A 53,959-nucleotide genomic window follows, 5' to 3' on the forward strand; every position below is an offset into this window, starting at 1 on the left:
TCGGAGGTGGCCGACATCTGCTCGGACGCGCTGGCGTTCTGCTGGGTGACCTTGTCCAGCTGCTGGATGGCCTCGTTGATCTGGCTGGCGCCGATGTCCTGCTCGCGGCAGGCGGCGCTGATCTCGGCGACCAGTTCGGCGGTCTTGCGGATGTTGGGCACCAGGGTGGTCAGCATCTCGCCGGCCGACTGGGCGGCCTTGACCGTATCCGAAGACACCGCGCCGATCTCGGTGGCGGCGGTCTGCGAACGCTCGGCCAGCTTGCGCACTTCCGAGGCCACCACCGCGAAGCCGCGGCCGTGCTCGCCGGCCCGAGCGGCTTCCACCGCCGCGTTCAGCGCCAGAAGGTCGGTCTGGCGGGCGATCTCCTGCACGATGGCGATCTTCTCGGCGATGGTGCGCATCGCCTCGACGGCGCGGTTGACGGCCTCGCCCGACACCTCGGCGTCCTGGGCCGACTGGCGGGCGATCTTTTCGGTCTGGGCGGCGTTGTCGGCGTTCTGCTTGATGTTGGCGGCCATCTCCTCCATCGAGGCCGAAGCTTCCTCGGCCGACGAGGCCTGCTCGGTCGCGCCCTGAGACACCTGCTCGGAGGCCGCCGACAGCTCCTGGCTGCCCGCCGAGACGTTCTCCGAGGCCGACACCGCGTCGGCGACCACGCCGCGCAGGCGCTCGACCATCCGCTGCAGGGCGATGCCCAGGGTGTCCTTGTCCGACAGCGGCTTGGTCTCGACCGTCAGGTCTCCGTCGGCCACCTTGTCGGCGACGGCGGCGGTGGCCCGCAGGTTCTCGGTCATCCGGTTGACCGTCTCGACCAGGTCCTTGATCTCGTCGTTGGTGGTCACGTCGACCTTCTGGTCCAGGTCGCCCAGCGCCACGGCGTCGGCCAGGGCGGCGATCTTGCCCAGTCCCCGGCCGATCGACAGGGCGATCCAGGCCGCCGAGGCGACGGCGATCAGCAGCGAGACGATCACCAGGCCGATCAACAGGTTGCGGGCGGCGACATAGGCCTTGTCGGCCGCTTCCTCGGTCGTCTTCAGAAGACCCTGGTTCGCCACCACCAGGTCATCGACCTGGTCGGTGATGCGGTTGGTGATCGCCCGTTGCGAGGTCTGCATCTGGCGGATCGCATTGGCGCGCTGGTGGGCCAGCATCTCCCGGCGCATCGTCGTGTCCGACGCGGCGTAAGTCTCCCAATCGGTCTGAAGGGCGGTCCACTTGGCCTTGGTCTCGGGATTGGTCGCGGCGGCCACCCCGCCGGCCACCAGCTCCTGGAAGACCTGCCGCTGCTTGTCGGCCTTGGCGTTCTGGCCTTCCAGCTCCTCGTCGTCGTCGGCCAGCGCCATGTTCTTCTGGGCGCGGCTGATCTGCAGGAGGCTGATGCTCAGCGACTGGGCGCGCTGCAGCTGGGACATCGGCCCGGCGATCATGGCGCTCTGGGCGGTGTTCAGCTTGTTCAGCTCACTGATCCCGAGCAGGGCCGCGCCGGTCATCAGGACAATCAGCAGTCCGAACGCCGCGATCAGTTTGGCTTTGATGGTGAAACGCACTGGAGGACCCCGTTCGTTCAGGACTGAATTGGGTGGAGACTGATCACCGACGCGCCGGATCGGCCGCGGGCGGCGAAGATCTGCTCGAGGTCGGGGATGACGATCACGTCGCCGTCCCGTCGCGCCAGCAGGCGGATGAAGTCCGACCGCCAGCGCAGGCCGACGCGCGGAACCTCCTCCGTGACGGCCCGGTCGATCGTGGTGACCTCGTGGACCTTGTCGGCCCGCAGGCCGATCAGGGCGGGCTCGCCGTCGAGCTGGTGCTCGATGACCACGATGCGGCTGTCGATCGTGGGCTCGGCGGCGTCCATGTCGAAGGCCACGCGCAGGTCGACCAGCGGGATCACCCTGCCGCGGAAATTGATCACGGCGCTGACGAAGGGCGGCGCGCCCGGCACGCCGGTCTCCGGCAGCAGGTCCAACACCTCGCGGACCAGGCCGGCCTCGAGGGCGAAGGTCTCGCCGCGCAGGTCGAAGGTCAGGGCTTCGATCGCGTCGGTCGGAAGTTCGGCGGTCATGTCCGGGCCCTTCATCAGCTGGCGGGGCGCAGCTGCGCGTCCTGGCGTTGGCCAGCGGCCACGAGATGGGCCATGTCGAGGATCAGGGCGACGCCGCCGTCGCCCAGGATGGTCGCGCCAGAGAAGGCGCCGACCTCGGCGTGGAAGGCCGACAGCGCCTTGATGACGGTCTGGTGGTCGCCGAGGATCTGGTCGACGACCAGCCCCACCCGCTCCTGGCCGGTGGAGACCACGACGATCTTCTGGTGGGGATCCGGCTCCAGGCCGGTGGCGAACATCTGGCGCAGGCGGATGAAAGGCACCAGCTGATCGCGCAGGGTGATCAGGCTGCGGCCAGTGGACCGGACGTCCTGCTCGACCGACAGCTCCACGCACTCCTCGACCGAGGCCAGCGGGATGACGTAGCGGCTGGTCCCGACCCGCACCAGCAGGCCGTCGATGATCGCCAGGGTCAGAGGGATGCGCAGCGAGACGACCGAGCCCTGTCCCGGCGTGCTGGTCAGCTCGATCGAACCGCGCAGGCCTTCGATGGTGCGCTTGACCACGTCCATGCCGACGCCGCGACCCGACAGGTTGGTGATCGCCGCCGCGGTCGAAAAGCCCGGGGCGAAGATCAATTGCAGCAGCTCGTTGTCGCTCAGCACCTGGCCGGGCGTGATCAGACCGTTCTCCTCGGCCTTGGCGCGGACCCGGGCGCGGTCGACTCCGCGGCCGTCGTCGGTGATGGTGATCACCACCTCGGCGCCGGACTGGCGGGCGGCCAGCACCACCTGCCCCGTTTCGGGCTTGCCGGCGGCCAGGCGTTGCTCGGGGGTCTCCAGGCCATGGTCGGCGGCGTTGCGGATCAGGTGGATCAGCGGATCGGCCAGGCGTTCGATGACCGTCTTGTCCAGCTCGGTCGCCTCGCCCTCGGTCGACAGTTCGATGGCCTTGCCGGTGTCGCGGGCCAGGTCGTGGATCAGGCGGCGGAAGCGGCCGAACAGCTGGGCGATCGGCACCATGCGCACGACCATCATGGTGTCGCGCATCTCCGAGGCCAGGCGTTCGATCTCCTCGGCGACCGCGCGCAGGGCGATGTCGCTGCTGGAGGCGGCCAGCTGCTTGAGGCGGGACTGGGCGATGACCAGTTCGCCCACCCGGTCCATCATCTCGTCCAGCCGCTCGGCCGGCACGCGAACGGTGTCGCCGCCGGCCTTGGCGCCGCGGCCTTCGCCGACGGCGGCTTCGACCGGGGCCGCGACGGCCTGAGGCGCGTCGGCGGTCTCGACTGCTTCGGCGACGGCCTCGGCCTCGACGGCGGCGTTCATGTCCTGGATGTCCAGGGTCATGTCGTCGATCACGAAGATGAAGACGTCCTCGATCGCGTCGCGGTCGTGCTTGGTGACCAGGGTCACGTCCCAGGCCAGGTGGCATTCGGCGGGAACCAGGACGTCGAAGTCGGGCACCGCGTCGGTGACCGCGGCCACCGTGCACTCGCCCAGCTCGCGCAGCTCGTCCAGCAGGGGCAGCGGCCGGGTCCCGTTGACCAGGGCGTCGGCCGGCAGGCTGAAACGGACCCGCCAGCGGTTCAGGCCAGGTTCCGCGGGCGGCGCGGCGGCGGTCGAGCGGCCGGCGGCCTCGACCACGCGGCGCAAATCGGCCAGCAGGGCCTCGCCGGCTTCGTCCGAAGCGGGACGGCCCTCGGCCAGGGCCCGCATGTGGTCCTGGGCGGCCAGCACCGCCCCCACCAGCTCGGGCGTGGCGGCGACCTCGCCCTTGCGGACCCGGTCGAAGGCGGTTTCGCAATGGTGGGTGAAGGCGGCCAGGGCGTCGAAGCCGAACATCGCCCCGGAGCCCTTCAGGGTGTGGAGGCCGCGGAACACCGCGTCGACCAGATCTCGATCCCCGGGACGATGGGCCAGGTCGAGCAGGCCCTGCTCGATCTCCTCCAGCAGGTCCTGGGCTTCCTGGCGGAACGTCTCGATGGGATCGAGGCCGGTCACTTGGCCAGGACCTTCTTGACCACCCGGACCAGCTGCTCTGGGTCGAAGGGCTTGGTCAGCCAGCCGGTCGCCCCGGCCGCCTTGGCCTGGGCCTTGATCTCGGCGTCGGATTCGGTGGTCAGGAACAGGATCGGCACGCCGGCCCCGGCCGGGCGCTGGCGCAGCGCGCGGATCATCGCCAGGCCGTCCATGACCGGCATGTTCAGGTCGGTGACGATCAGGTCGAAGCCGCCGGCGCTGCCCTTGTCCAGCCCGTCCTGGCCGTTCACCGCCTCGGTGACGGCATAGCCTTCGCCGCTCAGGGCGATCTTGATCGCCTGCCGGATGCTGGCGGAATCGTCCACCGTGAGGATCGAGGTCATTGGGCGGTCCCTTGAAGCCAGAACTTGGCGCGCTCGGAAGTTTCGTCGTCGAGGAAGCCGCCGCGCCGCAGCACTTCCAGAACCGCGCCGCCCGCCGGATGGCGCAACCGGAAGTCACGCCCCGTCTCGGCGGCCTTGCGGCGCGCGGATTCGATCAGTTGGACGAAGGTCAGGTCGGTCTCTTCCACCGACTCAATATCGACGACGACCGGTCCATCCAGGTGCAGAGCCGCACCAAGTTCGTCCCGCGCCTCACCTATGCTCGAGATCGTCACCTCGCCGGCGAACGAAATCGCGTTTTGACCTGGACTTGGCAATAACGTCGGCCCCCGCCGCGTGCAGATACCAGCGTTATCTGGCATCACAACTTACCATAACTTCCGATGCCGCCCTTAAATTAGGGTAAACCGGACAACCTCAGGGGGAGCGTCAAACTGTCGCGAAACGTGCGCACCAAATTCAGATCGCGTGACGATGGACGCGGGGGCGACGAAGATTATCCGGCAGGCGGGGCAAGAGGCCCCGCCGCCTTCAAGAGGGCCTCGACGCCGCGCTCCAGGGCGGCGTCGGCCGCACCTAGGCCTCGTCGTCGGTGTTGGCCATGGCCTTGGCCAAGGCGACCAGCCGCCGGCGCAGATTGGGCGTCATCGCCTTGAAGGCGACGACCAGATCCTGCGAACCGCTTTCCCCGAGAAAGTCGATCAGGCCGCCCGCGGGCGTCTCGCCGGTGATCTCGGGATGGTCCAGCCCTTCGAAGAAGTTCGCCAGCGGCGTGTTCAGCTTCTGAGCGATCTCGTAGAGCTTGGAAGAGCTGACGCGGTTGGCGCCGCGCTCGTACTTCTGGATCTGCTGGAAGGTGATGCCCAGGGCCTCGGCCAGTTCGCTCTGCGACATGCCCAGGGCCTTGCGCTTGGCTCGGATCAGGGCGCCGACGTGCTTGTCCACATGATGCGGCTCGGAAACGGACGTGACTGGCATGGTCTTCACCTTCCCTAAAACTCCTGGCGCCAAGGCCTCCGTACAAGCGCCACCGTCGTTAGTATAAAGCCACGGTTGCGGCTTGGTTGCAGGCGGATCGTCGCAGGCGAGCGTCGTCTAGAGGTCGACCGCCAGGGCTTCGAAGGGCAGCGACCGCAGGAGGTCGCCGGCGTCGAAAACCTGCCCCGGCGCCAGGGCGCCGGCGACCCGGACGTCGCCAGCCAACAGGCGTTGGACGGCCTCGCAGACCAGCGGCGCGGTGAAGCCGTAGATGTCTCGACCCGTCGCGACCGCCCGCCGAGTCCGGCCCGCGCGGCGCACGATCGTCTCGACGACGAACCGTTGGGCCGACAGCCCGCTGTCGTCGGCGGCCTCCGGCGGCGGGGTCGCGGCGTCGCGGACGTCCTTCAGGGCCGTCTCGCTGAGGAAGGTGTCCAGGCTGGCGGTCTTCAGGTGCCGGGCGATGACCACGACCTCGGAGAACGGAACCTCGACCATCTCCTGCGCCCCGAACGGGGCCGGGAAGGTCCAGGCCAGGCGCGGCGCGGGATGGGCCAGGGGCGCCAGCCGTCCCGCGGCGATCACCTGGCGCGGCGCGGTGTTGCGCGCCCCCGTGACGCGCGTGCCCTCGGTCGGCCACCAGCGGTCCAGCCCGATGCCGATCCGGATGTCGTCGGCCTCGGTCCAGTCGCCCATGGCCGCCGTGACCAGCAGGTCCGAGAGCCCGCCGTAGAAGCCCATCGCAGGCAGGACGACCAGGCCGGCCGCCCGCGCCGGTCCGTCGAACCGGTCAAACACCGCCTGGGCGCTGGGCTGCTCGGCCGAGACGTCGATATAGTGAGCCCCCGCCCTCAGCGCGGCCGAGACCACGGCGTCGGCGGTGTCCAGGAACGGTCCCGCGCAGTTGATCACCGCCGCCGCGCCTTCGAACGCGCGGTCCAGGCCGGCGGCGTCCTCGACCGTCGCCGTCCGGATCTCCACGCCGGCCGGAAAGGCGGCCTGCAACGCCTCGGCCCTTCGCCCCACCGCCACCGGCGCCAGGCCGCGCCGCCGCAGTTCCTCGACCACGAACCGCCCGGTGTGACCCGCCGCGCCGAACACGGCGACGCGGCGCCTGGAACCCTCGAAACCCGTCATTGCATTTCCTCGCTACAGACCTGTCTGTTTTCAACAGCTACAAACAGGTCTGTAGCGTGTCAAGCCGCGACGTGCTAAGAACGGCGCCTGGAGGTGTCGACATGCAGCAGGAATCCGGGCGTTCGACGCCCACCGGCAAGCCCGGCGACGCGACGGACGTTCGCGAGCGGATTCTCGAAACGGCCTCGGGGTTGTTCTATCGGGAGGGCGTGCGCGCGGTCGGGGTCGACCTGGTGGTCGCGGCGGCGGGCGTGGCCAAGACCAGCCTCTATCGTCACTTCCGCACCAAGGACGACCTGATCGCCGCCTTCCTCAAGCGCGAGGACGAGGATTTCTGGCGCACCTGGGACGAGGTCGCGCAAGCGCATCGCGACGACCCGGCGGGCGAGCTCCAGGCCCACATGGACTGGATCGGCGAACGGGTCGGGCGGCCGAACTATCGCGGCTGTCCGCAACTGAACGTCGCCGCCGAGTTTCCCCAGGCCGACCACCCGGCCCGACAGGTCGCCACCGCCCACAAGCTGGAACTGCGGCGCCGCCTGCTCGACATCGCCCAGCGGCTGGGCGTCGCCCGTCGCGAGACCCTGGCCGGGCAGCTGGCGGTGCTGATCAACGGCGCCTTCGTCAGTTCGCCGATCCTGTCGGCGGCCGAAGCCAAGGATCTTCTGCAGCAGGCGGCCAAGGCCCTGATCGAGGCGGCGGGCTAGCGCGGTGCGGGGTCCTCGTCCTTCGACAAGCTCAGGATGAGGACCATTGCTCAGGCCTTGCCGGTCGAAAACCTCATCCTGAGTTTGTCGAAGGACGAGGTTTTCAACTGCCGGAGCGGCTAGCGCGGGCGCTTCTCGCCGACCGCCGCCGTTGATCCGCTCTCGATGGGCATGTCGCCTCCCTGGATCACCACGGGCCGCTGGGATTCTCGGAGGCTGAAAGCGAGGAGGCCGAGCGCCTCACTAGGGTCTTCCCTAGTTATGCGGGGCGGTCGCGGGGCGTAGCGTTCGGGGCAGTTGTCCGTGCGAGGAGCGTTCCGATGACCAGCGTGTCCCTGAACACCCAGGCCTCCGTGGCCGGCGGCGGGCGATCCGGCTCGCCGCCCGACGAACACCTGGTCAAGCCGGGCGAGACCCTGTCGGGCATCGCCGCCGAGCACGGCGTGTCGCTGGACGCCCTGATCCGGGCCAACCCGCAGATCGTCAATCCCAACCTGATCCGGCCGGGACAGGCCGTCACCCTGCCAACCGCGGGCGGCGAGCCGCGCACTTATCGGGTGGTCGAGGGCGACAACCTGTCGAAGATCGGCGAGACATTCGGCGTCTCGTGGCGAACGCTGGCCCAGGTCAACCACCTGGCCAATCCGAACCTGATCCATGTGGGTCAGGCGTTGCTCATCCCCGGGGGCGGGACGGCGTCCGTCCGGACGGAGACGGCGACCACGGCATCGGCCCAGACCCAGATCCAGACCACGGGCGTCACGTCTTCGACGACGGACCAGCTGGGCGCCCTGTCCGAGCGGTACGAGACCGGCGGCCGGGGTCCCGGCACGGTGTCGTCGGGGGCCGGCGATCCGGGCGGGGTGTCGTACGGCACTTATCAGCTGGCCGGAAACCTGGGGCGTCCGCAGCAGTTCCTGGCCAACGAGGGCCGCGCCTGGGCGGCGGAGTTCGGCGGCGCCAGCCCCGGCTCGGCCAGCTTCACGGCCGCCTGGAAGGCGATAGCGGCGCGCGAGCCCGAAAGGTTCGAGGCCGCCCAGCACGCCTACATCCAGCGCACCCACTACGACGTGCAGGTCGCGCACGTGCAGGCGGCCACGGGGCTGGACCTCTCGACCCGCTCGGCGGCCCTGAAGGACGTGGCCTGGTCGACCTCGGTGCAGCACGGCCCGGAAACCAACGCGATCGTCAGGGCGATGGCCAGGGTCGAGGCCCAGGGGGTCGAGCCGACCGACGGCCAGGCCTATGACCGGGCCCTGATCAACGCGATCTACGACGAGCGCGGCAAGCGCGACGCCAGCGGCGCCCTGGCCTATTTCACCAGCGCCTCGGCCCAGGTCCAGGCCTCGGTCGCCGCCCGGTTCGGCGACGAGCGGCGCGACGCCCTGGCCATGCTCGACCGATGAGCGCCGCATGAGAACCCCTGGGGCCGCGCCGCGTTCTGGCGCCATGCCCCCTCGCCTTCTTCCCCTGTTCGCCCTTGCGCTGGCCCTGGCCGGTTGCGAGCGCCCGGCGGCGGCGGTCGCTTCCCCCCCGCCTGATGCCGCCGCCGGATCCGCTACCGAACAGGCGCCCGAAGCCAAGGTCTCGCCGGCCGGGACCTACGCGATGCAGGGCGAGCGCCGCGCGACCCTGATCCTCGCCCCGGCCGGCGCCGGGTGGCGCGTCAGCCTCAAGGGCGGCTCCAGCCCGACCGACGGGGCCGGCGCGGCGGCCGATTGCGAGATCGAGGCCGAAGGCCCGCTCAACGGCCGGACGATCGACGCCAGGGTCGTGCCGTTCGAGGGAACCAACCTGTCGGTCAGCGCCCAGGACCTGGCCGCCCGCCCCGCCGGCGTGAAGGTCGACCTCACCCCGCAAGGCGCGATCGTCAGCACCGACTTCCAGGGTTGCGGCGTCGGGGCCGACGTGACCGGCCGCTACGCCCGCGCCGGAGCAACGCCCTCATGATCCGTCCGGTCGAACGCATCACCAACGCCGAGTTCTCGACCTCCTCGCCGTCGACCACCGCCGCGCGGGCCGGGGTGGCGCGGCTGGCGCTGGAGGCGATGGCCACCATCACCGGCGCGGCCCTGGTCGATCCCCTGCGCGGCGGCGACCGAGGCGGCGCCCTGGCCCAGACCTGGGCCGAGCACGGCCAGAACGGCATGGCCCAGGTGGGCGGCGACTTGCGCGCCCTGGCGGCCCAAAGCGGCCAGACCGTCGCCGGCCGGCTGTCGGCCACCTCGCCGATCGACGCCGGCCGGATCGAGCGGGTGCTGGCCGACTTCGCCCGCGAGCTGCGGGCTCAAGCGACAGACAAGCCGCACATGACGCCGGCGGCCCTGGTCGAGCCGCTGATGCGGGCCATCGCCACGGGCCTGCAACGCGAGCCCGCCCCCGGCGGGGCCAGGACCGACGCGGTGGAGCAATTCGTGCGGATCATCGACGGCGCGACCCAGGACCTGCGCGGCGCGGCCTGGCGAGTTCCCTAAACCTTGGACTCCGTCGCCGGCGCGGTCGCGTCGGTGCGGGTCAAGTTCGCCAGCCCCGTGGCGGGCCGATCCAGCTTGTCGTGGAAGGCCAGGGTGACGTCCATCTGGGCCTGGCCGCGCATTTGCGTCCACCACTGGTCATGGACGGCCGCCTGGAAGTCGCCGTTGGTCCGCTCCGAGCGGGTCTCGATCGCGGGATCGGCGACGGTGTCGGCCGTGTCCTCGACCACGCCCACGGCGTCGTCGACCACGCCGCCGACGCCGTCCAGCACGCCGCCCAGGCCTTCGGCCAGCAGCGCGCCCTCGAGCGCGCCGCGCTGGGCGGGCGGCAGGGTCCGCAGCGCGGCGGCGGTCTCGGCGGGGCCGGCCTCGGCGAAGGCCGCGCGATCCAGTCGGCCGCTTTGCCGGAAACGATCGACGGCGTCATCGAGACGGCCGCCGCGAACCGGAGCGGCGGCGCGGCCTGGGCCGGACAGGTCTTGCACGATCATGGCGGTGGCCTCCTGGTCCGAGCGTGCGCCGAACGGCTCGGCGCGGCTACTGGGGTTTTCCCCAGCGCCGGCGCCTCAGCGCACGAAGCCGGCCGGGGTCAGCTTCAACTGGCGCAGGTCGACGTTCATCTCGCTGCGGAAGCGGGCGACCGCCGCGTCGGACAACCGGTTGCTCAGGCCCTTGTCGCCCTTGGCCGTGGCGTCGGAAAACGCCGAACCCTGGGCCACGAAGTTGAGCATGAACACCTCGGCCATCTCCTGCTTGCCGGCGTCGTCGAGGCCGGCGAACTGCGGGTTGGCCCCCAGGGCCCGATAGACCTGGCCCCGGACCGCCTGCACCTGGGTGCGGTCGGTGAACGGCACATTGTTGGCGATCTGCCAGTTCTGCACCCAATAGGCGGCTATGGCGTCGGCGACGTCGCCGCGCCGCAGGCCGTCGGTCGACACGTGCTTCTCCCACGCGCCCAGCAGGTCGTTCTGCTGGACAGCCTGGCGCAGGCGAGGCCCGTTGGCCGGGTCGGCCTTGGCCACGAAGTCGGCGAACTGGCCCTTGACCCGGGCCGTGACGGCGGGCGAGGCGCGATAGCGGGTGTTGACGGACACCGCCTGACGCGAGGCCGAAAGTCCCGCGCTGGCGCCGGCGCCGCTGCGGCGCGGGCTGCTTCCTCCACTCCGCACGGTGTTTCCCAGCACGTTGTTCATCTGGCCGACCGCCATCATCGACGAGCCGAAGTCGATGTACTGACTGCCGATGCTGGGGAAATCCTGAGCCGCGGCGGGAAGACCGACCGTCAGAACAGCGGCGCTCAGCACGGGGACAAGACAGCGTTTCATCCGGCTCACTCCAGTTTTTCCAACCCTGACGTGCAATGTTGACAACAAAACGACAGGCGGTCCAAGGACCGCCTGCCTTTCTGTACAGTGAAGCTCGAGCTTAACCCTTGCGCGCCAGGGCCGAACCGGCTTCGCCGATGGACTTGATCGAGTTGTTCAGCGCCTGGCTGACCATGTTCATTTCCTGGCCCAGGGCCTGGATCTCGGCGGTCAGCTGGCCGTACTTGGAGTCCTTGGAGTCCAGGCCGCCCAACTGGTCGGTCTTGGCCTTCATCTGACCCATCTTGTTGTCCATGACCTTGCCGAGGGCCTTGGCCAGGGCGACCAGGAAGCTGTCGCCCTTGGTCGACTTGGCCTCGCCGCCGTCGCGGACCTGATCGAGGATCGACCGGGTCCAGCTTTGCGCCACGTCCTCGGCCGTGCGCTGCAGGTCGCCCTGCTGCTGCGGGCTGAGGTTGAAGGCGTCGCCGGCGTTCTGCACGGATTCCGCCAGGCTCTGGGCCACGCCGCCCGGATTGCCGCTGGCGGCCTGGAAGACGCCCTGGGCCAGGTCGATGACGCCTTGCGGCAGGCCCAGCTGCTGGCCGACCTGCTGGATCACCTGACTGGCGACCGAGCTGATGATCTGCTGGAAGATCGACTGGAAAGCCAGCGAGGTGCCGCCCGTCAGGGCCGCGAGGGCGACGGTGCTGAACAGGCTGCCGACGTTGAGACCGCCGCCGCTGAAGATACCGGACATGATTGGGACTCCGCGATGTGAAACCTGGCGCCTTGGGTCTGCCTGGCGCTCATCGCCGTGACCTGGCCAGACGAGACAACCATTCCGCGCCGTTCGTCAGAAGTCGGGGCGTTCCCTAGCTAGGGTTTTCCCTATGAGCCGGCGCATGGCCAGGGAGGGCCGGGCCGCGCGGTTCTTGGCCTGCTCGGCGGCGGCGGCCTCGGCCGCCAGCTCCTCGGCCGTGCGGACACGGCGGTCCAGGACGGTGATCTGGCCGGCCGTGACCCCCAGCAGGAACACCTCGTCGCGATAGGCCACCAGGGTCAGGCGCTCGCGCTGCCCCACCGGCAAGGCGCGCAGGTAGCGGATCTGGTCGTCGCTGGGCGCGCCGGCCTGGAACCGCTTGAGCAGCTTGAGGGAGAAGAACGCCAGGCCCAGAACGATGGCCAGGGCGAAGGCGACGGTCAGCAGTTCGAGCAGCGCGTTGGCGAGGTCCACGGAGGCTCCCAAGGTAAGGTGGTCAGTCCAGACGGAAACCGCCCTCCGGCGGCTGGGGGAAGGTCGGGCCGGAATCGGCGCCGCCTGAGCCGGAACGATCGTCGCCCCGCGAAGGTTCAGCCGCCGCCTCGTCGCGCAACCGCCGGGCCCAGAGGATGACCTCGGCGACGGCGGCGAACAGGTCCTGCGGGATGATGTCGTCGACGGCGACCTTGTCCCGCAGCGCCCGGGCCAGCTCGACATTGCGGATGATCGGCACGCCGCCGGCCTCGGCCGCCTCGCGCATGGCCTGGGCGATCAGCCCCTCGCCCTTGCCCAGCAGCACCGGCACGGCGTGCTCGGCCGGGTCGTAGGCCAGGGCGCAGGCGATGTGGGTGGGATTGACCACCAGCACCGAGGCGTCCCGCGCCGCCTGCACGGCGTTCTGCTGGGCCCATTCCTGGTGCAGCTGGCGGCGATGGGCCTTCACATGGGGGTCGCCCTCGGAATCCTTCATCTCCTGGCGGATGTCGCGCCGGCTCATCCGCATCTTCTTGGTGAACGAGAACCTCTGGTAGGCGAGGTCCAGCATCGACGCGAACAGGAACACCCCCACCGTGCCGGCCAGCAGCTGGAACGTCAGCCCGCCATAGGCCGCCAGGGCGCCGTCGGCCTCGCCGGTCGGCACGGCCATCAGCTTGTCGAAGGCCGCCGCCGCCACGATCCAGGTCAGGACCGCCAGCAGCAGGGTCTTGGCCAGCGACTTGACCACCTCGAACAGGTTGTCGGTGTTGAACATCCGCTTGAGCCCCTCGCCGGGGTTCATGTGCGACATCTTCGGGCTCATCTTCTCGAGCGTGAAGACCGGCCCGACCTGGGCGAACTCGGCCAGCATGCCGAAGATCGCGATCGGCAGCAGCAGCATCGCGGTGATGGACACGAACGCCTTTCCCGCGGCGGCTCCGGCGATCGGCCAGGCCTCGGCGAACGGTCGGTCCATGACGGCGAAGATCTCGTCGAACAGGCCGCCCAGACGGTCGAGCGCGACCCCCGCCGTCATCAGCCCCAGCAGCAGCCAGCCCGCCAGCACCGCCGTCGAGGTGACGTCCTTGCTCTTGGGAACGTCGCCTTTCTTGCGGGCGTCCGACAGGCGCTTGGGCGTCGGTTTCTCGGTCTTGTCGCCCCCGTCGTTCTTTTCAGCCATAGCGTGCGCCCTTGAAAGAACGAGAGTCCTTGATCGTTGATCAATCTACGAAAAGTAGCGGTTCGTACTCAAATGGGGCGGAAAGATGACAAGCTGAACCATAGATCACTACAAGCTTAAGCTTGGATTATCTCGCCATTATATCAGTATACCGCGCTTAAAAATTGTCACGATTGCGCAGTTGACAGGTTAGTTAGGCTAAAGTTAACCTTTAAATCGTCGGGAAAACAAATGGGGCGCTACACGAAGGGACTGACGTATGCGCAAGTTCTGCGTAGCGCCGACTATTGCCTGCTTAATATTGACCATATCGAGCCAAGCACTTGCTTATGAATGCGAGACGGAAGACGGACTGAAATTCAGCTCGCCCCAAGCGCTCAACGAGAAGTTTTCCTTGGCGCTGGCCGATTGCAGGGCTGAAACTCAACCAACGGCGGCATCCGAGCAGCTCAGGCTCTATGACGCGCCCGTCACGGCCACCGCCGTGATCTCTGCGGGGCGGATCACCGGGACGCCGATCGTCGTCGCGTCCCGGGGGCTGGCCGGAACCGCGCTCTACGCCGCCCAGACCGCCGCGGCGGCCCGCGACTACGACATCGACCCCGACCTGCTGCGCGCCGTCATGCACGTGGAGTCCCGGGGCGACGCCGCCGCCGTTTCGCCCAAGGGCGCGCGCGGCCTGATGCAGATCATGCCCGCCACCGCCCGGCGGTTCGGGGTCCGCGAACCGCTGGTCGAGCTCAGCGATCCGATGGTCAACATCCGCACCGGCGCGGCCTATCTGAAGACCCTGCAGCGCCGCTTCGGCAACAATCTGGAACTGGTGCTGGCGGCCTACAACGCCGGCGAGGGCGCGGTGATCAAGTACGGCCTGAAGACCCCGCCCTATCGCGAGACCCAGGGCTACGTGACCAGCGTCATGGGCCAGTACCGCACCTTCGTCTCGGCGCGCGGCGCCCAGTAGGCGGGACGAAAGGGACGAAGCGATGAGCGTCGAATCCTACCTCAAGCGCCTGCAGCGCCGTCCCGCCCCGGGCCTAGTGGCGCGGTTCAGCGACCTGTTCCTGGTGGCCGGGGTGGTGGCGATCGTCGGGCTGATGATCCTGCCCCTGCCGGCCCTGGCGCTGGACACCCTGGTGGCCGTCAACATCTGCTTCGGCGTGATGCTGCTGCTGGTGGCGATCTACATCTCGACCATCGTCGAGTTCTCGGTCTTTCCCAGCCTGCTGCTGATCACCACGCTCTATCGCCTGGCGCTGTCGATCGCCACGACCCGGATGATCCTGATCGAGGGTCACGCCGGGCACATCATCGACACCTTCGGCACCCTGGTGGCCGGCGGCAACCTGGTGGTCGGGCTGGTGGTGTTCCTGATCATCACCGTCGTGCAGTTCATCGTCATCGCCAAGGGCGCCGAGCGGGTCGCCGAGGTGGCCGCCCGTTTCAGCCTGGACGCCATGCCGGGCAAGCAGCTTTCGATCGACAGCGACCTGCGTTCGGGCATGATCGACAAGGACGAGGCCAAGCGCCGACGGCGCGTGCTGGAGATGGAGAGCAAGCTCCACGGCAGCCTCGACGGCGCGATGAAGTTCGTCAAAGGCGACGCCATCGCCAGCATCATCATCGTGGTGATCAACCTGCTGGGCGGCCTGGCCATCGGCATGATCCAGCAGGGGCTGGAGTTCGGCGCGGCGATCCACAAGTACTCGATCCTGACCATCGGCGACGGCATGGTCACCCAGATTCCGGCCCTGCTGGGCGCCATGGCCGCCGGCCTGATCGTCACCCGCACCACCGACGAGGACAGCGACAGCCACCTGGGCGACGCGGTGCGCCGGCAGTTCGCGGCCAAGCCCCGGGTGTTCCTGGTGTCGGGCGGCATCTGCTGGCTTCTGGCCCTGATCCCGGGCTTCCCGGCCCCGGTGTTCCTGCTGCTGGGCGGGGTGGGCCTGGTCACCGGCGCCCTGCTGGACGTCGACCTGCGGTCCAGGCTGACCAAGCGATTCCTGCCCGGCGGCATCCTGGCCGACGAGACCAAGGCCCCGCCGATCGCCGCCCAGACGCGGACCCTGGACGCCCAGCCGATCGTGCCGCTGCTGCTGGAGCTGGACGGCAACGGCGTGCGCCGCCACGAGGGCGCGGTCCTGGCCCGGGCGTTGGAGGAGGTGTTGGAAGGCTTCGAGGTCCGGCTCGGCGTCGCCCTGCCCCGCGCCTCGTTCCACTACGGCGAGGCCGCCGGCCCGGCCCGCTGGCGGCTGCTGGCCTTCGAGGCCCCGATCGGCGCGGGCCAGCTGGCCGACCCGTCGGACCTGCCCGCCCTGCAGGAGGCCGTGCGCCAGGCCCTGCGCCGCAACACCGGCCTGTTCGTCGGCATCCAGGAGGCCAGCACCCTGCTGAACCGGGCCGGCGCCGACTACCCCGAAGTGGTCAAGGAAGCCGCCCGCGCCCTGCCCCTGGCCCGCATCGCCGAGGTCCTGCGCCGCCTGGCCGAAGAGGAGGTCCCGCTGCGGAACCTGCGCGACATCCTGGAATCCCTGGCCGACGCCGGCCAGCGCGAGAAGGACCCGTTCGCCCTGACCGAGTTCGCGCGGGTCGCCCTGCGCCGCCAGATCAGCCATCGCTACGCCCCCGACGGCGCCCTGCGGGCCGTCGTGCTGGAGCCGCCGCTGGAGCAGCATCTGCGCGAGGCGATCCGCACCGGCGGCGGCGCCCAGCAGCTGGCGCTGGATCCGGACATGTCGCGCCGGGTCACCGACGCCATCCTGGCCAATGTGGAGGACGCCCAGGCGCCGGTTCTGTTGGCCGCCATCGACCTGCGCCGGCACGTGCGCAAGCTGGTCGAACCCGCCCGCTTCGACCTGGGCGTGCTGTCGTTCCATGAGCTGCTGCCCAGCCTGAAGCTCGACATCGTCGGCCGCGTCGCCTTCCCGCGCGATCCGCTGACCGTCGTGCCGAACGATCCCGAACCGCCCCAATCCGCGTCCGCGGCGGCCTGAACCTGGAGACGGAATGCACCTGCCATCGGACTACGCCGCCGCTTCCCGTTGCTCCTGGCGGATGACCCTTCTCGCGGCCGGCCTCGGCGCCGCCCTGCTGATCCCGCCCCCGGCCGCCGTCGCCGGCGAGGTTCCCCTGGGCGCGCGCACCGTGGACCTGACGGCGCGCGAGCAGCCGATCGGCCAGTTCCTGCAGAACTTCTACAGCCAGGTCGGCGTACCGGTGGTGATCTCGTCCTCGGTGGCAGGCACGATCAACGGCGTCTTCAGGGGTCCGGCCGCCAAGATCGACGCCGACGTCGCCAAGGCCTTCGACCTAGTCACCTATTACGACGGCGGCGCGGCCTATGTTTACACCGCCTCGCAGCTGTCGAGCCGCAGCTTCCCGATCTCGGCCTCGGCCTCGCGGCGCGTCGACCGGGCGGCCCGGCAGCTGGGCATGCTCGACAACCGCAACACGCTGCGCGCCACGGGCGACATGCTGCTGGCCTCGGGCGCGCCGCGCTTCCTGCAGCAGATCGACGAGCTGGCGCGCGGCGGGGCCCAGGCCGAGGCCGCCGCCCCCACCCTGCAGTACCGGGTGTTCTACCTGCGCTACGGCTGGGCCGACGACGTGAACCTGACGGTGGGCTCCAAGCAGGTGACCATCCCTGGCGTCGCCTCGATCGTGCGCTCGCTGGTCAATTCCGATCCCAACGAGCGCTCCGGCGCCAGCGCCCGCAGCGAAAGCCTGATCCCGGCCGCCGTCCAGGGCCTGCGCGGCCAGGGCCTGGCCGCCCTGGGCACGCCCAACCCGGCCGGTCCCGGCTACGCCGGCGACCAGGGCACGCTGGGCATGCCCCTGGCCAGCGAGCAGACCGGCGTCTACTCGCCGCAGAACCCGGTCCGGATCCAGGCCGACTCCCGCCTCAACGCCGTCATCGTCCGCGACGTGGCCGAGCGGATGTCGGCCTATGAGGAGCTGGTCCGCGCCCTCGACGTCGAGCCGCAGCTGCTGGAGATCGAGGCGGCGATCATCGACATCGACACCACCAAGGCCCGGGACCTTGGGGTCAACTGGCGGTTCGACGACGGCAACGGCGGGATCCAGTTCGGCCGCGGCCCCAACGCGCCGGCCGGTCTGGAAGACAGCAACCTGGTGCGGGGCAATACTTCGCCCAAGTCGGCCGCCGGCTTGGTGGCCTCGACCATCATCGGCGACGGCGACTATTTCTCGGCCCGCCTCAACGCCCTGGAGACCGAGGGCGTGGCCCGGGTGGTCTCGCGACCGCAGATCGTCACCCTGTCGAACGTCGAGGCGGTGTTCGAGAACACCCGCGACTTCTACGTCCGCCTGGCCGGCGAGCGCGACGTCGACCTGTTCAACGTCAGCAGCGGCACCACCCTGCGGGTCACGCCGCACGTCACGCGCGACAACAACCAGACCCGGATCCGCATGCTGGTCAGCATCGAGGACGGCGCCCTGACCAACGCCAGCGTCGACAACATCCCGGTGGTGCGGCGCTCGGCGCTGAACACCCAGGCCCTGATCGTCGAGGGCCAGAGCCTGCTGTTGGGCGGCATGACCGTGCAGTCCGACTCGACCGATTCCAGCAAGATCCCGGTTCTGGGCAGCATTCCGGGCCTGGGAAACCTGTTCAAGGTGCAGTCGCGCAGCAGCGGCCGCGTCGAGCGGATGTTCCTGATCACCCCGCGCCTGGCCTCGATCGGCGGGGGGCGGTCCGCGACCCAGGCGGGCCTGCGCTACGACGCCCCGGTCTCGGGCTTCGAGAACGCGCCCCTGCCCCCGGCCCCGCCCCTGCCGGTCGACCGCAAGACGCCGGCGCGCGCGGCCAGGACCGGCCGCACGCCTCCTTCCGCCCCGCCGCCGACGGCCCCGCCGGCCAGCGGCACGATGCAACCCATCCCCAACCCGAGTTAGGCGCCATGTTCGACACAGCCCTCGAAACCTCCTCGGAAACCCTCGTCCTCAAGGTGCTGACCGGCCGCGTGCGGGGCGCCTCCGCCCCGCTCGGCGACGGCCAGCCGATGGACCTCGGCCACGGCTTCGACGCCGACATCGTGCTGCGCGATCCCAGCGCCAAGGGGATCCGCGCGCGGCTGACGGCGCGGGAGGACGCCGCCGACCTCGAGATCCTCGAAGGCGGCGCCGAGATGCTCGGCCACGTCCTGGTCGCCCCGTCCAAGGCCGTGCTGCCGTTCTACGTGCCGCTGCTGATCGGCGACAACGCCGTCGCCATCGGGCTGGAAGGCAGCCCCCGCTGGGCCGAGGCCGAACGGCTGCTGACCACCGCCCCACCCGGCGCGGCCCGCGACCTGGCCGACCTCGACCACGACTATGGCGAGACGATCGCCCGCCGCCTGTTCGACCGCGCCGTGACCTTCGTGCGCGGCACGCCGCATCTCGTGCCCGTCCTGGTGTTCGGCTCGGCCCTGGCCTGCGTGACCTACGCCGCCGCCAACGCCCCGATCTGGAGCGGCCCCCACGCCAGCGCCGGCCAGGTCCACGCCCTGCTGCGCGAGGAGGGCTACGGCGCCCTGGCCGTGAAGGCGGGCGAAGGCGACAAGCTGGTGATCGCCGGCGTGCTGAACCGCGAGGCCGACAAGGACCGCCTGCGCCAGATCGTCGACGCCCGCGACGTCCCGGCCCGCATCGAGGTCCAGACCAGCGAGTCCCTGGCCCAGAACGTCGAGGACGTCTTCATGGCCAACGGCCTGGCCGCCACCGCGCGTCCCAACGGCCTGGCGCGGGTGCAGGTGCAGGTCACCGGGCCGGCCGAAGAGGTCGCCAAGGTGCGGAAGGTGGCGCTGACCGACGTCCGGGGCCTGCGCGCCCTGGACATCTCGCGCGCCGACGGCGGCGGCGACCGGTTCGGCAAGGTGTTCGACGAGGGCCCCGGCAAGCGGGTGGTGTCGGTGGTCGGCGGCGACGCCGGCTACGTCGCGACCGCCGACGGCGCCCGCTACTTCGCCGGCGCGATGCTGCCGACCGGCGACCGCATCGTCGCCGTCGAGAGCCAGGCGGTGACGGTCGAGAAGGGCGGGGCCCAGACCAAGCTGATGTTCTGAAATTCCAACCCGAGCAGGAGAACGATCATGGCCGATGAAATCCAGGGGTTCGGCAACCTCTCCCTAGCCTCCACCCTTCAGGGCACGAACAACAGGAACCGCCCCGGCACCTGGTTCGAAGCCATGGCCCACGCCTGGGGCCAGACCCTCGACGCCCAGGCGGTCAAGATCACCGAACTGGCCGACCAGATCGGCCCGGGCGGCGAGGACAAGCCCTCGGTCATGGCCATGCTCACCGCCGAGAGCCTGCGCATGAACTTCATGGCCAATTCGGAATCCACCTCGGTCGACAGCGTCGGCCGGGCCCTCGAAACCATGGCCCGCAAGAACTAGCGGCCCTCCAGTCGAAAGAGACGTCATGTCCTTCGATCCCGTTTCGGCGGCGGCCGTGGTCGCCCCGCAGGAAGCCCAGGTCACCCAGGTCGGCTACGGCGCCACCCTGACCGACGCGGTCCAGTTCCAGAACGCCCTGCACACGGCCGGCGCCCAGGCGCCGTCGGGGCTCGCCGGCCCCGAGGCCCTGGCCCCGGCCATGAAGGGCGTCTTCAACCAGCTGGAGTTCGTCAACGGCCAGGCCTCGAACCTGGCGGCTCACGCCAAGGCCGCCGAGGCCAAGGGCGCGGCGATCACCCCCGGCGAGATGATCGGCCTGACCGTCCAGTGCCACGAGTTCATGTTCAACTGCCAGCTGACCTCGAACATCGCCAACCGCACGTCCGACGGCCTGCAGCAGCTGTTCCGGCAGCAGGCTTGAGGAGGGCGAGCCATGCGCAGGAGCCTGCTGGCCGCCCTAGCCGCCGCCGCGCTGCTCCTTTCGGCCTGCGCCGAGAAGGAGCTCTACGGCGACCTTTCCGAACGCGAGGCCAACGAGATGGTCGCCGTGCTCCAGAACGCCGGGGTCTCGGCCGCCAAGAGCAGCAAGGACGGCAAGGTCTGGACCCTCAAGACCCGGCCCGAGCAGTTCTCGTCCGCCGTCGCCGTGCTGCACGACCAGGGCTATCCCCGCGACAAGTTCGAGAGCCTGGGCGACGTCTTCAAGAAGGAGGGTTTCGTCTCCTCGCCGATGGAGCAGCGGGCGCGGCTGATGTACGGCCTCAGCCAGGAGCTGAGCCAGACCATCTCGTCGATCGACGGCGTGGTCCAGGCCCGGGTGCACATCGCCGTGCCCGAGGCCGATCCCCTGGCCGAGACCCAGAAGCCGTCCTCGGCCTCGGTGTTCATCCGTCACAACCCCGACGTCGACCTCTCCGGCCAGGTCGGCTCGATCAAGGCGCTGGTCACCAACTCGATCGAGGGTCTGCCCTACGACAAGGTGACGGTGGTGATGTTCCCGGCCCGGCCGGTGATGACCCAGGCCCAGCCCTCGGCCGTCAAGTCCCTGACCGTGCCGGTCCTCGCCGTGGTGCTGGCCGTGGGCGGGGTCGGCGCCTATCTGCTGACCCGCCGTCCGAAGAAGAAACCCCGCCCCGCCCTGCGCGCCGTCGAGACCGAGAGGCCGGCGGCATGAGCGGCGCGGACGCCCGAGCCCGGATCGTCGCCCAGGCGCGCGTGCTGGACGCCGTCGGCGGCCTGCCCACGCTGGGCGGCCGGGCGCGCCGCCTGTCGCGTCGGCTGGCCGAGCGCGCGGGGCGCGGCCCCGCCCCCGCGGTCGCCTTCGCCGACGCCGCCGCCCTGCCCGACTGGGCGTCCTGGCCGGCCGAGCGCCGCGACCTGTTCGTCCACCTGGCCGCCGCCATGGCCTGCGCGCCCGCGCTCGGCCGCATCATCGACGGCCGCGTGCTGGCCCGTCTGGCCCGCCGGCTGGGCGAGGTCGCCCTGGACGCCGTGCTGGCCACCCCGGCCGGCCTGATCCCGCCTTCGCCCTGCGACACCGCCCTGGTCAGCGACGAGGGCCTGCGCGACCTGGGCGCGGCGGTGCTGCTGTCCGAGCTCGCCGACCGCCCGGCCCTGGCGATCCGCCTGGCCCATCTGCTGGACGCCCAGCCCTGGCCTCTGCCGACCGCCGTCGGCCAGGCCGCCCTGCACGCGGCGCGCGGGAGCTTGTTGGCGATCGAGGCCGGCCGGCCGGAGGCCGCCGCATGAGCTACCTGCTGCTCGCCTCCGCCCCCTCCGCGGTCCTGCTGACCGACGACCCGATCCTGCGCCGCGAGGACGTCGCTCGCCTGACCCAGGCCACGGAGATCGTCGCCGGGCTCGAAGCCCACCGCCAGGCCGCCCGCGACGTCGCCGTCGCCGAAGGCTTCGCCCAAGGCCGCGCCGAGGGCGCCGCCAAGGCCGCCCGGGAGACCGCCGAGACCCTGGCCGGCGTCCACAACGCCCTGCAAGCCGAACGCGCCCGCCTGCGCGCTTCGTCCGCGGCCCTGGCGCTGGACATCGTCCGCCGTATCGCCGCCGGCCTGGCCCCCGAGGAGGTGCTGGCCGCCCTGGCCGAGCAGGCCGCCCGCGACCTGCTGCCCGAAGAGCCGATCGGCGTCCGTGTCGCGCCCGAGGCGGTCGGCGCCGTCAGCCGCCGCCTGTGGCCGATCGGGGCGCGGATCGAGGTGCAGGGCGATCCGGACCTGGCGGCCGGCGACTGCGTGCTCGACACCCCGTCGGGCCGAACCCACGCCGGGCTCGACGTCCAGCTGAAAGCCCTGGAGAGCGTGTTCGCCAGTCGCGACGAGGCCGCCGCATGACCGCGTCCGACGCCATCCTGCGCGACGCCCTGCGCCACGCCCGCACCGTCGAGCGGCGCGGGCGCGTGGTCCAGGCGTTTGGCACCACCATCCGCGCCACCGGCCTGGATGCCCGCATCGGCCAGGAGTGCGAGATCATCGACCGCGCCAGCGGCGGCCGGGTGAAGGCCCAGGTGGTCGGCTTCCAGGACGGCGCGGCCATCCTGACGCCCCTGACCCGGCTGGAGGGCCTGTCGATCGACGCCGAGGTGTTGGCCGGCCCGCGCCGCAGCGAGATCGGCGTCGGCGACGGCCTGCTGGGCCGGGTGCTGGACGCCCACGGCGAACCGCTGGACGGCCTGGGCCCGATCACCGGTCCGCTGCGCCCGCAAGCAGTCTATGGCGAGGCCCCCAATCCCCTGGCGCGCGCGCCGATCGACACCGTGTTCGCCACCGGCGTGCGCAGCGTGGACACGATGCTGACCACCGGCGAGGGCCAGCGCGTCGGGGTGTTCGCCATGGCCGGCGGCGGCAAGTCGACCCTGCTGGGCATGTTCGCCCGCCACGCCCAGGCCGACGTCAACGTCATCGCCCTGATCGGCGAACGCGGTCGCGAAGTGCGCGAGTTCCTCGACGACTGCCTGGGCCCCGAGGGCCTGGCGCGCTCGGTGGTGATCGTCTCGACCTCGGATCGGCCTGCCATGGAGCGGGTGCGCGCCGCCCATGTCGCCACCGCCATCGCCGAAGGCTTCCGGGCCCGGGGCCGCAAGGTCATGTTGCAGATGGACAGCGTCACCCGCTTCGCCCGCGCCCTGCGCGAGATCGGCCTGTCGGTGGGCGAGCCGGCCGTGCGCCGGGGCTTTCCGCCCTCGGTGTTCGCCGAACTGCCGCGCCTGTTCGAGCGGGCCGGCGCGGCCGACGGCGGCGCCATCACCGCCTTCTACACCGTGCTGGTCGAGGACGAGGACGGCGGCGATCCGGTCGGCGAGGAGGTCCGCTCGATCCTGGACGGCCACATCTATCTGTCACGCAAGCTGGGCCAAGCCGGGCGCTATCCGGCCATCGACGTCGCCGCCAGCCTCAGCCGCGTCTTTCCCCGCGTGGTTTCGGCCGAGCACCAGGCCCAGGCGGCCCGGGTGCGCGGCTGGATGGCTAAGTACGCCGACATCGAGTTCCTGTTGCAGATCGGCGAGTACAAGCCGGGCGGCGACCCGCTGGCCGATGTCGCCATCGCCAAGCGGCCGGCGATCGAGGCCCTGCTGCGCCAGGACCCGCACCAGCGCGTCGCCCTCTCCGACGCCTTCGCCGCCCTTGCGGAGACCGCCGCATGAACCCGCGCCGCCGGCTGGACATCCTGACCCCCGTGGTCCGCCTGCGCGAGCGGCGGGTCGAGGTGGCCCGCCTGGAGGCCGTCGCGGCCCGCGACGCCCTGGCCGCCGCCGAGGACGCCCTGGCCGCCCGCGAGCGGGCCATCGCCGCCCACGACGCCGCGCTGGCCCGCCTCGACGCCTGGTTCGCCGAAGGCCTGTCCGGCTCGGCCGCCATGGTCGAGACCGCCCTGGCCCGCCGCGAGATGGTCGCGGACGCCCGGGCGCGCGACGTCGCGCTGCGCGACCAGGACCGCCTGGCCGTGCAGCAGGCGCGCGAGGATCTCGACACGGCCCTGCGCGTGCTGGTGCGCGCCCAGGGCCGGTTCGAGGCGATGAGCGGCCAGCGCGACCACGCCCGCTGGGCCCTGCTGGCCCAGCGCGACGAACGCCAGCAGCAGGAACTCGAGGACCTGCCCGCCCGGAGGGCCGCACGATGACCACCACTCGCGACGTCTCGACCACCGAGCGCCCGGCCACGCCTCAGCGGATCGCGGCCAGCGAACCCGCCACGCCTTGGCGCGGGGCCGAGTTCAACGCCGCCCTCCAGCAGGCGGCCGAACGCCACGCCCCCGTAGCGCGCCAACAATCGTCCCGCGCCGAGCGCGAAGACGAGGACCGCACCGAAGACGGCGCCGACCTGGCCGCCCTGTTCGGCCCCGCCCACGACTTCAAGGCCGCCGAGACCGCCACGACCGACAAGGCGCCGGTCGAGGGCGTCGGGACGCCCGGCGCGGCGGCCCATGGCGCGACCGAACCGGTCGTCGTCCAACTGCCGGCCGGAGCCGCCGGCGCGGAGATCGAGGCCTTCGCCGCGGCCATGGAAAAGGCCTGGCTGGCCGCTGGCGGCAACGCGTCCAAGGGCGTGGCCATGGGCTTGGCCGATCGCGGTTCGCCGCTGACCGGCCTTGGGCTGGCGCGCGGCGCCGACGGCTCGCTGTCCCTGACCCTGGCCGCCCATCCCCACGCCACGCCCGAGGTGACCAAGGCGCTGGAAGCCCTGCGCAAACGCCTGGAGGTGCGAGGCCTGGCCCTGGCCGATCTGCAGGTCGAGGCGGACGACGGCGACTTCGAGCGCCTGATCCCGAAGGTGCGCTGATGAGCTCGGTCCTTCAGCAGGCGACGCGGTCAGCGGAGCGGAAGCCCCCAGCGCGTCGCGCCCCGGTCGGCCTCGGCCGTGCGGGCCACGGCCCGCGCGACTTCGGCCGGCGCGTCGCCGGCCGCCCAGCGCTCGGCCAGGGTTTCGATCAGCCGCCGGGTCTGGGCGTTGTGCAGGCCCTCGGTCGGGTCGCCGGCGTCGGCGCGCAGCTTGTCGACATAGAGGGCCGCGGCCCGGGGCGAGGCCGAGACCAGGTCGATCAGATAGGTCGCGGCGGTCTCGAAGGCCTCGCCGCTGAGGGTCTCGTCGCTGACGTCGCGCACCAGCCAGACGCAGAGGAATTCCAGAGGACCGACATTGCGGCTGTTGGTGCGCAGCGGACCGTCCAGGCCGCCCAGGCCCGCGAAGCCGCCAGCGCCCCAGGCCGGCAGCCGCGTCGAGGGCAGGCGCGCCGTCATCAGGGCCTGGGCCAGGGCGTCGGCGACCAGAACCTTGACCGCCTGATCGCCGAAATGGTCGACGGCGGCCAGCAGCTTGGCGAAGCCGGGATACAGCGCCTCGCCCAGGTCGAGGCACACGCGCTCCAGCACGTCGACCCGGCCGTCGAGGGTGGACTGCGCCTGCAGCCCCTCGACCAGGGCCTGGGCGGCGCCGAACCAGTCCGGTTCGGCCTTGAGGATGCGTTCGGCCATGACGCCGGGAAGCTAGCCTCAGCCGAAGCCGTTGTCGCGGGCGTCGGTGAGGCGGTCGCTGACCGCGCGGGCCGTGCTGTCCAGATCGCGATGGGCGGAGGACAGGCTCAAGCCCCCTTCCTGCCGCGAGAAGGCCGAGAAGTCGCCGAACGCCTGGCCCTGCCGGCCGGCGGCGGACGGCGCGGCGCTGTCCAGGCCCCGGGTCCAGACGCCGGAGACGGCGTTGGCGTCGATGCGGATGGTGGACATGGCGGACTCCTTCGCACCTTGGATACGGCTGAGAACGCACGGACGCCATTCGGGTTTTCCCTAGTGAGACCGCCTGTCGCGGGAGTCCGGTCGTGAGGGCGCTGCGCCTGCATGTTCCCGACCTGGATCCGGCCGAGGCCGCCTTCGCCGCGCTGGACCTGGCGATTGGGGCCTTCGAGGGTGCGCCGCCGCGCCTGGTCTGGCGCACCGACGCCTTCGCCCGGCTGATGCCAGAGGTTTCGCCGGGCGACTTGGCGCCGTCCGGTCTGGACGCCGCGCTGGCGGCGGCGGAGCGCGGCGAGACCGCGCCCCTCTCGCTGGAAGGCGGCGCGGCGATGCTGGAAATCCGGCCGGGCCGCGGTCCCGACGGCCGGCTGTACCTGAAGCTCTCCGACGCCGCCGAGCGCCAGGAGGCCGAGGCCCGTCGCCTGGCCGACCGTGAGCGCCTGTTGCTGACTTCGCGGGTGATGTCGGTGGGCGAGATGGCGACGATGATCGCCCACGAGCTGAACCAGCCGATCGGCTCGATCACCAACATCGTCCGTGGTCTGAAGGCCAGACTGGCCCGTGACGCCCTGACCGCGGCCGACGGCGTCGAGGCCTTGGACAAGGCCGCCGACCAGGCGCTTTACGCCTCGGGCGTCATCCAGCGCATGCGCTCGTTCGTCGAGCAACGCCAGCCCCAGGTCGAGCCCCTGGACCTGCCGCGCCTGGCCCGCGCCACCCTGGATCTGCTGGACTGGGAGATCGCCCGCGACCGGGTGTCGGCCCAGGCCGTGTTCGACGACGACCTACCGCCCGTTCTGGGCGACGCGGTGATGATCCAGCAGGTGCTGGTCAACCTCGCCCGCAACGGCCTGGACGCCATGCGCGGCGAGCCCCAGCCCCGCCGCCTGGCCATCGCCGGCCGCCGCCTGCAGGGGTCCACGCGGATGGTCGAGCTGACCGTGGCCGACACCGGCCCGGGCGTCTCCGAGGAAGCGGCCGGCCGGATGTTCTCGCCGTTCTTTTCGACCAAGCCCGGCGGCATGGGCGTGGGCCTGGGGATCTGCCGCTCGATCATCGAGCTGCATCGCGGACGCCTCTGGCACACCCGCGAAGAGAAGGGGGCCGGGACTTCGGGGGGAAGCGTGTTCCACATCGCGCTGCCGACGGCGCGCCAGGAGGATGAACCATGACTCCCGTCCAAGATTCCGCCGCGTCGCGTTCGGAGCCGACCCGCAGCCTCGGCGCGGTCTGTCTGGTCGACGACCACGGCGAGTTCCGCCAGTCGGCCGCCTGGTGGCTGGAGAGCCTGGGCTATGCGGTGACCACCTATGACGACCCGCAGGCCTTCCTCGACGCCGGCGATCCGCCGGCCGACGCCTGCCTGCTGTTCGACGTGCGCATGCCGACCATGTCGGGGCTGGAGCTGCTGGACGCGGTCAAGGCGCGCGGCTGCGAGCGGCCGGTGATCTTCATGACCGGCCACGCCGACGTGCCCCTGGCGGTCGAGGCGATGAAGAAGGGCGCGATCACCTTCCTGGAGAAGCCGTTCCAGGAGGCGGCGCTGGAGGAGGCCCTGGGCCTGGCCTTCGCCCGCCTGCGCCCGGCCACCACGCCCGGCCAGGACCTCTACGCCCGTCGGGTCGCCAGCCTGACCGAACGCGAGCGCGAGGTGATGGCCCTGGTGGTCGCCGGCCGGGTCAACAAGATCATCGCCTACGAGCTGGGCATCAGCCCCAAGACCGTCGAGCTGCACCGCTCGCGGATCATGACCAAGATGGAGGCGGCCAGCCTGACCGAACTGGTCCGCATGGCCATCACCGGCACGACGGACGGCGACGCATGACCGACGTGCTCAGCCCCGCGTCCGTCGCGGACCCGCTGGTCCGGGGCCTGGAGGCCTTCGACGCCGTTGAGGTCGCGGCCCGCAACCGCGCCCTGGCGGTGATGTCCGCCCTGCCCGCCCCCGGCCTGCGGATCGCCACCCACCTGGTGGAGCCGCCGCCCGGCCCGTGGATCCTGTTCGGCGAGCGGCCCGACGCGCCCCGCCTGGCGGTCGTCGCGCTGGACGGCGCCCCGTTCGTCCCCGAGGACGACGCGGCCCTGCTGGTGGCGCTGGACCGCCTGGAGCCGGTGCTGGCGGCCATCGAGACCGCGACCGGCCTGGGCCTGGAGCCCAGCGACATCTCCAGCCGCCCTCCCGAGCCCGGCTTGGCGATCGCCCTGGACGTCGCGCGGGACGCCGACGGGGCGCCGAACCGCCTGGTCCTGCATGTCGCCGCCGACGCGCCTGCCGCCTGGCCGCTTCCGGCGGTCGACCTGTTGGCGGACGGGGCCCATCTGGCCGTTCCCATCGCCGGACGCCTGGTGCTCGACGCCGCCACGGCGCCGGCCGCCCGGGTCGCCGGCCTGCGGACCGGCGACGTCGTGCTGACCGCCTGGGGCCCGACCCGACCGGGCGACGCTCGCCTGATCCTGGCCGGCCGCCGCCTGGTCGGCCGGTTCGACCTCGCCGACCGCCGCTTCACCGTCATCACCCTGGAGGAGAGCGCCATGACCGCGCCGCCGATGGACGCCGCCATCCAGCCGGCCCAGGCCGACGTTCCCGAAGCCTCGCCCATGGCCCCCGCCGACCTGCCCGTCGCCCTGCGGGTGATGCTGGGCGAGGCCAGCCTGCCGCTGTCGGAGCTGGCCGGCCTGCGTCCCGGCTCGACGGTGGTGCTGGGCGGCTCGGCGAAGGACGCCGTCGCCGTGCTGCTGGCCGGGGACCACCCCATCGCCACCGGCAAGTTGGTGGCCGTGGGCGAGGCCTACGGCGTGCTGATCGAACAGTTGGCGCAGGGAGCCTGATCGCGGATGGACCTGTCGTCGTTCACGCCCGGCTCGGCCCTCATCACCGTCATCCTGCTGGCCCTGGCGCCGTTCGTGGCGGTGATGGTCACCTCGTTCACCAAGATCGTCGTCACCCTGAGCCTGCTGCGCAATGCCCTGGGCCTGCAGCAGGTGCCGCCCAACATCGTGCTCAACGGCCTGGCCCTGATCCTGACCCTGTACGTGATGTACCCGGTCGGCCAGCAGATGGCCGCCGCCAACCAGGACGTCAGACCGGTCGCCGCCGTCAGCAGCGACACCCAGGCGTTGTTCACCTATGCCGACAAGGCCAAGGAGCCGCTGCGCGCCTTCCTGATGAAGCATTCGACGCCGCGCGAGCGGGCCTTCTTCCTGAAGACCGCCCAGCGCATCAACGGCCCGGACAAGGCCCGCGCCATGACCCAGCGCGACTTCATCGTGGTGGTGCCGGCCTTCACCGTCTCGGAGCTGGCGGCGGCCTTCCAGATCGGCTTCCTGATCTTCCTGCCGTTCCTGATCATCGACCTGGTCGTCTCCAACATCCTGCTGGCCATGGGGATGATGATGCTGTCGCCGACCACCGTTTCCCTGCCGTTCAAGCTGCTGCTGTTCGTGCTGATCGACGGCTGGGTGAAGCTGGCCCACGGCCTGGTCCTGTCCTACACCTAAGGAGCCTCCCATGATGAACGCCCAGGCCATCGAGCTGGTGAACCAGGCGCTGTGGATGGTGCTGATGCTGTCGGCCCCGCCGATCGTCGCCGCCTCGGTGGTGGGCGTGGCCGTGGCCATCATCCAGTCGGCCACCCAGCTGCAGGAGCAGACCCTGCAGTACGCCGCCAAGTTCTTCGCCATCGTGCTGACGATCTTCCTGACCGCCAGCCTGCTGGGCGGCACGCTCTACCGGTTCGGCGACCGGGTGTTCACCGAGTTCCCGGCCATGGTCCGCCGCTGATGCCGGGGACTGCGCCGGACTGGCTGAGCGCGATCTTCGCCAACACCCTGGTGCTGGCGGTGGGCGCCACGCGGATCGCCGCGGCCTTCATGCTGCTGCCTCTGCTGTCGCCCGAGACCGTGCCGGCCCTGGTCCGCAACTCGATCTTCCTGGCCTTCGGGCTGATCGTCGTCACCCTGCAGCCGCAGATCGCCCACAGCGACCTGCCGACGATCCAGTGGATCCTGATCTTCGGCAAGGAGGCGCTGGTCGGGGTGGTGATCGGCTTCTTCTTCGGGACCATGCTGTGGGCCTTCGAGGCGGCGGGCCAGATCATCGACGCCAAGGTCGGGGCGACCATGGCCCAGATCGTCGATCCCCTGAGCGGCCACCAGACCTCGCTGAACGGCGAGTTCCTGGCCCGGCTGGCCAATTTCGTCTTCATGTTCTCCGGCGGGCTGCTGCTGCTGGTCGGCACGATCCTGGACAGCTACGCGGTCTGGCCGATCGGCAGCCTGACGCCGGTGCTGTCGCTGCGCAGCCTGTCGCTGTTCGAGGGCGAGTTCTCGCGACTGATGGTGCTGGCGGTGATGCTGGCCACCCCCGCCCTGGCCATCCTCTACCTGGTCGACGGCGGCCTGGGCCTGATCAACCGCTACGCCCCCCAGTTGAATGTCTTCTCGCTGGGCCTGGCCATCAAGTCGTGGATCGCCACCGCCGTGATCCTGGCCATGCTGACGGGCCTGGTCCAGTTGCTGTTGAACGAGATCGGCGCGCGGCCCTCGACCATCCTCCAGGTGCTGCGGGCGATGTCGGGCAAGCCGCTCTGAAAGCGAGGCTAGGGAATACCCTGATGGGGTACGCCCCAGCTAGCGGGACCGTTGCGCGCGGGGCCAACTGTCGATCGAGGCCGCAGGACGCGGCCGGCTCGATTGGACAGGGGTTGAAGGATGACCAGCATCAACACGGCCTTGGCGACTGCCGTGAACGCCAGCTTGCTGACGGAAATCGGGGCCTCGATGGGCCAAGGACTGCGGACGTTCGGCGCCATGCAGTTCACGCTCGGCCTGATGGTCGGCGGCGCCTTCCAGGCCGCGCCCAGCCAGCCGAAGTTCACCGCCGCCATGCCCGAAAGCGGCAAGGCCGAGATCGACCTGGGCGACGGCAACACCCTGTCGATCAACGAGGCCAGCTCCGAGGTCGTCATCCGTGACGCCGACGGCAACGCCACGCGCATCTGGGGCGACCCCCACGTCAGCTACAATGGCAAGCAGGTCGGGGACTTCTGGGGCACGACCACCTTCGTGCTCGAGAACGGCACCAAGATCACGATCAATACCGAAACCTCCAAATGGAACAACATGACCTATGCCGAGCAGATCGTCGTCACGCGCGGCGGTCAGGCCCTGGTGATCGACGGGGTCAGCGAGCAGACCAAGGGCGACCTGAAGGTCTCGCTGGGCGGCGATGGCTATGCGCTGGACGCGGCCCATGACGACGGCCTGGTGATCCGCGAGAACGACGCCGCCGGCAGCGGCTGGACCAGCTCGATCACCGGCGCCGCCGTCGGCCAGGCCGACTTCAACCTGACCAAGCCGGGCGCCGAAGGCCTGCGCGAGGCGTTGGAGGCGTTCAACGCCTCCCTCGGCCTGCTGCTGACCGGGTGGCTGCTGGGCGGCCTGGTCAAGGCCGACGCCGACGTCTCGACGACGGTCGCCGCCAAGCCCTTCTCGGCCCTGCCGCTGTTAAACGCCGCCCGGTTCTGAACCCTCGGCCGCGCGCTCGACCATCCCGGATCCGCACCATCGGATCCGGGATTTCTCGGTGTTCGTGGAGATCGTCGGATATAGATGCGGCCTTCCCTCATCTTCCGCTGTCATCCCGGAGAAGCCCGGCGAAAGCCGGGCGCAGATCCGGGACCACCGGAAGCGCGGCGCTCAAGCGTCGGTCCCGGATCGGCGCGCTTCGCGCTTGTCCGGGATGACAGCGCAGATGGAACTTTGATTTTCTTGGCGCCGCCGAATTCGCGATTAGATGCGATCGACTACTCCGCGTTGGTGCGGACGACCACCGGCAGGCCCGCCGGCGGCGCGGCCAGGGCGGGACCCGGTTCGACTCCCGCGACCATGAACCGGCGGTCGCCGGCCTTGTAGCCGAACGACCAGTACTGCCCGGCCAGAGCGGACCGCGCGGGCGGCGCCAGGGCGGGATCGGCGACCCAGCCGCCCTCGGCGGCGGCCTTCCGGTAATAGGCCGTGATCGCCTCGCGCCCCAGGGCGGCCGGGGCGCGATAGACCTTGGTGCTGACGTTCTGCGCCCGCCAGATCTGCGGCTCGGCGGCCAGGCCGGTCTCCAGCACGCGGTCGTAATCGCCGGCCGAAGCCTGGCTCAGCGGCAGCGTGCGGGCGTCGACGAACTGGGGCGGCGGCGCGGGCGTGCGGACCGCCGGCGCCTGGCCGCACGCGGCCAGGCCCGCGGCCATGACGAGGGCCGCCGCCCGCAGGGGCGCGGCAGGAGCGGTCGATCGCCTCATCGGATCTCGCCGGCGGCGGGGCGCCGGCGTCAGGGCTTGGCCTGACGCACGACGGTGTCCAGGGCGGTATTGTACGCGCTCTTGGAATTGCTGCCCACCGCCTCCTCGCCGGTCTTGGGATCGGTCGGCACGGCGGCCAGGTCCAGCGCCTTGCCGGCGGCCGAGGGATCGTCCTGGATCGCCTTGAGTGCCGCGTTCGTGCCGATCGACACCCATTCCTTGGCCACCGCCGCGGCCGCCCCGACGCCCTTGCCGCCCCAGCCCGCCTTGTCGACGATCGTCAGGCCGCTCTTGAGCACGGCGGTCAGCAGCTCGGCCTGTTCCTTACGGTCGGTGGTGATCGAGGCGGCGGCGGCCTGCACCCCGCCCACATAGTGGCCCAGGGCCGCGGCGTTCTCGTAGCGGTCGACCTTGGTCCCGTTGGGCAGGGTCACCTGGGTGGTCGCCTCGAACCGGTTGACGGGATCCTCGTTCTTGGTCCCGCCGACCTGCAACTGCTGCATCATGTCGGCCAGGGGCTCGGTCTGCTTGTCGTTCAGCATCTGCTTGGCGTAGGTGGCGAAGGCCGTGCCGTCGCGGGTCTCGGCGTTGAACGACAGCTCGCGCATCACGCCCGACACGTCGCTCTTGAGCACGGCGGTCAGGCCCTCGGCCATGGTCCGGGTGGCCGCGTTGCGGTCCATGACGCTGACCCCTAGCAGCAGGTTCTGCTGCGGCACGTCCTTCAGCACGGCCGAGCCCTCGGCGAACAGCCGCGCCTTGAAGTCGGCGTCGGTCGACTGGGCGCCGGCCTCCAGGATCGCCTTGTAGGTCGAGGTGTCCAGGCTGGTGCTGTTGCTGTGGGCCGCGCCGCCCATCGAGACGGTCGTGGTGTCCATCTCCTCGCGGTGCGTGGACGCGGCCAGCACGCCGCGCAACTGCTCGGAGCTCAAGGCCTTGAACGCCTGCTCGGCGACGGCCGGATTGCCCTTGAGGCTGGCCAGCACCTGGCCCACCGCGGCGGCCTCGGCGTCGCCATGGCTGGTCACCCGGATCGAGCCGCCCAGGGTGAACGGGCTGGTGGTGTCGGCGGCGTGGTCCAGGGTCGAGCCGGCCTGGGCCCTGACATAGTCCAGCTTGGCGTCGGGGGTGGCGTGGGTGGCGATGGCCTTGCCCAGGGCCTCGACGTCAGCCTTGCCATGATAGTCGCCGCCTGCCTTGGCGAAGGCGTCCGACAGCGACTTCAGCTCGGTCCCGCCCAGGTCCCTGGCCATCTCGGCGAAGAAGTCGCGCTTCTCGTCGGCCGACAGGCCGCCCAGACCGAAGCTCTTGCCGTCGTTGATCTCGGAGGCCAGCTTGTCCAGCCCGCCGTCCTTGGCCAGTTCGCTGATCGCCGCCCGGGTGTTGACCGCGTCCAGCCCCTTCAGAGCCCCGACGGCGTTCTTCACGTCGCCGTTGGTGATCGGATTGAAGAAGCCGCTTTCCATGGCCTTGTGGACGGTGTTGACCGCGTCCTTCGAAGGCTGGAGCGAGGGCGGCGGCGGGGCCGGCGGGGGCGGAGGAGGCGCCTGGCGAACCGAGGTCGAGGACGCGGCGTCGAGCATGGCGAAACTCCCTGGCTGGCCGCCAACCACGGCGACGCCGACAGTTTCGGTCGTGAGGGTCGCGGCCGCCAGCTAGGGAATTCCCTAGTCGCCGACGCGACGACGATCGCGCCGGCGGCGTCGCGGATCGGGATGGCGAGGCGGCGGACGCTGGGAACGCCCGTCTCTCCGATCGGTTTGAAAAGGGCAGATATGGAGGAAGCCAATGTCCAAAGCCCCGCCCATTCCGCCGGAGCAACGCACCTTCAAGGGCCAGAAGCCCGAGATCGAAGGCCAAGGCGGTCACGACGATCTGCAGTCGCCCGATCCGGGCAACGCCGACGTCAACCTCAGCGAGCAGGGCCGTCACGGCAACCTGCGCCAGAACACCTCCCATTCCCGCAACGTGCAGGATCGCTGACCATGCCCGGCAAGACCACCGACCGCTGGGGCGGCCCCGGCGCCAGCCACGAGAACGCCAAGCATCCGCCCCCCGATCCGACCGTCAAGGACCCGGACGACCGCGATCGCTACAGCCGCCACAGCAAGGTCTCCGGCGGCGGCGGCGAGTCCGACGTCCACCACGCCCACGACCCGGACCGCAAGGACGATTTCCAGGCCAACGACGCGCAGAAGAAGAAGCACTGAGCTTCTAAACCTCCGCTCCTCCCGGCCCGTCGCCGGGATGAGCGGTTCTTGAATTCACGCCGCCTCGCGAACCTGTGGCGCGAACTCCGGATAGTAGCCCGCCATCATCCGCTCGGCGTAGCCGACCAGGTTGGGCAGGCTCTCGGCGCGGCGACGCAGCGGCGAGTCGAAGAACGGCGTCAGGATCTGCGCCAGCATGGCGAAGACGATGGCGTCGACGCTGGTGGGCCGGTGGCCCATCATGAACGACTTGTCGCCCAGCATCTCCGACAGGGCCGTCAGCGACCAGGCGCCCAGCTCCAGGATCTCCTCGGGCGAGTGGCGGCCGATGCCGACCGCCTTGAGGCTGGTCCGCACCGTGCCCAGCAGGCCGTCGATCGCGTCGGCCCGCGCCTCGCCCGGCAGGCCGTCGAACCAGCGGGCCGGCCCCTTGGCGAAGTTGTCGTCGTCGAAGAACCGGAAATGGCAACTGGCCCAGCCCAGGTGGTTCTCGACCATGCGCTCGATCGCCCAGGCCTGGCCGCGCTGGGCCTTGCTGAGGCCGGCGTCCAGGTCGACGCCGTAGCTGCGCTCGATATAGGCGCGGATGAAGGTGGAGTCGGCGACCTTGACCCCGTCGTCGTCGATCCAGGGCAGTTGGCCCTTGGGCGAGGTCTCCGGATGGGCCGGGACCTTCTGGTACCAGAGGCCGGCCATCTTCAGGTGGATCTCGGTCTTGGTGACATAGGGGCTGCCTTCGGGGAGGCCGAAGGCGGGTCCGGCGGCGTAGAGCGTGATCATGGTGGTCTCTCCCTGCTGAGCCGCCTTTCGATGTCCGTCCAAGACCTCGTGTTGCGACAATCGGACGCTACCGCCATCCTGCTGCCAGCATGCTGTCAGCATCGGTCGAGCAGAGTGGCCCCATGAGACGCGCCGAACGCCTTTTCCAGATCATCCAGATCCTCCGTCGCAGTCGCCAGCCGGTCACGGCCGACGCCATGGCGGCCGAGCTGGAGACCTCCAAACGCAGCGTTTATCGCGACATCGCCGCCTTGATCGGCCAGAGGGCGCCCATCCGCGGCGAGGCGGGCGTCGGCTATGTGCTGGAGGCCGGATACGACATGCCGCCCCTGATGCTGACACCCGACGAGATCGAAGCCGCCGTGCTGGGGGCCCAGTGGGTCGCCGGCCGGGGCGATCCCGTCCTGGCCACCGCCGCCAACGACCTGATCGCCAAGATCGCAGCCGCCGTGCCCGAACAGCTGCGCCCCTACGTGCTGCAGCCGGCCACCGGCGCCTCGCCGGCCTGGAACCAGCTGCCGGACGGCATCGACATCGCCCAGACCCGGGCCTGGATCCACGCCGGCCGCAAGATCCGACTGGACTATCGCGACGAGAAGGGCGCGGTCAGCCAGCGCGTCGTCTGGCCGGTGACGGTCGGCTATCGCGAGACCGTCCGGATGCTGATCGCCTGGTGCGAGCTGCGCAACGACTTCCGCAACTTCCGCACCGACCGGATCGAGGGCGCGCAGTTCCTCGACGAGCGTCACGGCCAGCGGCCCGGCGTGCTGCGCGCGCGCTGGCAGCGGGCGCTGGAGGAGGAGCGCAAGCGGTGGGCGGCCAAGGCCGAGGGTTGCTGACTTTTGCTCCGCTCATCCCGACGTTCGCCGGGATGAGCGGCTGATCTAGATCCCGTGCCGCCTGGCGAAGGTCTCGAACAGGCTGGGCCAGGCGGCGACCGGCTTGCCCTCGATCGCGCGCAGGCCGAAGCCGTGGCCGCCCTCCTCGAAGACATGCAGCTCGGCCGGGACCGCCTTGGCCTTCAGGGCCGTGAACATCATCAGGCTGTTGACCACCGGCACGGTCCCGTCGTCGGCGGCGTGCAGCAGGAACACCGGCGGGACGCGAGCGGTGACGTTCTGGTCGGGCGAATAGAGCGCCACCTGCTCGGCCGTCGGCGACGAGCCCAGCAGGCGCCCGCGCGAGCCGGAATGGGCGGGCCCCTCCACCATCGACACCACCGGATAGATCAGGGCCGACAGGTCGGGTCGGGCCGACAGGTCGTCGGCGGCGTCGACCCGGTCATAGACCTTGGCGTCGAAGCGGGTGGTCAGGCTGGCCGCCAGGTGCCCGCCGGCCGAGAAGCCCATGATCGACACCCGAGCCGGGTCGAACCGCATCGCCGCCGCCTTCGAGCGCGCCAGGCGCACGGCGCGCTGGGCGTCCTGCAGCGGCGTGTCGGGACCCGCGCCCCAATGGTCGCCGGGCAGGCGGTAGAGCAGGACGAAACAGGTGTAGCCGCGGTCGGCCAGCCAGCGGGCCGTCTCGAAGCCTTCCTTGTCGCTGACTACGCGCTCGTAGCCGCCGCCGGGCATCAGCACCACCGCCGCGCCGTTGGCCTTGGCCGGGCGGAACACGGTCAGGGTCGGCTTGCGGGTGTGGGTCGTGGCGCGATCGGGCAGGCCGCCGGCGACCGTGCGGTCGATCAGGGTTTCGACGGCCGTGACGCCGGCCGAACCCGGCGGGTCGCCGGGCCACAGGGGGAGGACTTCGGTCGGATCCGTCGGAGCCTTCGCGGGCTGGGCGGGCTTTGGATCCGCGAGCGCGGCCCCCGCCAGCAGCGATGTCAGCAGGCCGCCCGTCAGGCTGGCCAAGGTTCCCCGGCGATTGAAGAACATGCGACCTCCCTAAGCGACGCGGAGGGACCCTAGGGCGGGGCCTCCGTCGCGGCAAGTCACCGGTGTCATGCCCTGCGGCTCAGGTCTTCGCGAACCGCAGGTGATGCAGCACGATCCCGCTGGTGGTGGCCACGTTCAGCGAGTCAAAGCCGTTGGCCATCGGAATGCCTATGGTCCTTACCCGGTCCATGACAGCTTGCGACAGCCCCGGCCCTTCCGCCCCCAGCAGCACCGCCGCCCGGGACGGCGGATCGAGCCGCGCCAGGGTCTCGCCGGCCGCCGGGCTCAGGGCCAGCCCCTGGAAGTCGTGGCGCGCCAGCAGCGCGACCACGTCCTCGCCCGGCGCCAGCCAGGCGGTCGGCACGCTGAGCGTGGCGCCGATCGAGACCCGGATGGCCTTGCGATAGAACGGATCGCAGCAGTCGCCGTCCAGGATCACCCCATCGACGCCGAACGCGGCGGCGTTGCGGAAAAGGCCGCCCAGATTGTCATGGTTGGCGATGCCCATCAGCACCAGCACCACCGCGCGCGCGCCGGCCCGGCTCAGCAGCGCCTCGGTGGACGGCGGCTCGGGCTTGACCCCGACGGCCAGGACCCCGCGATGCAGGTGGAAGCCGGCGATGGCGTCCAGCACCGCCTGGCCGGCCACGTGCACCGGGACGCTCGGCGGCAGGCCCGCCAGCACCTCGCCCAGCTTGTCGATCCGCTTGCCGTCGATCAGCAGCGACCGGACGCGCTGCGGCGCGTCGCGGACGAAGGCCCGCAGCACGGTCTCGCCCTCGGCGATGAACAGGCCCTGGCGGCCGACCAGGTCGCGCTCCTTGATGTCGCGATAGGCCGCCACGCGGGGGTCGTCGGGATCGTCGATGGGGATCAGGTCGGGCAACGAGGTTCTCGGGAAAGATGCTAGCGCACGCCCCGTATCGGAAGGATGGCCAGACCGCCAGCCGCCGCCAGTCCGGCGGCCACCAGATAGAGGGCGTGGTAGTTCACATGGGCCGGACCCAGCACCCACATGGCCAGGACCGGCGCCATGGCCTGGGGCAAGGTGTTGGCCAGGTTGATCACCCCCAGGTCCTTGCCGGCGTCCTTCTGCGAGGGCAGCACCTGACTGACCAGGGCGATGTCGACGGCGTAGTAGCAGCCGACCGCGCAGCCGAAGATCACGAAGCCCGCCACCACCACCGGCCAGCCGGGCACGAGCGAGAAGACCAACATCGCCGCCGCCAGGATCAGGGCCGCCCCGGCCGCGAACAGCTTGCGGCGCTTGAGGCGGTCGGACAGCATGCCGCCCAGCATGCCGCAGGCCAGGTTGGCGCAGGTGGCCACCGTGGTCAGCAGGGCCATGCCCTGCTCGGCCCGCCGGCCCGGGAACAGGTCGGTGTAGTGCAGCGCGTCCTGCAGATAGAACAGCATGTAGCCCTGGGTCAGGGTGATCGCGACCAGCACCATGAACCGGCTGATCCAGGCCAGGGCGAAGTCCGGATAGGCCCGCGGATCGATCCAGAACCCGGCCAGGAAGCTGCGCCAGTCGAACGGCGGCCGCTCGCCGCGCGGCAGCGGCGGATCGTTCAGGCTCAGGGCGAACGGCGCGATCGCCGCCAGCAGCACCACGGCGATGGCCAGGTAGCGCGAGGCCTCGCCGACCAGCAGGCCGCCAACCAGGATCGCGCCGGCCATGGCGCCGATCGGATGGCCCAGGCTGAGAAAGGCCGCCACCCTGCCCTTCTGGGCGTCGGGCACCCGATCGGGCAGCACGGCCAGCAGGGCCGCGAACAGCAGGTTGAAGGCCAGCTGGAAACAGACGACCCCCGCCATCAGCTGGACCGCGCTGTGGGCCATCATGATCAGGAAGTAGGACGCCACCGTGCCCAGCGCCCCGACCACCATCCAGGGTCGCCGCCGGCCGAAGCGCGAGGTCGTCCGGTCGCTGATCGCGCCGGCCAGCAGGTTGGCGAGGCTGGCGCTGATCGAGCCCAGAATGGCGACCTGGCTCAGCACCACGGCCTTGCCGGCCGAATCGATGGCCTGGGCCTTCAACGGCAGCAGCACCTGGAACAGGGGCATGAAACTGACATAGGCCCCGATCTGGGCCAGGGTGAAGGCGGCGATGAAGCCGGGCTTCACGAAGGTTGTCGGCCTTGCCCTGTCGATTCCCGCCACCTCCGCCGCCGTCATCATCCCTCCCCGAACGCACGCGATCTCCGCCGCGATTGGCCCGGACACTGGCCTTCCGCGCCGGGGGACACAAGGCGCGAGCGGCGACAAAGCCGGCATTGCGGCGCCCGATCGCGCTTTTTTTGGATTCCGAGCGTCGCCTTATGGCGCGCAGTTGCTCTAGGCTGGCGACATGAAGATGAGTCCAATCCAACAGGACCTCGGCGAGCGGGCGGTTTCATGGCGTCGGTGACGATCTACGACGTGGCGGCGCGCGCCGACGTGTCGATCAAGACGGTCTCGCGCGTCATGAACAACGAACCCAACGTGCGGCCGCAGATGCGCGAGCGCGTGCTCGAAGCCGCCGGCGCCCTGGGCTACGCCCCCAACCTGTCGGCCCGCAGCCTGGCCGGCTCGCGCTCGTTCGTGATCGCCGTCTTCGTCGACGCCTCCCTGACCCTGGACCACTGGCGCAGCGAGCGCGGCTCGGACTACCTGCAGCGCATCCAGCTGGGCGCCACGGTCGAGTCGCGCGGCGCGGGCTACCACCTGCTGGTCGAGCTGATCGACCACGACGACCCGCGCGTCCGCCAGGAGGTCGGCGCCCTGCTGGCCGCCCTCAAGCCCGACGGCGTCATCCTGACCCCGCCCTCCTGCGACAACGAGGTGGTGCTGGAGCTGCTGGACAAGGCCGGCACGCCCTATGTGCGGCTGGGTCCGGAGAAGCCGGAAGGCCTGGGCCCTCGGGTGCACATGGACGACGTCGCCGCCGCCCGCGAGATGACCGATCACCTGATCGGGCTGGGCCACCGGCGGATCGGCTTCATCACCGGCGACCAGCGCTATGGCGCCAGCCAGGCCCGCCGCGAGGGCTATGTCGCCGCCATGAAGGCGCGCGGCCTGAAGGTCGACAAGGCTTGGCTGCAACCGGGCGACTTCACGTTCGAGTCCGGGCACAAGGCCGCAACGGCCCTGTTGGCCCTCGATGAGCGGCCGACGGCGATCTTCGCCAGCTCCGACGAAATGGCCCTGGGCGCCCTGGCGGCGGCGGCCGAGGCCGAGCTTTCATGCCCCGGCGACCTCTCGGTGGCCGGGTTCGACGACAGTCCCGTCTCGCGCCTCAGCCGCCCGCAGTTGACCACCATCCGCCAGCCCCTGGTGGAGATGTCGACCCTGGCCACCAAGATGCTGATCAACGGCGTGACCCGCAAGGCCGAGGCCGGGACCGGCCCCCGCGACGAGCTCCTGCCCTTCACCCTGATCCACCGGGCTTCCACCGCGCCGCCGAAGGGGTGAGGCTCACTCCTGAAGGGCGACCTTCCAGGTGTCGATGGTCGCGCCCAGCTGCTGATCCAGCATCGTCAGGGCGTTGAGATAGTTGATCGCGGCGCTCAGCGCCTGGAGGTCGGCCGAGCGCAGGTTCGCCTCGAAGGTCAGCAGCTCGAAGTTCGAGGCCCGGCCGGCGCTCAGCTTCTCGCGTTCCAGCTCTAAAGTCCTGGCCGCCAGGTCGCGCGACAGCCGCGTGGCCTCCACCTGCCGCCAGGCCAGCTCCACGCCTTGGACGCCGTCGCGCACCTGGGCCTCGACGGTCTGGCGCAGGTCGTCCAGGCGCAGTTCCTGGGTCCGCACCAGGGTCTGGGCCTGGATCTCGGCCTGGCGCGGGCGGTAGTCGCCCAGGGGGATGCGGAACTGCACGCCGACCCCGCCGCTGGTGCGCGGCAGGCCGGCCCCGGCCAGCGGCGCGCCGGCGATCGGGCCGTCGAGCAGGTCGCCGCGCTCGGTCTGCCGTTGCACCGAGCCGTAGACCGACACGTCCCACAAACGGTTGTTGCGCGCCAGGATCAGGCCCTGGCGCGCCTGCTCGACGGCGCGCTTCTGCGACAGGAAGTCGGGACGGTTGTCCAGGGCCGTGGCGATCGCCTGGTCGAGATCGACCGCCGTGGGCCTGGCGTCCGGGGCGTCGGCGGCGACCACGTCGGTGTGCAGGTCGACGGCCAGCAGGGTCAGCAAGGCGATCTGGGCGCTGTTGCGCTGTTGTTCGGCCTGCAGCAGCGCCACCTGCTGGGCGGCGATGTCGGCCTGGGTCTGGACGATGTCGGCCGCGGCCATCCGCCCGGCGTCGATCAGCGCCTGGTTGGTGGCCAGCTGGGCGCGGGAGCGCTCCAGAGACTGACGGGCGATCAACAGCTGCTGCTGGCCCTGGACCAGGGTGCGGTAGGCCAGGATGATGCGGCTGACCGTCTCCGACACCGTCGCCTTCAGGTTCAGGCGGTCGATGGAATCCTGCAGCCGGGCCAGGCGCACCGGCGCGGTGTTGACGGCCAGGCCGGCGCCGCGCAGCAGGGGTTGGCTGACACCGAGCGTGGCCACCTGCGTCGTCAGGTCGTTGCTCCCGCTACGGAGGGTCTGGCGCGCCCAGCCGAAGTCGAACTGCGCCCCGGTCGGGATCAGCCACGACGCGCTTGGGTTCAGTTGCAGGGTCGAGCCGCGCAGGTCGCCGGCCCGCGTGGTCTCGGCCGAGCCGGTGATCGCCCCGATCGGACGAAACCGGGTTTCGGCGACGAACAAGTCGTACTTCTCGGCGGCTCGGACGACATAGGCCGACTTGATCGCGCGGTTGTCGCGCAAGCCCAGGAACACCGCGTCGGCCAGGCTGAGCGTCAGGCGCGGACCGACCGGGGCGGGCCGCGGGCTGGCCGGCGAGCCGACGGGGGCCTGGGCCCGGGCCGGCGGGGCCAGGGCCAACGCCAGGACCAGCACCGCCGGGACCAGCGGCCACCTCGAAAGGCGCTGGGACGGGCGAGGTTCGGCAACCCGATACGCAGACATCCTCGCGCCACCCGACGAACGATATTGACACTAAGGTCAACAAAACACGCTCCTGGCTCTTGTTCAAGTTGCACGGTCAGGCGCAATATGGGCGGGTGCTGGAAGTCCTCGACCTGACCAAGACCTACGGCCCGCCCGACCAGGCCACGTCCGTGCTGCGCGGCGTCAGCTTCAAGGTCGAGACGGGATCGTTCTGCGCGGTCGTCGGCCCGTCGGGCTCGGGCAAGAGCACCCTGATGAACATCATCGGCCTGCTGGACCGGCCCACCGGCGGCGTCCTGCGCCTCGACGGCCGGGAGGTGGCGTTCGGCGACCGTGCGCGGGAGGCGCGGTTCCGCGGCGCGACGATCGGCTTCGTCTTCCAGTCTTTCAACCTGCTGCCGCGCCTGAACGCCTGGGAGAACGTGGCCCTGCCCCTGGTCTATGCCGGCGTCGCCGCCCGCGAGCGCCAACACCGCGCCCTGGCCATGCTGGAGCGGGTGGGCCTGTCGCATCGGGCCCACGCCCGCCCGGCCGAGCTGTCGGGCGGCCAGCGCCAGCGCGTCGCCCTGGCCCGCGCCCTGATCCGCCAGCCCCGGCTGGTCCTGGCCGACGAGCCGACCGGCAGCCTCGACAGCGTCACAGCCGGCGAGGTCATGGCCCTGCTGCGCGACCTCAACCAACGCCTGGGCGTGACCGTGCTGATGGTCACCCACGACAGGGACCTGGCCAAGCGCTGCGAGCGGCGGATCGAGGTGCTGGACGGTCGGGTCGTGGCCGACTCCGCGGCGCCGGCATGACCGCCCTGGCCTCCTCCTCACCGCGCGCGACCTTCGGCGCCTGGACCCAGTCGGGCGCCGAGGCGGTGGCCAATCTGCTGGCCCAGCGGCAGCGCTCGGCCCTGGCTCTGCTGGGCATACTGATCGGCGCCGCCTCGATCGTGGCCATGCTGACCATCGGCCACATGGCCCAGCGCGAGACGCTGAAGCTGTTCGCGCACATGGGCGTGGACATGCTGCAGATCCACGCCAATCCTGTCGGCCCCTTCCCGGCGACGATGGACCGGGCGGCGATCGAGGCCCTGCCCCGCACCGATCCCGACGTCGAGGCCGCCCTGCCGATGGCGATCGACCGGGCGAAGGTGGCCATCGGTCCGGTCAGCCAGGACGCCGGGATCATCGCGGTCGCCCCCAACCTGCCCGACCTGGTCCGGCTGTCGCCCGCCAGCGGGCGGCTGTTCGTCCCGCCCGACGAGGGCGCCCTCGTGGCCGTGCTGGGCGCCGACGCGGCCGCGGCGCTATCCACGCCCGGCGCGCCGGCCGGCGTGGGCTCGCGGATCCGCGTCCGAGGCTATGTGTTCACGGTGATCGGCGTGCTCGCCCCCGTGGCGTTCACGGCCATGGATCCGACCGACTACAACGCCGCCGTGCTGGTGACGCTGGGCGACGCCGCCCGGATCATGGCCACGCCGGAGCCCAGCACGGCGCTGCTGCGCCTGCGTCCGGGCGCCGACGCCAAGGCCGTGGGAGCGCGCCTGGTCGCCCGGCTGGCCAACCCGACCACGGCCCCGCAGGCCCTGAGCGCCCAGGAGCTGATCCAGAGCCTGAACGCCCAGAAGGCCATCCACAGCCGCCTGCTGACGGCGATCGGGGCGATCTCGCTGCTGGTCGGCGGCATCGGGGTCATGAACGTCATGATGATGGGTGTAATGGAGCGGCGGCGCGAGATCGGTCTGCGGGCGGCCCTGGGCGCGACGCCGCGCAACATCCAGGCGATGTTCCTGATCGAGGCGGGGATCCTGGCCCTGATGGGCGGCGTGGTCGGCCTGGCCTTCGGCCTGCTGGCCGCCTTCGTGGCCGCCAAGGCCTCGGGCTGGACCTTCGGCCTGTCGATCTACGTCCTGCCGCTGGGGCCGGGCCTGGCCGCGGCGGTGGGGATGATCTTCGGCTTCTATCCGGCGCTCAGGGCCTCGCGACTGGACCCGATCGTCGCGCTGCGCGACGAATGAGCGGCCGGGATCGCCGACTACTGACATTGTTGTAGACGGCGACGCAGGCTCGATCCTAAGGTTGAGCCATGGCGGCGCGCGGACAGGCCCTGGCGATCTGGCGGTCTCGGAGATGGACGGTCGTGGCGGCCCTGTCCGGGGTCGCGATCCTGGGGCTGTGCCTGGCCCTGGCGCCGCGCCGATCCGCCGCCCCCGATCCCGCCGCGCTCCAGACCCAAGTGCTGTCGCCCCGCCCCTTCGCCGCCACGCTCGGCCTTGTCGGTTCGGTGGTTCCGGGCGACAGCATCGACATCGTCGCCCCGTTCGACGGCGTCGTGCGGCGCCTCGGCTTCGAATACGGGACCAGTGTCACGGCGGGCCAGGTCCTGGTCGAGCTGGACCCCGCCGAGATCGGCCAGCGCCGCAACGAGGCCGAGGCGGCCTATCTGAAGGCGTCGAAGGCCTCCGAGACGCTGGCCGACTGGTCGAGCGGGACCGAGGTCGCGCGCGCCCGCCGGGCGGTGGACGCCGCCGTCCTCGACCTGGCGGATGTCGAGCACAAGACCGCCGAGACCAAGGGGCTGCTCGACCGGGGGCTGGTGCCGCGCGGCGAGTATGACGGCCTGGTCCAGCAGAGGCGGAACCAGGAGATGGTGCTGGCGGGGGCCCGCCAGGATCTGGCCGCCGTGGTCGCCCAGGGGACGGGCGCCGATCGTCGCGTGGCGGCCCTGGAGCTGAGCAACGCCCGCGCCCAGCTGGCCCGGCTGGACGGCCAGGCGGCCGGGGCGATCGTCCGCGCCCCCGAGGCCGGTGTCATCGTGCGCCCGGCCGGCAAGGGCGAGGCCGCCGAGCCGCTCCACGCTGGCCAGGCGGTGACACGGGGTCAGCTGATCGGCTCGATCGCCCGGGCCGGCGGCCTGGCCGTGGCCTTCCAGCTCAGCGAGACCGACGCCAACCGCGTGCAGCCGGGCATGGCCGTGGCGGTCACCGGCCCGGGCTTCGGCGGCTGGACGGTCGCCGGCCACGTGGCCTCGGTCGCCGGCCAGGCCGCGGCGCCGGCGACGGCCGGCGGGCCGTTGGCCAGCTTCCCGGCCACGGCGCGCCTGGACGCCCTGACGCCCGAACAGGCCAGGGCCATCCGCATCGGCATGACGGCCAACGTCACCGTGGACCTCTATCGCAACCCGGCCGCCCTGGTCGCCCCGCCGGCCGCGATCCAGGGCGCGGCGCCCGCCGCCTGGGTCAAGGTCCGGGATCCGCGCGGCGGTCCGCCGCGCACGGTTCCGGTCAAGCTGGGGCGGATCGCGCCCGACGGCGTCGAGATCGTCTCGGGGGTGAAGGCCGGCGACGTGCTGGAGTGGCCGGCGCCGGCCGCCGGGACCGCCGCCCCCGCGTCCTGAACCGGTCCGGATCCCCGCGCAAAAAGACGCCCTGACGACGGGGTCGTCAGGGCAGAACCGGTCCTGCGTCGCTGGGGTAGGGGAAGGCGACGGCTCCGGAAAAGAGCAGACCTAGGGGACGATGGTCAGGGCCGGGCTGGTCTGGACCGAGCCGTTGATGGCGCAGTTCGGGCTCAGGGTCTGGTTGTTGAAGGTGATCAGCCCCGTCGCGCTGACCGAGACGGTCACGGTGCTGGGACCGCAGGTGCCGAACAGGGAGGCCGTCACCGCCACGCCGGCGATGTCGGCCGTGCCGGCGCCCGTGCCGCTGGCCGAGGTGGCCGTGGCGGTCCAGGTTCCGGTCTTGTGGATCAGGCCGCACAGGCCGCCGCCGCCGCTGAAGGTGGCGGTGTCGATCACCCCGACCCCGCCGGTGGTGTGGCCGGTGAAGTTGGCCGTGCAGGGGATGGTCAGCGAGCCCTTGGTCAGGCTGGTGGTGCCCGTGCCGGTGAACGTGCCGTTGGCCGGGCTGAACGACGCGGCCGAAGCCGAGGCGGCGAAGGCGGCCGTGGCCAGCAAGGCGACGGCGGAAGCGAAGATTTTCATGGCGTTTCCCTAGTATTATGAGGCGCTACGGCGCCGTTCGGGCGAGCACATCGCCCGATGTATTAGACGTCCAGGAATAGAATAAGGGGGGTATGTATCCCGAAAATATTCACCCATAGGTTACGTGATTTTTTCTTGAACCTATAATTGATACAAACGCGCAGGAAAGCGCCGCAAGGCTTGAAAAGCCTTTCGGTTCTCGATCGTGCCCCCTTCGTAGATAGCGTCCGCCGCGAACGGCGACGGATCAGGCGCCCTTCAAGGCCTGGTCGAGATGGGCGTGGGCGCGTCGCAGGAGCTCCTTGACGGAGTCCTTCGAGATTCCCATGCGCTCGGCGATCGCGCCGTAGCTGAGATCCTCCATGCGGTTGAGGCGAAAGGCCATGCGGGTGCGGGGCGGCAGGCGCTCGATGACGGCCATGACGCGGGCGTAGTCCTGGCGGGCGCCGACGATGCGCTCGGGCGACAGGTCCTCGGCGGCCTCGGACCATTCGGCGAACGAGCGCTGCAGCTCGGCCGCGCGCACGCCAAGCCGCCGGACCCGGCTGACCAGGACGTTGTGGGCGACGGTGAACAAGTAGCGCTCGACCTCGACGATCGGCGTGTCCAGCCGGGCCGCCTGGACACGCAGGAACACGTCCTGGACCAGGTCCTCGGCCTCGGCGCGCGGAGCCCGGCGCGTGAAATAGCGACGCAGCCGGGGTCCGTGGACGGCCATCCAGGCGCCGAGGTCCGGCCGGGCTGGTGCGGGGTCCGCGGCGGGCGCGGACGCGCGGGGTGACGCCATCGTAGAAACTCCGGCACGACAGCGGCGCCCGCCCCGCGGCCGGGACGGGCGCCGCGGGGTTTGGGTCAGAATCGCTTGCGGACGCTGGCGCCGATCATTCGCGGATCCAGCGTGAAGACGTTGGTGGTCAGGGCGGTGTCGTCGCTGTTGATGAAGGCGCCGGTGATCGGCGTGTCATCCAGCAGGTTCTTGGCGTAGAGCTCGAACTCCAGGCCGTCGTCCGGCTTGGCCAGGGTCAGGCGCAGGTTGACGTTGTACCAGCCGTGCAGCTTGTCGATCGCGTCCTCGTAGACGCGGGCCCAGGACTGCGACTGGTGATAGACGTCGCCGTGCACCCCGCCGACCCAGCCGCCCGACAGCGGCAGGGCGTAGTCGACGCTGATCGACTGGGTCCACCGGGGCTGGTTGGGCAGGCTGTGGCCCGACACGTCGGCATAGAAGCCGCGGCCGCCGTTGGGCAGGTCGGCCTCGGTCGGGGCCGGGAACAGGAACAGGCCCAGGATCGAGCCGGGACAGACGGCGCTGAGATTGGCGTAGTCGGGCATGCCGAAGGCGGCGTTGGCGGCCAGCAGGCTGGCGACATAGCTCTTGGACACGACGCAGTTGGACGGCAGGAACGGGCTGCCCTTCATCACCGTGAAGTCGCTGTGGCCCTGGGTGCGGTTCTCGACGTCGATCGACCTGGAGCCGTCGGCCAGCTTGCTGCCCTGGTAGCCCAGGTTGACGGTCAGGCGCAGGTCGCGGGTCGGCCGCCAGGCGGACTCCAGCTCCAGCCCCCAGATCCTGGCGTCGAAGTTCTCGTTGATCGCGGTGCGGTCCTGGATCTGCGAGACCTGGTAGCCCTTGTAGTCGTAGTAGAAGGCCGCGCCGTTCAGCGTCAGGGCGCCGCCCAGCAGGGTGTTCTTCGTCCCCAATTCGAAAGCGTTGACGTATTCGGGCTTGAAGGTGTCGGGGTAGGCGGTCAGCTGCACCAGCGGCGGCAGGCCCGGCAGGAACGGTTCGTCGCTGTAGCCGATGGCGGGCGGGTTGGCGCCGCCGCCCTTGTAGCCGCGATTGTAGAACGCATAGACCAGGGTCTGGTCGGTGAACGACAGCTTCGGCGACCAGTCCAGGCCCAGTCGTCCGGTCACCACGCCCCACTTCTGCTTGATGTCCTCGCCGACCGGATAGCCGCCGTCGACCGTGCCGCCGTTCGAGGACGACAGCAGCACCTGGGTCGGCACCGGGGTGAAGGTCTTGCGGTCGCGGGTGTAGCGCAGGCCGGCCGTCAGCTTCAGGTCGGGCGTGAAGGCATAGTAGAGCTCGCCGAACACCGCGGCCGACTTGACCTTGTAGATGTTCTTGCTGCGGAAATAGTTGTGGCCCAGGCCGTCGATCTGGTCCAGCGGATGGGGATCGATATAGATGCAGCCGGTCGTTCCGCCCGGCGTGATCGTCGGCGTCGAGCCATCGAAGCTTGTGCCGCACTTGGTCGGGTCGAGGCTGTTGTTGCCGTAGCCGCTGCTCTGGGCGATGGCCGAGACGATGTTGAAGAAGACGTAGTAGTCCTCGGTCGTGCGATAGTCGGTGTAGTTGCCGCCGAGGCTGAAATTGACCGGCCCGTCGAAGGCCGACGACAGGCGCAGCTCCTGCGAGAACTGGCGGCTCTTGGCGCGCACCTGGTCCAGGCCGGCGATCGTGCTGGAGCAGCCCAGCTGCGGATCGCAATAGACCCCGCCCGGCGTCAGGTTTGGGGCCGGGGCGCCCGGAACCACCGCATTGATCAGGCCGGTGGAGTCGTTGAACACCCCGGGCAGGGTGTTGAAGCGGTTGTAGTCCTCGCTCGAGAAATAGCGGTCGCGGTTATAGGCCGTCTGCGAGGTCAGGGTCAGGTTCGGCGCCACGTCGATGTCGACGTTCAGCTCCAGCACGTCGGCCTTGGCGCGATACTTCGGATCGAAGATCGACGAGATGCGCCGCAGGTCCCTGGACTGCATCATGCCGCCATAGGGGTCGGCCACCTTCATCAGGTTGACCGGGCCCGACACGCCGTCGGGATTGAGGCCCAGCACGGCGGTGTTGGTGACCGAGGCCAGGACGAACGGGATCGACAGGCCGTTGGGCGTACCGTAGGCCGCGTCGTCATAGAGCGAGGCGTTCAGGCAGCCCTGGCTGAAGAAGGCGCTGGCCTGCGGGCTGAGCGTGAAGCCGCCCATGGTCTGCGGGCCGGGATCGCGGGTGCACAGCTGCTTGGTGCTGCGGGCCCGGCTGTCGTTTTCGCTGAAATGCTCCCAGATCAGGGCGCCGCGCACCGCCTCGACCGGCTTGAAGCCCAGGGTGACGCGGGTGGAATAGAGGTCGCGACCGTCGATCTTGTTGCCCGTGACATCGTTCTCGGCGAAGCCGTCGCGGGTGGTCGAGGCGCCGGCCAGCCGCAGGTCCAGCTTGTCGCCCGCCAGCGGGATGTTGACGAAACCGCTGAGCCGGCGGCTGCTGTAATCGCCGACCTCGCCCTTGATCTCGCCCTCGAAGACGTCGGTGGGACGGGCCGAGATGATGTTGACCGCGCCGGCCGTGGCGTTGCGGCCGTACAGCGTGCCCTGCGGGCCGCGCAGCACCTCCACCCGCTCGACGTCGAAGAACTCCTGCTCGAAGAAGCGGTTGCGGATGAAGGCCGTGCCGTTGAAGTTGATCGACACGCCGGGGTCGGTCGAGACCGACACCGCCTGGGTGCCGATGCCGCGGATGGTCAGGTTGACGCCGCTGAAGTTGGTCTTGGTGAAACTGACGTTCGGGATCGCCTTGAGCAGGTCGGGCCCGCCCTCGATCTTGGCCGCGTCCAAGGCCTGCTGAGAGAAGGCCGAAATGGCGATCGGCACGTCCTGCGCCGCTTCTTCCTTGCGCTGGGCGGTGACGACCACCTCGTCGACGAGGTTGGACCTGGTCGACGCCGCCGCCGGTCCCTGGGCCTGAGCCTGGGCCTGGGCCAGTCCGGCCGACAGGACGACGGCCACGGCGGAGACCCCGGCGATCCAACAGACGCGCGCGCGGATGCGTTGAGACATATCCCCTCCCAAGGGTCCTCTCCCCGACCGGGGCGGACGTCAAAAGCGTTTCCTCGCCGCATTTTTTTTGGTGGAGCCGCCAGCGGCCGGGCAATCTCCTCACCCTTAGGATGCGTCTATTCACCTCGGTGTCAATACTTATTGACGCCGGTGTTGATTATTCGATCAGAGCCGGGAGCAGATTGGCCGCCAGCCGGCGCACGGCGTCGCGGTCGCGTCCGAGCATTCCACGCAGGGGGCCGCCTATCACCGCGTCGCCGAACGCGCACAGGGTGATCAGCAGCAGGGCCGAGGGAATGTGCCTGGGCGGGTCGTCGCCCGAGGTCAGGACCTTCTCGCTGAGCGCCGCGACCAGGTCGACGACCGCCTCGCGCACGGGCTCCAGGTGCTCGTAGCGATTGGACAGGGCGATCCAGGCCGCCAAATGCCCCGCCCCGCCCTCGTCGAAGGCCGTGAACACGATGTCCACAACGGTTCGCGGCGCCCGCGCGTCGGACCGGACGTGAGCCACGGCCGTCTCCAGCGCCGTGGCCAGGTCGCGGACCATGGCTCCCATCAGGGCTGACTGAAGCTCGGCGGCCGAGCCGAAATGATGGATCAGGGTGCCGTGGGTGACGCCGATGTCCTGGGCCACCGCCTGCAGGGTCAGGCCGTTCGGACCGCCGGCGATCAGCAGCTTGCGGGCGCTGACCAGGGCCTGGGCGCGAGCTTCGTCGGGGGAGCGTCGCCGCCTGACGGCCTGTTCGTCCTTCGCCTTGCCCGCCCCCGCCATGACCGTCACTATTTATATTGAAGTCAACGACAGTAAGGACAACATCCGCATAGGATGTAAACCCGTCACGGTTGATCTGGCGTCAGTCGCTGTCGCGGGGTCAGAACAGGAAGGTCGGCAGCAGCCGGGCTACGATCTTGCGGCCCGCGTCGTCCTCGCGGTCGAGCATGTCGCGCAACGGCGCGCCGATCACCGCGTCGCCGAACGCGTACAGCGCGATGAACAGCACCGCCGAAGTGACGCGGTGGTGGGTCTGCTCGCCTTCGGCGGCGAAGGTCTCGCAGATGGCGTCGACCAGGTCGCGCACGGCGGCCCGGACCGGCTCCAGGTGCTGGAGGTCGCCGGACAGGGCGATCCAGGCGGCCAGGCGTCCCGCCCCGCCCTGGTCGAAGGCGTCAAACACCGCGTCGACCAGGGCCCGGGGCGCGCCGGGATTCGAACGCAGCTGCTCGACGGCCGCGCCCAAGGCGTCGGTCAGGTCGCGGACCATCGATTCCATCAGCGCCGACTGCAGGCCGGCGGCGGATCCGAAGTGATGGATGAGGTTGGCGTGGGTCACGCCGATCTCGTCGCCGACGGCCTTCAGGGTGACCGCCGTCGGTCCCGACGTGATCAGCAGCCGCCGCGCCGAGGCCAGGGCCTCGCGGCGCGCGACCTCGGGCACGCGGCGTCGACGCTTGGTGGCGGCCTCGGGTCCTGGACCATCTATTGACATCGATGTAACTTACATTTATGTAGATATCGTCGAGCGTCGATATATTCCGCGGTCCGACGACGGTCCGGATCGTCCAGATTCGCCGCCTTATTGACAGACAGTTTAGGAGAAGTTGCCGCCATGGCCCAGGTCTTTCCACGCCCCGCCGAGACGACGACGGCGCGCCAGGAGCCCCTCTCATGACCAGACTGGACAAGACCCCGGCGGATCTCGACATCCGCGCCCGCGACATGGCCTTCGGCCGCGAGACCCCCGCCGGCCGCTGGTGGCTGGGCGGCGATCCGGTCGGCACGGCCTTCTACAACGCCCTGTCGGTGACCTTCCCCCTGGGCGAGCGGTTCTTCATGGACGCCGTCCGCCACTATCGCAACGTGGCGCCGCCGGAGCTGCGCCAGCAGATCGCCGGCTTCCTGGCCCAGGAAGCGATGCACACCCGCGAACACCTGTTCTTCAACAAGCAGGTCGCCGACCACGGCTTCGACGTCGCGGCGATGGAGCAGCGCACCCGCGACCGCCTAGCCTTCGCCCGCAGCCGCCCCCCATTGCAGCAGCTGGGCGCGACCGTGGCGCTCGAGCACTTCACGGCCATCCTGGCCCACGCCCTGCTGGCCGATCCGCGCCACCTGGACGGCGCCTCGGACGAGGCCAAGGCCATGTGGCGCTGGCACGCGATCGAGGAGGTCGAGCACAAGGCCGTGGCCTACGACACCTTCATGCTGGCCGCCGCGCGGCTGCCGGCCTGGCGGCGGTGGACGCTGCGCACCATGACCATGATCGCCGCCACTCGCCTGCTGTTCGCCACCGTCGGAAGCAATATCGGCGACATCTTCACCGCCGACGGGATCAACAACGCCCACAGCTGGCGGCGGCTGCTGCGCTTCATGCTGGTCAAGCCGGGCATGCTGAGACAGGTGCTGGGCGCCTACGTCTCCTACTTCAGGCCGGGCTTCCATCCCTGGCAGCACGACGACCGGGCCCTGATGCGCGCGGCCGAGCAGGACCTGTCGGCCGCCTACGCCCCGGCGGAGGCCGTGGCGTGATCGTCGGCCTGGCGCTCGCCGCGGCCCTGGACCAGGGCCAGGCCGACGTGACGGGCCTGTGGCACGCGCCCGGCGACGGCGGCTCGACGGTGCGGCTGGAGCGCTGCGACGAGGGCCTGTGCGGTTACATCGTCACCTCGCCGCACATCCAGGCCGACCCTGGCCAGAAGGACATCCGCAACCGCGACGCCGCCCAGCGCGGCCGGCCCTTGCGCAACCTGATGTTCATGAAGGTCCGCCCCCTCGGTCCGGGCCGCTGGGGCGACGGCTGGGTGTACAACCCCGAGGACGGCGGCGCCTACAAGGGCGTCATGACCCTGCGTCCGGACGGCCTGCTGAGCCTGAAGGGCTGCATCGTCGCCCCCTTCTGCAAGACCCAGACCTGGCGCCGCGCGAACTGAGGAACGACGGCGCGCAGCCTTGCTGTAATCATGTAACGCGTTCTCAAGCCGGACGGCCGAAGCTATAGGACGGCCATGCGTCGAGCGATGACATGGTGGCGGAACCTGGGGGGCCTGATGGCCGCCTGCGTCCTGGCGCTGCTCGTCGTCGCGCCCACGGTCGGCATGGCCGCCTGCGTCTGCGATGACGCCGTCGCCGGCGTCGAGACCAGCGTGGCCGCCGGTCAGGCCGTCCAGGGCGACGCGCAGGATCACGGGACGCCTTGCGAGGCCCCGGGCTGCGTGGGCGGCCACTGCCATCATGGCGGGGCCATGCTCGACACGCCGGTCGCGGCGGTTTCCGCGCCCATTCCCGTCGTTTCCGAACATGCGATGGCGTCCGCCCAGGCGCTCGCCTCGCGTCCGATCGCCGGTCCCGACCGCCCGCCTCGCGGCTGACGGCCCGCGCGCAATCCGCGCGCCGTCGTCCATCCATCGCGAGGAATCTCCATGTCATCGACCCGATGGCCGCTGCGCGCGGCCTTGGCCTGCGTCGCGTCCTGCGTGCTCTGCACGTCGGCCTCGGCCCAGGCCGCGCCCCCCTTCCCGGCCCTGCTGAAACAGGCCCAAGCCTCCGCGCCGCGCCTGGCGCTGGGCGTCGCCGAGACTCGCGCCGCCGAGGGCCAGGCGGTCCAGGCCGCCGCCCGACCAAACCCGACCCTCGGCCTGGTGGTCGAGAACGTCGCCGGGTCCGGCCCCTACCAGGACTTCGAGCGCGCCGAGACGACCTTGTCGATCGAGCAGCCGCTGGAACTGGGCGGCAAGCGCGCCGCGCGGACCTCGGCGGCCAGGGCCGATCTCGCCGCCGCCCAGGCCCGCGCCGCGCTAGGCCAGGTCGACTTCGCGCGTGACCTGGCGCTGGCCTACGCCGACGCCGAGGCGGCGCAGCAGCGCCTGGCCATCGCCCGCGACGGCGTCGACCTAGCCCAGGCCGACGCCAGGGCCGCCCGCCTGCTGGTCGACCACGGCAAGGAGGCCCAGGTCCGGGCCGTGCAAGCCGAGGCCGGTCTGGCCACGGCGCGCGCCGAGCTGGGCGGCGCCCGGGCCGAAGCCGAGACCGCCCTGGCCCGCCTCGGCGCGCTGGCCGGTGCGCCCGCCAGCTACGCCGCCGTGGCCGGCGGCCTGCTGGACGCCATTCCGGCGGCCGCGCCGTCGGAGCCCGCCTTCAGTCCGGCCATCGCCGCCGCACGGGCCGAGCGCGACGCCGCCGAGCGCCGCATCGCCGTGGAGCGGGCCCGCCGCACGCCCGATCTGGCCGTCAGCTTCGGGATTCGCCGGTTCCAGGACGAAGACGCCGCCGCGGCGGTCTTCGGGATCTCCGCGCCCCTGCCGCTGTTCGACCGCAACCGGGGGGCCGTCGCGACCGCCACGGCCAACGCCCAGGCGGCTCAGGCCCGGCTGGCCATGGCCCAGGCCGAGCAGGACGGCGACCGCCGCGCCGCCACCGCCCAGGTCGCCGCCGCCGACCAGACGCTGGACGCCTCGCGGCAGGCGCAGGAC

At 70.7% G+C, this 53,959-nt stretch carries 61 protein-coding genes (1 of these 61 cut by a window edge); 35 read left to right on the forward strand and 26 right to left on the reverse strand.

Annotated elements, in window-relative coordinates:
• From BM066_RS11450 to BM066_RS11480, 7 genes are all read right to left on the reverse strand, one after another.
• Positions 1-1,550 (reverse strand): methyl-accepting chemotaxis protein (locus BM066_RS11450; RefSeq protein ID WP_089927852.1); only part of this gene is annotated, 1,550 nt, incomplete at its 3' end.
• A gap of 17 nt (positions 1,551-1,567) precedes the next feature.
• Positions 1,568-2,068 (reverse strand): chemotaxis protein CheW, encoded by a 501-nt coding sequence (locus tag BM066_RS11455; protein ID WP_255367559.1) that lies wholly within the window; start codon positions 2,066-2,068, stop codon positions 1,568-1,570.
• A gap of 14 nt (positions 2,069-2,082) precedes the next feature.
• Positions 2,083-4,050, reverse strand: a complete 1,968-nt coding sequence (locus tag BM066_RS11460) for a chemotaxis protein CheA (protein ID WP_089927858.1) — start codon at positions 4,048-4,050, stop codon at positions 2,083-2,085.
• A complete protein-coding gene (locus BM066_RS11465) occupies positions 4,047-4,412 on the reverse strand; it encodes a response regulator (protein ID WP_089927860.1) in 366 nt (121 codons plus the stop codon). Before BM066_RS11465 ends, BM066_RS11460 begins: the two co-directional genes overlap by 4 nt.
• Positions 4,409-4,774 carry an STAS domain-containing protein gene (locus tag BM066_RS11470; protein WP_089927863.1) on the reverse strand — a complete coding sequence of 122 codons (366 nt, stop codon included), beginning with the start codon at positions 4,772-4,774 and terminating at the stop codon, positions 4,409-4,411. The genes BM066_RS11465 and BM066_RS11470 overlap by 4 nt, the downstream gene beginning before the upstream one ends.
• Before the next feature lie 214 nt (positions 4,775-4,988).
• Complete coding sequence (locus BM066_RS11475) at positions 4,989-5,390, reverse strand: helix-turn-helix domain-containing protein (RefSeq protein WP_089927866.1); 402 nt, start codon at positions 5,388-5,390, stop codon at positions 4,989-4,991.
• Between the two features lie 117 nt (positions 5,391-5,507).
• Positions 5,508-6,527 carry a saccharopine dehydrogenase family protein gene (locus tag BM066_RS11480; RefSeq protein WP_089927871.1) on the reverse strand — a complete coding sequence of 340 codons (1,020 nt, stop codon included), beginning with the start codon at positions 6,525-6,527 and terminating at the stop codon, positions 5,508-5,510.
• A gap of 101 nt (positions 6,528-6,628) precedes the next feature.
• Between BM066_RS11480 and BM066_RS11485 the strand changes: the two genes are divergently transcribed.
• The 4 genes from BM066_RS11485 (at position 6,629) to BM066_RS11500 (ending at position 9,708) form a co-directional block, all read left to right on the forward strand.
• Positions 6,629-7,234, forward strand: coding sequence for a TetR/AcrR family transcriptional regulator (locus tag BM066_RS11485; protein ID WP_089927875.1), 606 nt, complete (start codon positions 6,629-6,631; stop codon positions 7,232-7,234).
• Between the two features lie 320 nt (positions 7,235-7,554).
• Positions 7,555-8,640 (forward strand): LysM peptidoglycan-binding domain-containing protein, encoded by a 1,086-nt coding sequence (locus tag BM066_RS11490; protein ID WP_089927878.1) that lies wholly within the window; start codon positions 7,555-7,557, stop codon positions 8,638-8,640.
• Between the two features lie 43 nt (positions 8,641-8,683).
• Complete coding sequence (locus BM066_RS11495; protein WP_089927881.1) at positions 8,684-9,184, forward strand: hypothetical protein; 501 nt, start codon at positions 8,684-8,686, stop codon at positions 9,182-9,184.
• Entirely contained in the window at positions 9,181-9,708 is a 528-nt protein-coding gene (locus BM066_RS11500) for a hypothetical protein (protein WP_089927884.1), read from the forward strand. The genes BM066_RS11495 and BM066_RS11500 overlap by 4 nt, the downstream gene beginning before the upstream one ends.
• Here BM066_RS11500 and BM066_RS11505 read toward each other — a convergent pair.
• From BM066_RS11505 to sctU, 5 genes are all read right to left on the reverse strand, one after another.
• Positions 9,705-10,199, reverse strand: a complete 495-nt coding sequence (locus BM066_RS11505) for a hypothetical protein (RefSeq protein WP_089927887.1) — start codon at positions 10,197-10,199, stop codon at positions 9,705-9,707. The genes BM066_RS11500 and BM066_RS11505 overlap by 4 nt on opposite strands.
• A gap of 75 nt (positions 10,200-10,274) precedes the next feature.
• The gene (locus BM066_RS11510; protein ID WP_143093716.1) at positions 10,275-11,033 is read right to left on the reverse strand and encodes a DUF6683 family protein; all 759 of its coding nucleotides are present in this window, start codon (positions 11,031-11,033) and stop codon (positions 10,275-10,277) included.
• Positions 11,034-11,133: 100 nt separating this feature from the next.
• Entirely contained in the window at positions 11,134-11,772 is a 639-nt protein-coding gene (locus tag BM066_RS11515; protein WP_089927893.1) for a hypothetical protein, read from the reverse strand.
• A gap of 96 nt (positions 11,773-11,868) precedes the next feature.
• A complete protein-coding gene (fliO, locus tag BM066_RS26430) occupies positions 11,869-12,249 on the reverse strand; it encodes a flagellar biosynthetic protein FliO (protein ID WP_089927897.1) in 381 nt (126 codons plus the stop codon).
• Positions 12,250-12,271: 22 nt separating this feature from the next.
• On the reverse strand, positions 12,272-13,432 hold the full coding sequence (gene sctU, locus BM066_RS11525; protein ID WP_089927901.1) for a type III secretion system export apparatus subunit SctU: 1,161 nt from the start codon (positions 13,430-13,432) through the stop codon (positions 12,272-12,274).
• Positions 13,433-13,826: 394 nt separating this feature from the next.
• Between sctU and BM066_RS11530 the strand changes: the two genes are divergently transcribed.
• The 12 genes from BM066_RS11530 to BM066_RS11585 are packed head-to-tail and all read left to right on the forward strand — an operon-like array spanning position 13,827 to position 24,617.
• Positions 13,827-14,396 (forward strand): lytic transglycosylase domain-containing protein, encoded by a 570-nt coding sequence (locus BM066_RS11530; protein WP_218150906.1) that lies wholly within the window; start codon positions 13,827-13,829, stop codon positions 14,394-14,396.
• Between the two features lie 22 nt (positions 14,397-14,418).
• Positions 14,419-16,428 (forward strand): flagellar biosynthesis protein FlhA, encoded by a 2,010-nt coding sequence (locus BM066_RS11535; protein ID WP_089927911.1) that lies wholly within the window; start codon positions 14,419-14,421, stop codon positions 16,426-16,428.
• A 13-nt stretch (positions 16,429-16,441) separates the two neighbouring features.
• Positions 16,442-18,349 (forward strand): type III secretion system outer membrane ring subunit SctC, encoded by a 1,908-nt coding sequence (gene sctC / locus BM066_RS11540; protein ID WP_089927915.1) that lies wholly within the window; start codon positions 16,442-16,444, stop codon positions 18,347-18,349.
• Positions 18,350-18,354: 5 nt separating this feature from the next.
• Complete coding sequence (locus tag BM066_RS11545; protein WP_089927919.1) at positions 18,355-19,497, forward strand: SctD/MshK family protein; 1,143 nt, start codon at positions 18,355-18,357, stop codon at positions 19,495-19,497.
• Between the two features lie 27 nt (positions 19,498-19,524).
• Positions 19,525-19,830 (forward strand): hypothetical protein, encoded by a 306-nt coding sequence (locus BM066_RS11550; RefSeq protein WP_255367560.1) that lies wholly within the window; start codon positions 19,525-19,527, stop codon positions 19,828-19,830.
• Between the two features lie 25 nt (positions 19,831-19,855).
• Positions 19,856-20,251 carry a hypothetical protein gene (locus tag BM066_RS11555; RefSeq protein WP_089927924.1) on the forward strand — a complete coding sequence of 132 codons (396 nt, stop codon included), beginning with the start codon at positions 19,856-19,858 and terminating at the stop codon, positions 20,249-20,251.
• A gap of 12 nt (positions 20,252-20,263) precedes the next feature.
• Entirely contained in the window at positions 20,264-21,004 is a 741-nt protein-coding gene (sctJ, locus tag BM066_RS11560) for a type III secretion system inner membrane ring lipoprotein SctJ (RefSeq protein ID WP_089927928.1), read from the forward strand.
• A complete protein-coding gene (locus BM066_RS11565) occupies positions 21,001-21,579 on the forward strand; it encodes a hypothetical protein (RefSeq protein ID WP_089927932.1) in 579 nt (192 codons plus the stop codon). The genes sctJ and BM066_RS11565 overlap by 4 nt, the downstream gene beginning before the upstream one ends.
• Positions 21,576-22,172 carry a FliH/SctL family protein gene (locus BM066_RS11570; protein ID WP_089927936.1) on the forward strand — a complete coding sequence of 199 codons (597 nt, stop codon included), beginning with the start codon at positions 21,576-21,578 and terminating at the stop codon, positions 22,170-22,172. The genes BM066_RS11565 and BM066_RS11570 overlap by 4 nt, the downstream gene beginning before the upstream one ends.
• Positions 22,169-23,482, forward strand: a complete 1,314-nt coding sequence (locus tag BM066_RS11575) for a FliI/YscN family ATPase (RefSeq protein ID WP_089927941.1) — start codon at positions 22,169-22,171, stop codon at positions 23,480-23,482. The genes BM066_RS11570 and BM066_RS11575 overlap by 4 nt, the downstream gene beginning before the upstream one ends.
• Positions 23,479-23,958, forward strand: a complete 480-nt coding sequence (locus BM066_RS26435) for a hypothetical protein (RefSeq protein ID WP_089927945.1) — start codon at positions 23,479-23,481, stop codon at positions 23,956-23,958. The genes BM066_RS11575 and BM066_RS26435 overlap by 4 nt, the downstream gene beginning before the upstream one ends.
• The gene (locus BM066_RS11585; protein ID WP_089927948.1) at positions 23,955-24,617 is read left to right on the forward strand and encodes a hypothetical protein; all 663 of its coding nucleotides are present in this window, start codon (positions 23,955-23,957) and stop codon (positions 24,615-24,617) included. The genes BM066_RS26435 and BM066_RS11585 overlap by 4 nt, the downstream gene beginning before the upstream one ends.
• A gap of 29 nt (positions 24,618-24,646) precedes the next feature.
• Here the strand turns inward: BM066_RS11585 and BM066_RS11590 are convergent, their stop codons facing one another.
• Both BM066_RS11590 and BM066_RS11595 read right to left on the reverse strand, forming a co-directional pair.
• Complete coding sequence (locus tag BM066_RS11590; RefSeq protein ID WP_089927954.1) at positions 24,647-25,309, reverse strand: hypothetical protein; 663 nt, start codon at positions 25,307-25,309, stop codon at positions 24,647-24,649.
• 18 nt (positions 25,310-25,327) lie between these two features.
• Positions 25,328-25,558, reverse strand: coding sequence for a hypothetical protein (locus tag BM066_RS11595; RefSeq protein WP_089927958.1), 231 nt, complete (start codon positions 25,556-25,558; stop codon positions 25,328-25,330).
• A gap of 92 nt (positions 25,559-25,650) precedes the next feature.
• On the opposite strand from BM066_RS11595, the gene BM066_RS11600 reads away from it, so the two are divergent.
• The 7 genes from BM066_RS11600 (at position 25,651) to BM066_RS11630 (ending at position 31,090) form a co-directional block, all read left to right on the forward strand.
• Positions 25,651-26,736 (forward strand): sensor histidine kinase, encoded by a 1,086-nt coding sequence (locus BM066_RS11600; RefSeq protein WP_089927963.1) that lies wholly within the window; start codon positions 25,651-25,653, stop codon positions 26,734-26,736.
• A complete protein-coding gene (locus tag BM066_RS11605; protein ID WP_089927969.1) occupies positions 26,733-27,389 on the forward strand; it encodes a response regulator transcription factor in 657 nt (218 codons plus the stop codon). Before BM066_RS11600 ends, BM066_RS11605 begins: the two co-directional genes overlap by 4 nt.
• Positions 27,386-28,393 (forward strand): FliM/FliN family flagellar motor switch protein, encoded by a 1,008-nt coding sequence (locus BM066_RS11610; protein ID WP_089927973.1) that lies wholly within the window; start codon positions 27,386-27,388, stop codon positions 28,391-28,393. The genes BM066_RS11605 and BM066_RS11610 overlap by 4 nt, the downstream gene beginning before the upstream one ends.
• 6 nt (positions 28,394-28,399) lie before the next feature.
• A complete protein-coding gene (sctR, locus tag BM066_RS11615; RefSeq protein ID WP_089927977.1) occupies positions 28,400-29,062 on the forward strand; it encodes a type III secretion system export apparatus subunit SctR in 663 nt (220 codons plus the stop codon).
• Between the two features lie 10 nt (positions 29,063-29,072).
• Positions 29,073-29,345 carry a type III secretion system export apparatus subunit SctS gene (gene sctS / locus BM066_RS11620; RefSeq protein WP_056756707.1) on the forward strand — a complete coding sequence of 91 codons (273 nt, stop codon included), beginning with the start codon at positions 29,073-29,075 and terminating at the stop codon, positions 29,343-29,345.
• Positions 29,345-30,154, forward strand: coding sequence for a type III secretion system export apparatus subunit SctT (gene sctT / locus BM066_RS11625; protein WP_089927981.1), 810 nt, complete (start codon positions 29,345-29,347; stop codon positions 30,152-30,154). Before sctS ends, sctT begins: the two co-directional genes overlap by 1 nt.
• 120 nt (positions 30,155-30,274) lie before the next feature.
• Positions 30,275-31,090, forward strand: coding sequence for a DUF1521 domain-containing protein (locus BM066_RS11630; protein ID WP_089927984.1), 816 nt, complete (start codon positions 30,275-30,277; stop codon positions 31,088-31,090).
• Positions 31,091-31,368: 278 nt separating this feature from the next.
• Here BM066_RS11630 and BM066_RS11635 read toward each other — a convergent pair whose 3' ends face one another.
• Both BM066_RS11635 and BM066_RS11640 read right to left on the reverse strand, forming a co-directional pair.
• Complete coding sequence (locus BM066_RS11635) at positions 31,369-31,857, reverse strand: hypothetical protein (protein WP_089927987.1); 489 nt, start codon at positions 31,855-31,857, stop codon at positions 31,369-31,371.
• Between the two features lie 29 nt (positions 31,858-31,886).
• The gene (locus BM066_RS11640; protein ID WP_089927991.1) at positions 31,887-33,440 is read right to left on the reverse strand and encodes a hypothetical protein; all 1,554 of its coding nucleotides are present in this window, start codon (positions 33,438-33,440) and stop codon (positions 31,887-31,889) included.
• A gap of 205 nt (positions 33,441-33,645) precedes the next feature.
• On the opposite strand from BM066_RS11640, the gene BM066_RS11645 reads away from it, so the two are divergent.
• Together BM066_RS11645 and BM066_RS11650 are read left to right on the forward strand one after the other, a co-directional pair.
• Positions 33,646-33,840: a hypothetical protein gene (locus BM066_RS11645; protein ID WP_089927994.1), complete on the forward strand. Its 195-nt coding sequence runs from the start codon at positions 33,646-33,648 to the stop codon at positions 33,838-33,840.
• A gap of 2 nt (positions 33,841-33,842) precedes the next feature.
• Positions 33,843-34,067 carry a hypothetical protein gene (locus BM066_RS11650; RefSeq protein ID WP_218150907.1) on the forward strand — a complete coding sequence of 75 codons (225 nt, stop codon included), beginning with the start codon at positions 33,843-33,845 and terminating at the stop codon, positions 34,065-34,067.
• 54 nt (positions 34,068-34,121) lie between these two features.
• On the opposite strand, the gene BM066_RS11655 is transcribed toward BM066_RS11650, so the two are convergent.
• On the reverse strand, positions 34,122-34,847 hold the full coding sequence (locus tag BM066_RS11655) for a glutathione S-transferase family protein (protein ID WP_089927997.1): 726 nt from the start codon (positions 34,845-34,847) through the stop codon (positions 34,122-34,124).
• Between the two features lie 122 nt (positions 34,848-34,969).
• Here BM066_RS11655 and BM066_RS11660 point away from each other — a divergent pair, with 122 nt between their 5' ends.
• Positions 34,970-35,686, forward strand: a complete 717-nt coding sequence (locus tag BM066_RS11660) for a helix-turn-helix transcriptional regulator (protein ID WP_089928002.1) — start codon at positions 34,970-34,972, stop codon at positions 35,684-35,686.
• Between the two features lie 45 nt (positions 35,687-35,731).
• Here BM066_RS11660 and BM066_RS11665 read toward each other — a convergent pair whose 3' ends face one another.
• The 3 genes from BM066_RS11665 to BM066_RS11675 all read right to left on the reverse strand — a co-directional run bounded on the left by BM066_RS11665 (position 35,732) and on the right by BM066_RS11675 (position 38,902).
• Complete coding sequence (locus tag BM066_RS11665; protein WP_089928006.1) at positions 35,732-36,724, reverse strand: alpha/beta hydrolase; 993 nt, start codon at positions 36,722-36,724, stop codon at positions 35,732-35,734.
• 79 nt (positions 36,725-36,803) lie between these two features.
• Positions 36,804-37,610: a TrmH family RNA methyltransferase gene (locus tag BM066_RS11670; protein WP_089928011.1), complete on the reverse strand. Its 807-nt coding sequence runs from the start codon at positions 37,608-37,610 to the stop codon at positions 36,804-36,806.
• Positions 37,611-37,630: 20 nt separating this feature from the next.
• The gene (locus BM066_RS11675; RefSeq protein ID WP_089928151.1) at positions 37,631-38,902 is read right to left on the reverse strand and encodes an MFS transporter; all 1,272 of its coding nucleotides are present in this window, start codon (positions 38,900-38,902) and stop codon (positions 37,631-37,633) included.
• Here BM066_RS11675 and BM066_RS26440 point away from each other — a divergent pair.
• Positions 38,835-39,065 (forward strand): hypothetical protein, encoded by a 231-nt coding sequence (locus tag BM066_RS26440; RefSeq protein WP_177218441.1) that lies wholly within the window; start codon positions 38,835-38,837, stop codon positions 39,063-39,065. The two genes, BM066_RS11675 and BM066_RS26440, sit on opposite strands and share 68 nt — an antisense overlap.
• A gap of 56 nt (positions 39,066-39,121) precedes the next feature.
• Positions 39,122-40,177 carry a LacI family DNA-binding transcriptional regulator gene (locus tag BM066_RS11680; RefSeq protein ID WP_089928017.1) on the forward strand — a complete coding sequence of 352 codons (1,056 nt, stop codon included), beginning with the start codon at positions 39,122-39,124 and terminating at the stop codon, positions 40,175-40,177.
• 3 nt (positions 40,178-40,180) lie between these two features.
• On the opposite strand, the gene BM066_RS11685 is transcribed toward BM066_RS11680, so the two are convergent.
• The gene (locus tag BM066_RS11685; RefSeq protein WP_089928020.1) at positions 40,181-41,710 is read right to left on the reverse strand and encodes a TolC family protein; all 1,530 of its coding nucleotides are present in this window, start codon (positions 41,708-41,710) and stop codon (positions 40,181-40,183) included.
• A 59-nt stretch (positions 41,711-41,769) separates the two neighbouring features.
• Here BM066_RS11685 and BM066_RS11690 point away from each other — a divergent pair, with 59 nt between their 5' ends.
• The 3 genes from BM066_RS11690 to BM066_RS11700 all read left to right on the forward strand — a co-directional run bounded on the left by BM066_RS11690 (position 41,770) and on the right by BM066_RS11700 (position 45,076).
• On the forward strand, positions 41,770-42,489 hold the full coding sequence (locus tag BM066_RS11690) for an ABC transporter ATP-binding protein (protein WP_255367561.1): 720 nt from the start codon (positions 41,770-41,772) through the stop codon (positions 42,487-42,489).
• Positions 42,486-43,697: an ABC transporter permease gene (locus tag BM066_RS11695; protein WP_089928023.1), complete on the forward strand. Its 1,212-nt coding sequence runs from the start codon at positions 42,486-42,488 to the stop codon at positions 43,695-43,697. Before BM066_RS11690 ends, BM066_RS11695 begins: the two co-directional genes overlap by 4 nt.
• Before the next feature lie 122 nt (positions 43,698-43,819).
• Positions 43,820-45,076, forward strand: coding sequence for an HlyD family secretion protein (locus BM066_RS11700; RefSeq protein ID WP_177218442.1), 1,257 nt, complete (start codon positions 43,820-43,822; stop codon positions 45,074-45,076).
• 111 nt (positions 45,077-45,187) lie between these two features.
• On the opposite strand, the gene BM066_RS11705 is transcribed toward BM066_RS11700, so the two are convergent.
• The 5 genes from BM066_RS11705 to BM066_RS11725 all read right to left on the reverse strand — a co-directional run bounded on the left by BM066_RS11705 (position 45,188) and on the right by BM066_RS11725 (position 50,979).
• Positions 45,188-45,661: an activator of alkane oxidation gene (locus tag BM066_RS11705; RefSeq protein WP_089928029.1), complete on the reverse strand. Its 474-nt coding sequence runs from the start codon at positions 45,659-45,661 to the stop codon at positions 45,188-45,190.
• A 247-nt stretch (positions 45,662-45,908) separates the two neighbouring features.
• Positions 45,909-46,448: an RNA polymerase sigma factor gene (locus BM066_RS11710; RefSeq protein ID WP_089928032.1), complete on the reverse strand. Its 540-nt coding sequence runs from the start codon at positions 46,446-46,448 to the stop codon at positions 45,909-45,911.
• Positions 46,449-46,513: 65 nt separating this feature from the next.
• On the reverse strand, positions 46,514-49,492 hold the full coding sequence (locus tag BM066_RS11715) for a TonB-dependent receptor (protein ID WP_089928035.1): 2,979 nt from the start codon (positions 49,490-49,492) through the stop codon (positions 46,514-46,516).
• Between the two features lie 157 nt (positions 49,493-49,649).
• The gene (locus BM066_RS11720) at positions 49,650-50,264 is read right to left on the reverse strand and encodes a TetR/AcrR family transcriptional regulator (protein ID WP_089928159.1); all 615 of its coding nucleotides are present in this window, start codon (positions 50,262-50,264) and stop codon (positions 49,650-49,652) included.
• A 100-nt stretch (positions 50,265-50,364) separates the two neighbouring features.
• Positions 50,365-50,979 (reverse strand): TetR/AcrR family transcriptional regulator, encoded by a 615-nt coding sequence (locus BM066_RS11725; protein ID WP_089928038.1) that lies wholly within the window; start codon positions 50,977-50,979, stop codon positions 50,365-50,367.
• Positions 50,980-51,158: 179 nt separating this feature from the next.
• Here BM066_RS11725 and BM066_RS11730 point away from each other — a divergent pair, with 179 nt between their 5' ends.
• The 4 genes from BM066_RS11730 to BM066_RS11745 form a co-directional block, all read left to right on the forward strand.
• Positions 51,159-52,019, forward strand: a complete 861-nt coding sequence (locus BM066_RS11730) for a metal-dependent hydrolase (RefSeq protein WP_089928041.1) — start codon at positions 51,159-51,161, stop codon at positions 52,017-52,019.
• Positions 52,016-52,420: a DUF2147 domain-containing protein gene (locus BM066_RS11735; RefSeq protein WP_089928044.1), complete on the forward strand. Its 405-nt coding sequence runs from the start codon at positions 52,016-52,018 to the stop codon at positions 52,418-52,420. The genes BM066_RS11730 and BM066_RS11735 overlap by 4 nt, the downstream gene beginning before the upstream one ends.
• A 117-nt stretch (positions 52,421-52,537) precedes the next feature.
• Positions 52,538-52,858 carry a hypothetical protein gene (locus BM066_RS11740; protein ID WP_255367562.1) on the forward strand — a complete coding sequence of 107 codons (321 nt, stop codon included), beginning with the start codon at positions 52,538-52,540 and terminating at the stop codon, positions 52,856-52,858.
• Between the two features lie 51 nt (positions 52,859-52,909).
• Positions 52,910-53,959: the 5' portion of a TolC family protein gene (locus BM066_RS11745; RefSeq protein ID WP_089928050.1), read on the forward strand. Its footprint extends 195 nt past the window's final position; 1,050 of the gene's 1,245 nt are visible here — the first part of the coding sequence; its start codon is at positions 52,910-52,912; its stop codon lies off the right edge, out of view.

The sequence above is a fragment of the Caulobacter sp. UNC279MFTsu5.1 genome (assembly GCF_900114015.1).
GTDB lineage: Bacteria > Pseudomonadota > Alphaproteobacteria > Caulobacterales > Caulobacteraceae > Caulobacter.

Coding starts and splice junctions, on each gene's coding strand:
- BM066_RS11475 (WP_089927866.1), bottom strand. CDS start 5,390: ATGCCAGTCACGTCCGTTTCCGAGCCGCATCATGTGGACAAGCACGTC.
- BM066_RS11535 (WP_089927911.1), top strand. CDS start 14,419: ATGAGCGTCGAATCCTACCTCAAGCGCCTGCAGCGCCGTCCCGCCCCG.
- BM066_RS11480 (WP_089927871.1), bottom strand. CDS start 6,527: ATGACGGGTTTCGAGGGTTCCAGGCGCCGCGTCGCCGTGTTCGGCGCG.
- BM066_RS11730 (WP_089928041.1), top strand. CDS start 51,159: ATGACCAGACTGGACAAGACCCCGGCGGATCTCGACATCCGCGCCCGC.
- BM066_RS11645 (WP_089927994.1), top strand. CDS start 33,646: ATGTCCAAAGCCCCGCCCATTCCGCCGGAGCAACGCACCTTCAAGGGC.
- BM066_RS11495 (WP_089927881.1), top strand. CDS start 8,684: ATGCCCCCTCGCCTTCTTCCCCTGTTCGCCCTTGCGCTGGCCCTGGCC.
- BM066_RS11515 (WP_089927893.1), bottom strand. CDS start 11,772: ATGTCCGGTATCTTCAGCGGCGGCGGTCTCAACGTCGGCAGCCTGTTC.
- BM066_RS11650 (WP_218150907.1), top strand. CDS start 33,843: ATGCCCGGCAAGACCACCGACCGCTGGGGCGGCCCCGGCGCCAGCCAC.
- BM066_RS11590 (WP_089927954.1), bottom strand. CDS start 25,309: ATGGCCGAACGCATCCTCAAGGCCGAACCGGACTGGTTCGGCGCCGCC.
- BM066_RS11485 (WP_089927875.1), top strand. CDS start 6,629: ATGCAGCAGGAATCCGGGCGTTCGACGCCCACCGGCAAGCCCGGCGAC.
- BM066_RS11665 (WP_089928006.1), bottom strand. CDS start 36,724: ATGTTCTTCAATCGCCGGGGAACCTTGGCCAGCCTGACGGGCGGCCTG.
- BM066_RS11510 (WP_143093716.1), bottom strand. CDS start 11,033: ATGAAACGCTGTCTTGTCCCCGTGCTGAGCGCCGCTGTTCTGACGGTC.
- BM066_RS11500 (WP_089927884.1), top strand. CDS start 9,181: ATGATCCGTCCGGTCGAACGCATCACCAACGCCGAGTTCTCGACCTCC.
- sctJ (WP_089927928.1), top strand. CDS start 20,264: ATGCGCAGGAGCCTGCTGGCCGCCCTAGCCGCCGCCGCGCTGCTCCTT.
- sctC (WP_089927915.1), top strand. CDS start 16,442: ATGCACCTGCCATCGGACTACGCCGCCGCTTCCCGTTGCTCCTGGCGG.
- BM066_RS11710 (WP_089928032.1), bottom strand. CDS start 46,448: ATGGCGTCACCCCGCGCGTCCGCGCCCGCCGCGGACCCCGCACCAGCC.
- BM066_RS11725 (WP_089928038.1), bottom strand. CDS start 50,979: ATGTCAATAGATGGTCCAGGACCCGAGGCCGCCACCAAGCGTCGACGC.
- BM066_RS11655 (WP_089927997.1), bottom strand. CDS start 34,847: ATGATCACGCTCTACGCCGCCGGACCCGCCTTCGGCCTCCCCGAAGGC.
- BM066_RS11740 (WP_255367562.1), top strand. CDS start 52,538: ATGGCCGCCTGCGTCCTGGCGCTGCTCGTCGTCGCGCCCACGGTCGGC.
- BM066_RS11720 (WP_089928159.1), bottom strand. CDS start 50,264: ATGGCGGGGGCGGGCAAGGCGAAGGACGAACAGGCCGTCAGGCGGCGA.
- BM066_RS11715 (WP_089928035.1), bottom strand. CDS start 49,492: ATGTCTCAACGCATCCGCGCGCGCGTCTGTTGGATCGCCGGGGTCTCC.
- BM066_RS11555 (WP_089927924.1), top strand. CDS start 19,856: ATGTCCTTCGATCCCGTTTCGGCGGCGGCCGTGGTCGCCCCGCAGGAA.
- BM066_RS11605 (WP_089927969.1), top strand. CDS start 26,733: ATGACTCCCGTCCAAGATTCCGCCGCGTCGCGTTCGGAGCCGACCCGC.
- BM066_RS11685 (WP_089928020.1), bottom strand. CDS start 41,710: ATGTCTGCGTATCGGGTTGCCGAACCTCGCCCGTCCCAGCGCCTTTCG.
- BM066_RS11660 (WP_089928002.1), top strand. CDS start 34,970: ATGAGACGCGCCGAACGCCTTTTCCAGATCATCCAGATCCTCCGTCGC.
- BM066_RS11675 (WP_089928151.1), bottom strand. CDS start 38,902: ATGACGGCGGCGGAGGTGGCGGGAATCGACAGGGCAAGGCCGACAACC.
- BM066_RS26435 (WP_089927945.1), top strand. CDS start 23,479: ATGAACCCGCGCCGCCGGCTGGACATCCTGACCCCCGTGGTCCGCCTG.
- BM066_RS11585 (WP_089927948.1), top strand. CDS start 23,955: ATGACCACCACTCGCGACGTCTCGACCACCGAGCGCCCGGCCACGCCT.
- sctR (WP_089927977.1), top strand. CDS start 28,400: ATGGACCTGTCGTCGTTCACGCCCGGCTCGGCCCTCATCACCGTCATC.
- BM066_RS11575 (WP_089927941.1), top strand. CDS start 22,169: ATGACCGCGTCCGACGCCATCCTGCGCGACGCCCTGCGCCACGCCCGC.
- BM066_RS11595 (WP_089927958.1), bottom strand. CDS start 25,558: ATGTCCACCATCCGCATCGACGCCAACGCCGTCTCCGGCGTCTGGACC.
- BM066_RS11545 (WP_089927919.1), top strand. CDS start 18,355: ATGTTCGACACAGCCCTCGAAACCTCCTCGGAAACCCTCGTCCTCAAG.
- BM066_RS11635 (WP_089927987.1), bottom strand. CDS start 31,857: ATGAGGCGATCGACCGCTCCTGCCGCGCCCCTGCGGGCGGCGGCCCTC.
- BM066_RS11470 (WP_089927863.1), bottom strand. CDS start 4,774: ATGCCAGATAACGCTGGTATCTGCACGCGGCGGGGGCCGACGTTATTG.
- BM066_RS26440 (WP_177218441.1), top strand. CDS start 38,835: ATGAAGCCGGGCTTCACGAAGGTTGTCGGCCTTGCCCTGTCGATTCCC.
- BM066_RS11640 (WP_089927991.1), bottom strand. CDS start 33,440: ATGCTCGACGCCGCGTCCTCGACCTCGGTTCGCCAGGCGCCTCCTCCG.
- BM066_RS11705 (WP_089928029.1), bottom strand. CDS start 45,661: ATGAAAATCTTCGCTTCCGCCGTCGCCTTGCTGGCCACGGCCGCCTTC.
- sctU (WP_089927901.1), bottom strand. CDS start 13,432: ATGGCTGAAAAGAACGACGGGGGCGACAAGACCGAGAAACCGACGCCC.
- BM066_RS11680 (WP_089928017.1), top strand. CDS start 39,122: ATGGCGTCGGTGACGATCTACGACGTGGCGGCGCGCGCCGACGTGTCG.
- BM066_RS11465 (WP_089927860.1), bottom strand. CDS start 4,412: ATGACCTCGATCCTCACGGTGGACGATTCCGCCAGCATCCGGCAGGCG.
- BM066_RS11630 (WP_089927984.1), top strand. CDS start 30,275: ATGACCAGCATCAACACGGCCTTGGCGACTGCCGTGAACGCCAGCTTG.
- BM066_RS11455 (WP_255367559.1), bottom strand. CDS start 2,068: ATGACCGCCGAACTTCCGACCGACGCGATCGAAGCCCTGACCTTCGAC.
- BM066_RS11490 (WP_089927878.1), top strand. CDS start 7,555: ATGACCAGCGTGTCCCTGAACACCCAGGCCTCCGTGGCCGGCGGCGGG.
- BM066_RS11610 (WP_089927973.1), top strand. CDS start 27,386: ATGACCGACGTGCTCAGCCCCGCGTCCGTCGCGGACCCGCTGGTCCGG.
- sctT (WP_089927981.1), top strand. CDS start 29,345: ATGCCGGGGACTGCGCCGGACTGGCTGAGCGCGATCTTCGCCAACACC.
- BM066_RS11565 (WP_089927932.1), top strand. CDS start 21,001: ATGAGCGGCGCGGACGCCCGAGCCCGGATCGTCGCCCAGGCGCGCGTG.
- BM066_RS11695 (WP_089928023.1), top strand. CDS start 42,486: ATGACCGCCCTGGCCTCCTCCTCACCGCGCGCGACCTTCGGCGCCTGG.
- BM066_RS11505 (WP_089927887.1), bottom strand. CDS start 10,199: ATGATCGTGCAAGACCTGTCCGGCCCAGGCCGCGCCGCCGCTCCGGTT.
- BM066_RS11570 (WP_089927936.1), top strand. CDS start 21,576: ATGAGCTACCTGCTGCTCGCCTCCGCCCCCTCCGCGGTCCTGCTGACC.
- BM066_RS11550 (WP_255367560.1), top strand. CDS start 19,525: ATGGCCGATGAAATCCAGGGGTTCGGCAACCTCTCCCTAGCCTCCACC.
- sctS (WP_056756707.1), top strand. CDS start 29,073: ATGATGAACGCCCAGGCCATCGAGCTGGTGAACCAGGCGCTGTGGATG.